The organism is Acinetobacter guerrae, from assembly GCF_009372255.1.
In the GTDB taxonomy this organism is placed as follows: Bacteria; Pseudomonadota; Gammaproteobacteria; order Pseudomonadales; family Moraxellaceae; genus Acinetobacter; species Acinetobacter guerrae.
The window spans coordinates 1-53,459 of record NZ_LXGN01000002.1 but is presented as its reverse complement, the minus strand read 5'-3'; the positions used below and the strand labels follow the sequence as shown (position 1 = coordinate 53,459).

At 39.2% G+C, this 53,459-nt stretch carries 80 protein-coding genes and 1 pseudogene (1 of these 81 running past the window's edge); 31 read left to right on the top strand and 50 right to left on the bottom strand.

Annotation, left to right across the window (positions count from 1 at the left end):
* From A7A69_RS16675 to A7A69_RS02975, 6 genes are all read right to left on the bottom strand, one after another.
* Positions 1 to 340: the 5' portion of a hypothetical protein gene (locus A7A69_RS16675; protein WP_187349156.1), read on the bottom strand. The gene continues 119 nt to the left of window position 1, outside the view; the window shows 340 of its 459 coding nt (coding positions 1–340); it begins with the start codon at positions 338 to 340; its stop codon lies off the left edge, out of view.
* Between the two features lie 203 nt (positions 341 to 543).
* A complete protein-coding gene (locus A7A69_RS16670) occupies positions 544 to 939 on the bottom strand; it encodes a hypothetical protein (RefSeq protein ID WP_187349155.1) in 396 nt (131 codons plus the stop codon).
* 166 nt (positions 940 to 1,105) lie between these two features.
* The gene (gene acnD, locus A7A69_RS02990) at positions 1,106 to 3,742 is read right to left on the bottom strand and encodes a Fe/S-dependent 2-methylisocitrate dehydratase AcnD (RefSeq protein ID WP_152876258.1); all 2,637 of its coding nucleotides are present in this window, start codon (positions 3,740 to 3,742) and stop codon (positions 1,106 to 1,108) included.
* A 1-nt stretch (position 3,743) separates the two neighbouring features.
* Positions 3,744 to 4,901 carry a bifunctional 2-methylcitrate synthase/citrate synthase gene (gene prpC / locus A7A69_RS02985; protein WP_120369484.1) on the bottom strand — a complete coding sequence of 386 codons (1,158 nt, stop codon included), beginning with the start codon at positions 4,899 to 4,901 and terminating at the stop codon, positions 3,744 to 3,746.
* 118 nt (positions 4,902 to 5,019) lie between these two features.
* Positions 5,020 to 5,904, bottom strand: coding sequence for a methylisocitrate lyase (prpB, locus tag A7A69_RS02980; protein ID WP_152876257.1), 885 nt, complete (start codon positions 5,902 to 5,904; stop codon positions 5,020 to 5,022).
* A gap of 44 nt (positions 5,905 to 5,948) precedes the next feature.
* On the bottom strand, positions 5,949 to 6,617 hold the full coding sequence (locus tag A7A69_RS02975) for a GntR family transcriptional regulator (protein WP_120369482.1): 669 nt from the start codon (positions 6,615 to 6,617) through the stop codon (positions 5,949 to 5,951).
* Between the two features lie 280 nt (positions 6,618 to 6,897).
* Between A7A69_RS02975 and A7A69_RS02970 the strand changes: the two genes are divergently transcribed.
* The 9 genes from A7A69_RS02970 to A7A69_RS02930 all read left to right on the top strand — a co-directional run bounded on the left by A7A69_RS02970 (position 6,898) and on the right by A7A69_RS02930 (position 14,634).
* Entirely contained in the window at positions 6,898 to 7,098 is a 201-nt protein-coding gene (locus tag A7A69_RS02970) for a hypothetical protein (protein WP_120369481.1), read from the top strand.
* A 429-nt stretch (positions 7,099 to 7,527) separates the two neighbouring features.
* The gene (locus A7A69_RS02965; protein WP_152876256.1) at positions 7,528 to 8,745 is read left to right on the top strand and encodes a tyrosine-type recombinase/integrase; all 1,218 of its coding nucleotides are present in this window, start codon (positions 7,528 to 7,530) and stop codon (positions 8,743 to 8,745) included.
* A gap of 11 nt (positions 8,746 to 8,756) precedes the next feature.
* Positions 8,757 to 8,990 carry a hypothetical protein gene (locus tag A7A69_RS02960; protein ID WP_152876255.1) on the top strand — a complete coding sequence of 78 codons (234 nt, stop codon included), beginning with the start codon at positions 8,757 to 8,759 and terminating at the stop codon, positions 8,988 to 8,990.
* 3 nt (positions 8,991 to 8,993) lie between these two features.
* Positions 8,994 to 9,614, top strand: a complete 621-nt coding sequence (locus A7A69_RS02955) for an SOS response-associated peptidase family protein (protein WP_152876254.1) — start codon at positions 8,994 to 8,996, stop codon at positions 9,612 to 9,614.
* An 81-nt stretch (positions 9,615 to 9,695) separates the two neighbouring features.
* On the top strand, positions 9,696 to 10,265 hold the full coding sequence (locus tag A7A69_RS02950) for a LexA family protein (RefSeq protein WP_152876253.1): 570 nt from the start codon (positions 9,696 to 9,698) through the stop codon (positions 10,263 to 10,265).
* A complete protein-coding gene (locus A7A69_RS02945; RefSeq protein ID WP_152876252.1) occupies positions 10,262 to 11,557 on the top strand; it encodes a Y-family DNA polymerase in 1,296 nt (431 codons plus the stop codon). The genes A7A69_RS02950 and A7A69_RS02945 overlap by 4 nt, the downstream gene beginning before the upstream one ends.
* A gap of 147 nt (positions 11,558 to 11,704) precedes the next feature.
* Complete coding sequence (locus A7A69_RS02940; protein WP_152876251.1) at positions 11,705 to 12,130, top strand: AcrIF11 family anti-CRISPR ADP-ribosyltransferase; 426 nt, start codon at positions 11,705 to 11,707, stop codon at positions 12,128 to 12,130.
* Between the two features lie 2 nt (positions 12,131 to 12,132).
* Positions 12,133 to 12,594, top strand: a complete 462-nt coding sequence (locus tag A7A69_RS02935; protein WP_152876250.1) for an Aca2/YdiL-like domain-containing protein — start codon at positions 12,133 to 12,135, stop codon at positions 12,592 to 12,594.
* A gap of 45 nt (positions 12,595 to 12,639) precedes the next feature.
* A complete protein-coding gene (locus tag A7A69_RS02930; protein ID WP_152876249.1) occupies positions 12,640 to 14,634 on the top strand; it encodes a DEAD/DEAH box helicase family protein in 1,995 nt (664 codons plus the stop codon).
* 3 nt (positions 14,635 to 14,637) lie between these two features.
* On the opposite strand, the gene A7A69_RS02925 is transcribed toward A7A69_RS02930, so the two are convergent.
* The 8 genes from A7A69_RS02925 to A7A69_RS16530 all read right to left on the bottom strand — a co-directional run bounded on the left by A7A69_RS02925 (position 14,638) and on the right by A7A69_RS16530 (position 19,993).
* Entirely contained in the window at positions 14,638 to 15,126 is a 489-nt protein-coding gene (locus tag A7A69_RS02925) for a hypothetical protein (protein WP_152876248.1), read from the bottom strand.
* Positions 15,126 to 15,671 carry a glycoside hydrolase family 108 protein gene (locus A7A69_RS02920; RefSeq protein ID WP_152876247.1) on the bottom strand — a complete coding sequence of 182 codons (546 nt, stop codon included), beginning with the start codon at positions 15,669 to 15,671 and terminating at the stop codon, positions 15,126 to 15,128. Before A7A69_RS02920 ends, A7A69_RS02925 begins: the two co-directional genes overlap by 1 nt.
* 59 nt (positions 15,672 to 15,730) lie before the next feature.
* A complete protein-coding gene (locus A7A69_RS02915) occupies positions 15,731 to 16,102 on the bottom strand; it encodes a hypothetical protein (RefSeq protein ID WP_171500775.1) in 372 nt (123 codons plus the stop codon).
* Positions 16,103 to 16,178: 76 nt separating this feature from the next.
* Positions 16,179 to 16,409, bottom strand: coding sequence for a hypothetical protein (locus tag A7A69_RS02910; protein WP_152876245.1), 231 nt, complete (start codon positions 16,407 to 16,409; stop codon positions 16,179 to 16,181).
* Positions 16,402 to 18,102: a methyl-accepting chemotaxis protein gene (locus A7A69_RS16665; RefSeq protein ID WP_187349154.1), complete on the bottom strand. Its 1,701-nt coding sequence runs from the start codon at positions 18,100 to 18,102 to the stop codon at positions 16,402 to 16,404. The genes A7A69_RS02910 and A7A69_RS16665 overlap by 8 nt, the downstream gene beginning before the upstream one ends.
* Before the next feature lie 77 nt (positions 18,103 to 18,179).
* Positions 18,180 to 18,755, bottom strand: a complete 576-nt coding sequence (locus A7A69_RS02900) for a Rha family transcriptional regulator (RefSeq protein ID WP_152876244.1) — start codon at positions 18,753 to 18,755, stop codon at positions 18,180 to 18,182.
* A 202-nt stretch (positions 18,756 to 18,957) separates the two neighbouring features.
* A complete protein-coding gene (locus A7A69_RS02895) occupies positions 18,958 to 19,761 on the bottom strand; it encodes a BRO-N domain-containing protein (RefSeq protein ID WP_152876243.1) in 804 nt (267 codons plus the stop codon).
* 76 nt (positions 19,762 to 19,837) lie between these two features.
* A complete protein-coding gene (locus A7A69_RS16530; protein WP_171500772.1) occupies positions 19,838 to 19,993 on the bottom strand; it encodes a hypothetical protein in 156 nt (51 codons plus the stop codon).
* Positions 19,994 to 20,102: 109 nt separating this feature from the next.
* Here A7A69_RS16530 and A7A69_RS16760 point away from each other — a divergent pair, with 109 nt between their 5' ends.
* Complete coding sequence (locus A7A69_RS16760; protein ID WP_241675202.1) at positions 20,103 to 20,369, top strand: Arc family DNA-binding protein; 267 nt, start codon at positions 20,103 to 20,105, stop codon at positions 20,367 to 20,369.
* On the opposite strand, the gene A7A69_RS16755 is transcribed toward A7A69_RS16760, so the two are convergent.
* The 36 genes from A7A69_RS16755 to A7A69_RS16750 form a co-directional block, all read right to left on the bottom strand.
* Positions 20,366 to 20,641: a hypothetical protein gene (locus A7A69_RS16755; protein ID WP_241675201.1), complete on the bottom strand. Its 276-nt coding sequence runs from the start codon at positions 20,639 to 20,641 to the stop codon at positions 20,366 to 20,368. The two genes, A7A69_RS16760 and A7A69_RS16755, sit on opposite strands and share 4 nt — an antisense overlap.
* A 227-nt stretch (positions 20,642 to 20,868) precedes the next feature.
* Positions 20,869 to 21,354, bottom strand: coding sequence for a hypothetical protein (locus A7A69_RS02880; RefSeq protein ID WP_152876241.1), 486 nt, complete (start codon positions 21,352 to 21,354; stop codon positions 20,869 to 20,871).
* On the bottom strand, positions 21,354 to 21,638 hold the full coding sequence (locus tag A7A69_RS02875) for a hypothetical protein (protein WP_152876240.1): 285 nt from the start codon (positions 21,636 to 21,638) through the stop codon (positions 21,354 to 21,356). The genes A7A69_RS02880 and A7A69_RS02875 overlap by 1 nt, the downstream gene beginning before the upstream one ends.
* Before the next feature lie 75 nt (positions 21,639 to 21,713).
* Positions 21,714 to 22,052, bottom strand: coding sequence for a hypothetical protein (locus tag A7A69_RS02870; RefSeq protein WP_152876262.1), 339 nt, complete (start codon positions 22,050 to 22,052; stop codon positions 21,714 to 21,716).
* A 43-nt stretch (positions 22,053 to 22,095) separates the two neighbouring features.
* Positions 22,096 to 22,686 (bottom strand): hypothetical protein, encoded by a 591-nt coding sequence (locus tag A7A69_RS02865; protein WP_152876239.1) that lies wholly within the window; start codon positions 22,684 to 22,686, stop codon positions 22,096 to 22,098.
* 48 nt (positions 22,687 to 22,734) lie between these two features.
* Entirely contained in the window at positions 22,735 to 23,490 is a 756-nt protein-coding gene (locus A7A69_RS02860) for a phage tail tube protein (RefSeq protein ID WP_152876238.1), read from the bottom strand.
* Positions 23,483 to 23,671: a hypothetical protein gene (locus A7A69_RS02855; protein WP_152876237.1), complete on the bottom strand. Its 189-nt coding sequence runs from the start codon at positions 23,669 to 23,671 to the stop codon at positions 23,483 to 23,485. The genes A7A69_RS02860 and A7A69_RS02855 overlap by 8 nt, the downstream gene beginning before the upstream one ends.
* Positions 23,672 to 23,679: 8 nt before the next feature.
* Positions 23,680 to 24,102 (bottom strand): phage tail terminator protein, encoded by a 423-nt coding sequence (locus tag A7A69_RS02850; RefSeq protein WP_152876236.1) that lies wholly within the window; start codon positions 24,100 to 24,102, stop codon positions 23,680 to 23,682.
* Positions 24,095 to 24,577, bottom strand: a complete 483-nt coding sequence (locus A7A69_RS02845; RefSeq protein WP_152876235.1) for a phage virion morphogenesis protein — start codon at positions 24,575 to 24,577, stop codon at positions 24,095 to 24,097. Before A7A69_RS02845 ends, A7A69_RS02850 begins: the two co-directional genes overlap by 8 nt.
* A gap of 7 nt (positions 24,578 to 24,584) precedes the next feature.
* Complete coding sequence (locus A7A69_RS02840) at positions 24,585 to 25,025, bottom strand: gp436 family protein (RefSeq protein WP_152876234.1); 441 nt, start codon at positions 25,023 to 25,025, stop codon at positions 24,585 to 24,587.
* An 8-nt stretch (positions 25,026 to 25,033) separates the two neighbouring features.
* Complete coding sequence (locus A7A69_RS02835) at positions 25,034 to 25,384, bottom strand: hypothetical protein (RefSeq protein ID WP_152876233.1); 351 nt, start codon at positions 25,382 to 25,384, stop codon at positions 25,034 to 25,036.
* Positions 25,385 to 25,394: 10 nt separating this feature from the next.
* Positions 25,395 to 26,468, bottom strand: a complete 1,074-nt coding sequence (locus A7A69_RS02830) for a major capsid protein (protein ID WP_152876232.1) — start codon at positions 26,466 to 26,468, stop codon at positions 25,395 to 25,397.
* A 2-nt stretch (positions 26,469 to 26,470) separates the two neighbouring features.
* On the bottom strand, positions 26,471 to 26,854 hold the full coding sequence (locus A7A69_RS02825) for a hypothetical protein (protein WP_152876231.1): 384 nt from the start codon (positions 26,852 to 26,854) through the stop codon (positions 26,471 to 26,473).
* Between the two features lie 2 nt (positions 26,855 to 26,856).
* Positions 26,857 to 27,828: a hypothetical protein gene (locus tag A7A69_RS02820; protein ID WP_152876230.1), complete on the bottom strand. Its 972-nt coding sequence runs from the start codon at positions 27,826 to 27,828 to the stop codon at positions 26,857 to 26,859.
* A gap of 51 nt (positions 27,829 to 27,879) precedes the next feature.
* Positions 27,880 to 29,085: a phage head morphogenesis protein gene (locus A7A69_RS02815; RefSeq protein ID WP_152876229.1), complete on the bottom strand. Its 1,206-nt coding sequence runs from the start codon at positions 29,083 to 29,085 to the stop codon at positions 27,880 to 27,882.
* Positions 29,082 to 30,581 (bottom strand): phage portal protein family protein, encoded by a 1,500-nt coding sequence (locus tag A7A69_RS02810; protein ID WP_152876228.1) that lies wholly within the window; start codon positions 30,579 to 30,581, stop codon positions 29,082 to 29,084. The genes A7A69_RS02815 and A7A69_RS02810 overlap by 4 nt, the downstream gene beginning before the upstream one ends.
* A gap of 3 nt (positions 30,582 to 30,584) precedes the next feature.
* Entirely contained in the window at positions 30,585 to 32,123 is a 1,539-nt protein-coding gene (terL, locus tag A7A69_RS02805) for a phage terminase large subunit (protein ID WP_152876227.1), read from the bottom strand.
* Positions 32,123 to 32,590 (bottom strand): DUF2280 domain-containing protein, encoded by a 468-nt coding sequence (locus A7A69_RS02800; RefSeq protein ID WP_152876226.1) that lies wholly within the window; start codon positions 32,588 to 32,590, stop codon positions 32,123 to 32,125. The genes terL and A7A69_RS02800 overlap by 1 nt, the downstream gene beginning before the upstream one ends.
* Before the next feature lie 59 nt (positions 32,591 to 32,649).
* Positions 32,650 to 33,291, bottom strand: coding sequence for a putative metallopeptidase (locus A7A69_RS02795; protein ID WP_152876225.1), 642 nt, complete (start codon positions 33,289 to 33,291; stop codon positions 32,650 to 32,652).
* Positions 33,260 to 33,688: a hypothetical protein gene (locus tag A7A69_RS02790; RefSeq protein ID WP_152876224.1), complete on the bottom strand. Its 429-nt coding sequence runs from the start codon at positions 33,686 to 33,688 to the stop codon at positions 33,260 to 33,262. Before A7A69_RS02790 ends, A7A69_RS02795 begins: the two co-directional genes overlap by 32 nt.
* A 92-nt stretch (positions 33,689 to 33,780) precedes the next feature.
* Positions 33,781 to 34,539, bottom strand: a complete 759-nt coding sequence (locus A7A69_RS02785) for a hypothetical protein (RefSeq protein ID WP_152876223.1) — start codon at positions 34,537 to 34,539, stop codon at positions 33,781 to 33,783.
* Between the two features lie 667 nt (positions 34,540 to 35,206).
* Positions 35,207 to 35,695 carry a hypothetical protein gene (locus tag A7A69_RS02780; RefSeq protein ID WP_152876222.1) on the bottom strand — a complete coding sequence of 163 codons (489 nt, stop codon included), beginning with the start codon at positions 35,693 to 35,695 and terminating at the stop codon, positions 35,207 to 35,209.
* Positions 35,695 to 36,096: a DUF559 domain-containing protein gene (locus tag A7A69_RS02775; protein WP_152876221.1), complete on the bottom strand. Its 402-nt coding sequence runs from the start codon at positions 36,094 to 36,096 to the stop codon at positions 35,695 to 35,697. Before A7A69_RS02775 ends, A7A69_RS02780 begins: the two co-directional genes overlap by 1 nt.
* Before the next feature lie 24 nt (positions 36,097 to 36,120).
* Positions 36,121 to 36,378, bottom strand: a complete 258-nt coding sequence (locus tag A7A69_RS02770; RefSeq protein WP_152876220.1) for a hypothetical protein — start codon at positions 36,376 to 36,378, stop codon at positions 36,121 to 36,123.
* A complete protein-coding gene (locus A7A69_RS02765) occupies positions 36,371 to 36,871 on the bottom strand; it encodes a hypothetical protein (protein ID WP_152876219.1) in 501 nt (166 codons plus the stop codon). Before A7A69_RS02765 ends, A7A69_RS02770 begins: the two co-directional genes overlap by 8 nt.
* Complete coding sequence (locus A7A69_RS02760) at positions 36,861 to 37,208, bottom strand: hypothetical protein (RefSeq protein ID WP_152876218.1); 348 nt, start codon at positions 37,206 to 37,208, stop codon at positions 36,861 to 36,863. The genes A7A69_RS02765 and A7A69_RS02760 overlap by 11 nt, the downstream gene beginning before the upstream one ends.
* Complete coding sequence (locus tag A7A69_RS02755; protein WP_152876217.1) at positions 37,201 to 37,599, bottom strand: hypothetical protein; 399 nt, start codon at positions 37,597 to 37,599, stop codon at positions 37,201 to 37,203. Before A7A69_RS02755 ends, A7A69_RS02760 begins: the two co-directional genes overlap by 8 nt.
* The gene (locus tag A7A69_RS02750; RefSeq protein ID WP_152876216.1) at positions 37,586 to 37,786 is read right to left on the bottom strand and encodes a hypothetical protein; all 201 of its coding nucleotides are present in this window, start codon (positions 37,784 to 37,786) and stop codon (positions 37,586 to 37,588) included. Before A7A69_RS02750 ends, A7A69_RS02755 begins: the two co-directional genes overlap by 14 nt.
* Positions 37,783 to 38,442 carry a hypothetical protein gene (locus tag A7A69_RS02745; RefSeq protein WP_152876215.1) on the bottom strand — a complete coding sequence of 220 codons (660 nt, stop codon included), beginning with the start codon at positions 38,440 to 38,442 and terminating at the stop codon, positions 37,783 to 37,785. Before A7A69_RS02745 ends, A7A69_RS02750 begins: the two co-directional genes overlap by 4 nt.
* The gene (locus A7A69_RS02740; protein WP_152876214.1) at positions 38,435 to 39,334 is read right to left on the bottom strand and encodes a hypothetical protein; all 900 of its coding nucleotides are present in this window, start codon (positions 39,332 to 39,334) and stop codon (positions 38,435 to 38,437) included. The genes A7A69_RS02745 and A7A69_RS02740 overlap by 8 nt, the downstream gene beginning before the upstream one ends.
* On the bottom strand, positions 39,324 to 39,671 hold the full coding sequence (locus A7A69_RS02735) for a hypothetical protein (RefSeq protein WP_152876213.1): 348 nt from the start codon (positions 39,669 to 39,671) through the stop codon (positions 39,324 to 39,326). The genes A7A69_RS02740 and A7A69_RS02735 overlap by 11 nt, the downstream gene beginning before the upstream one ends.
* A complete protein-coding gene (locus tag A7A69_RS02730; protein WP_152876212.1) occupies positions 39,668 to 40,711 on the bottom strand; it encodes a DNA methyltransferase in 1,044 nt (347 codons plus the stop codon). Before A7A69_RS02730 ends, A7A69_RS02735 begins: the two co-directional genes overlap by 4 nt.
* The gene (locus A7A69_RS02725) at positions 40,708 to 41,004 is read right to left on the bottom strand and encodes a hypothetical protein (protein WP_152876211.1); all 297 of its coding nucleotides are present in this window, start codon (positions 41,002 to 41,004) and stop codon (positions 40,708 to 40,710) included. Before A7A69_RS02725 ends, A7A69_RS02730 begins: the two co-directional genes overlap by 4 nt.
* Positions 41,001 to 41,273: a hypothetical protein gene (locus A7A69_RS02720; protein ID WP_241675203.1), complete on the bottom strand. Its 273-nt coding sequence runs from the start codon at positions 41,271 to 41,273 to the stop codon at positions 41,001 to 41,003. Before A7A69_RS02720 ends, A7A69_RS02725 begins: the two co-directional genes overlap by 4 nt.
* A 55-nt stretch (positions 41,274 to 41,328) precedes the next feature.
* Positions 41,329 to 41,685, bottom strand: a complete 357-nt coding sequence (locus A7A69_RS02715; protein ID WP_152876209.1) for a helix-turn-helix domain-containing protein — start codon at positions 41,683 to 41,685, stop codon at positions 41,329 to 41,331.
* An 8-nt stretch (positions 41,686 to 41,693) separates the two neighbouring features.
* Positions 41,694 to 41,885, bottom strand: a complete 192-nt coding sequence (locus tag A7A69_RS16750; protein ID WP_152876208.1) for a YdaS family helix-turn-helix protein — start codon at positions 41,883 to 41,885, stop codon at positions 41,694 to 41,696.
* Positions 41,886 to 41,964: 79 nt separating this feature from the next.
* On the opposite strand from A7A69_RS16750, the gene A7A69_RS02705 reads away from it, so the two are divergent.
* The 21 genes and pseudogenes from A7A69_RS02705 to A7A69_RS17025 all read left to right on the top strand — a co-directional run bounded on the left by A7A69_RS02705 (position 41,965) and on the right by A7A69_RS17025 (position 53,446).
* A complete protein-coding gene (locus A7A69_RS02705) occupies positions 41,965 to 42,705 on the top strand; it encodes a S24 family peptidase (protein WP_152876261.1) in 741 nt (246 codons plus the stop codon).
* 197 nt (positions 42,706 to 42,902) lie between these two features.
* The gene (locus A7A69_RS02700; RefSeq protein ID WP_152876207.1) at positions 42,903 to 43,355 is read left to right on the top strand and encodes a hypothetical protein; all 453 of its coding nucleotides are present in this window, start codon (positions 42,903 to 42,905) and stop codon (positions 43,353 to 43,355) included.
* Positions 43,355 to 43,639: a hypothetical protein gene (locus A7A69_RS02695; protein WP_152876206.1), complete on the top strand. Its 285-nt coding sequence runs from the start codon at positions 43,355 to 43,357 to the stop codon at positions 43,637 to 43,639. Before A7A69_RS02700 ends, A7A69_RS02695 begins: the two co-directional genes overlap by 1 nt.
* Positions 43,639 to 43,953, top strand: a complete 315-nt coding sequence (locus A7A69_RS02690; RefSeq protein ID WP_152876205.1) for a hypothetical protein — start codon at positions 43,639 to 43,641, stop codon at positions 43,951 to 43,953. Before A7A69_RS02695 ends, A7A69_RS02690 begins: the two co-directional genes overlap by 1 nt.
* A 38-nt stretch (positions 43,954 to 43,991) precedes the next feature.
* Entirely contained in the window at positions 43,992 to 44,672 is a 681-nt protein-coding gene (locus A7A69_RS02685) for an ATP-binding protein (protein ID WP_152876204.1), read from the top strand.
* A 29-nt stretch (positions 44,673 to 44,701) separates the two neighbouring features.
* The gene (locus A7A69_RS02680) at positions 44,702 to 45,409 is read left to right on the top strand and encodes a hypothetical protein (protein WP_152876203.1); all 708 of its coding nucleotides are present in this window, start codon (positions 44,702 to 44,704) and stop codon (positions 45,407 to 45,409) included.
* Between the two features lie 10 nt (positions 45,410 to 45,419).
* Complete coding sequence (locus tag A7A69_RS02675; protein WP_152876202.1) at positions 45,420 to 46,100, top strand: 3'-5' exonuclease; 681 nt, start codon at positions 45,420 to 45,422, stop codon at positions 46,098 to 46,100.
* Entirely contained in the window at positions 46,097 to 46,240 is a 144-nt protein-coding gene (locus tag A7A69_RS16525) for a hypothetical protein (RefSeq protein WP_171500771.1), read from the top strand. Before A7A69_RS02675 ends, A7A69_RS16525 begins: the two co-directional genes overlap by 4 nt.
* On the top strand, positions 46,240 to 46,479 hold the full coding sequence (locus A7A69_RS02670; protein ID WP_152876201.1) for a hypothetical protein: 240 nt from the start codon (positions 46,240 to 46,242) through the stop codon (positions 46,477 to 46,479). The genes A7A69_RS16525 and A7A69_RS02670 overlap by 1 nt, the downstream gene beginning before the upstream one ends.
* A gap of 3 nt (positions 46,480 to 46,482) precedes the next feature.
* On the top strand, positions 46,483 to 47,085 hold the full coding sequence (locus tag A7A69_RS02665; RefSeq protein WP_152876200.1) for an HNH endonuclease signature motif containing protein: 603 nt from the start codon (positions 46,483 to 46,485) through the stop codon (positions 47,083 to 47,085).
* On the top strand, positions 47,082 to 47,351 hold the full coding sequence (locus A7A69_RS02660) for a hypothetical protein (RefSeq protein ID WP_152876199.1): 270 nt from the start codon (positions 47,082 to 47,084) through the stop codon (positions 47,349 to 47,351). Before A7A69_RS02665 ends, A7A69_RS02660 begins: the two co-directional genes overlap by 4 nt.
* Positions 47,352 to 47,367: 16 nt before the next feature.
* Positions 47,368 to 47,598: a hypothetical protein gene (locus tag A7A69_RS02655; RefSeq protein ID WP_421721580.1), complete on the top strand. Its 231-nt coding sequence runs from the start codon at positions 47,368 to 47,370 to the stop codon at positions 47,596 to 47,598.
* Positions 47,599 to 47,730: 132 nt separating this feature from the next.
* On the top strand, positions 47,731 to 48,315 hold the full coding sequence (locus tag A7A69_RS02650) for an anthranilate synthase component II (protein WP_152876260.1): 585 nt from the start codon (positions 47,731 to 47,733) through the stop codon (positions 48,313 to 48,315).
* Positions 48,316 to 49,365, top strand: a complete 1,050-nt coding sequence (gene trpD / locus A7A69_RS02645) for an anthranilate phosphoribosyltransferase (protein ID WP_152876197.1) — start codon at positions 48,316 to 48,318, stop codon at positions 49,363 to 49,365.
* 10 nt (positions 49,366 to 49,375) lie between these two features.
* On the top strand, positions 49,376 to 50,182 hold the full coding sequence (trpC, locus tag A7A69_RS02640; RefSeq protein WP_152876196.1) for an indole-3-glycerol phosphate synthase TrpC: 807 nt from the start codon (positions 49,376 to 49,378) through the stop codon (positions 50,180 to 50,182).
* A gap of 155 nt (positions 50,183 to 50,337) precedes the next feature.
* Positions 50,338 to 50,784, top strand: coding sequence for a PAAR domain-containing protein (locus A7A69_RS02635; RefSeq protein ID WP_171500770.1), 447 nt, complete (start codon positions 50,338 to 50,340; stop codon positions 50,782 to 50,784).
* Positions 50,777 to 51,097: pseudogene (locus tag A7A69_RS02630) on the top strand (PAAR domain-containing protein); the annotation flags it as partial. The gene A7A69_RS02635 and the pseudogene A7A69_RS02630, both read left to right, overlap by 8 nt.
* A gap of 524 nt (positions 51,098 to 51,621) precedes the next feature.
* Entirely contained in the window at positions 51,622 to 52,278 is a 657-nt protein-coding gene (locus A7A69_RS02625) for a hypothetical protein (RefSeq protein ID WP_152876194.1), read from the top strand.
* 69 nt (positions 52,279 to 52,347) lie between these two features.
* A complete protein-coding gene (locus A7A69_RS02620; protein ID WP_152876193.1) occupies positions 52,348 to 52,632 on the top strand; it encodes a hypothetical protein in 285 nt (94 codons plus the stop codon).
* Positions 52,613 to 53,101, top strand: a complete 489-nt coding sequence (locus tag A7A69_RS02615; protein WP_152876192.1) for a hypothetical protein — start codon at positions 52,613 to 52,615, stop codon at positions 53,099 to 53,101. The genes A7A69_RS02620 and A7A69_RS02615 overlap by 20 nt, the downstream gene beginning before the upstream one ends.
* Positions 53,102 to 53,284: 183 nt before the next feature.
* A complete protein-coding gene (locus A7A69_RS17025) occupies positions 53,285 to 53,446 on the top strand; it encodes a DUF7079 family protein (protein WP_421721579.1) in 162 nt (53 codons plus the stop codon).
* Positions 53,447 to 53,459: the final 13 nt, after the last annotated feature.

The window sequence follows — 53,459 nt, the reverse complement described above, 5'->3', positions numbered from 1 at the left end:
CTTGCATCCAAGCACTAAACCGCTGATTAGTTGCATTAATTGATACTTCATCACAGTAAACTTTATTCATTTGAGATTTAACAAAATATATTAACAATGAATTCAACAACTTACCATCAAGATATCTTTTAAATAACCACAAATAAATATCAACTATTTCTAGACCTACTGATACTTTAGAGCTTTTAAATTTTGGAATAATTGTTGGAATATTTCTATAATCCATTCCACCTAAACCAAAGCTATGTGGATAAAAAAAACCTTCGGCGTTTCTATAAATTTGTAACAAATAATCCTGTACTGTATTAAACTGATCCTGCTGATCTACTATAATTCCCAATACTTTTCTCTTTTTCTTCTTCGCTCGATTGGTTACCCCCCAGTAAACTGCTTGAAAACCTATTAAATTAGGAGAAATGAATTTTTTGTCTCTTTTTGTCTTAGCATTAAAACTTAACTTTCTTACATTATTTTTAGCCCAGATTAAAACATCAAAAAATAGTCCTCTTGACCTAATATCATTTAACTTTTCCAGACGACTAATTAGTTTTCACAAATATAAATTACTTTTTCATCAGCCTCTTCATCTTTTGAGCACAATCTAGCTTCCCATGCTGTTCTTTTTAATTCTTCGTCAAAGAGAAAGTTCAACTTTGCTAATATTACATATCTTAGTGGAGTCCAGTATCCAGACCATGTCATTGCTGGATTTATACCTTGATCAAATATCTGATCAAAAAAAACATATGACGGGGTAATCATCTTTTTTAACCCTATAAAATCGAAATTTATAGAAAATTTTTTCGATATTTCTTTTAACTCAGAAATTAAATTAATTAGTTTACCTTCTCCCAATTCTGTCGCATATAATCTATCAACACCGAATTTCTTTCTTAATTTTAAAATATCCTCTTTAGCTAAGATATCCAAATTAACCATTGAGCCAACAACTCCCTAATATAAATATGACTGTGTCCTATCAAATAAGTTATTACCTGTATGACCACTTTCATCAATATAAAAAAACACTATATCTACCAAAATAAAACCCCACCATCAAGATAGGGTTTTTATTAAACAATATCAATAATATTTAGCTAAAGTATTAAGCCACTTGACCCTCTAAAAAGTCTTGTGCAAAACGTTGTAATACCCCACCCGCTTCATATACAGAAACTTCTTCTTCTGTATCTAAGCGACAAGTTACAGGCACTTCCAGAATTTCTTCTTTACCATCCGCTGTGGCACGCTCAATCACTAAAGTTAAAGTCGAACGTGGCGCAATATTACCAATCACGCTATAAAGCTCAGTACCATCTAGTTTTAAGGTCTTGCGATTAACACCCGCTTTAAACTCAAGCGGTAAAACGCCCATACCCACTAAGTTAGTACGGTGAATACGCTCAAAACCTTCAGCAACAATCGCTTCCACACCTGCAAGACGTACACCTTTGGCTGCCCAGTCACGGCTTGAACCCTGACCATAATCCGCACCTGCAACAATAATCAACGGTTGCTTACGGTTCATGTAGGTTTCAATCGCTTCCCACATGCGCATCACTTCGCCTTCTGGCTCAACGCGTGCTTTTGAACCCTGTTTAATCGTACCATCTGAACGAATAACCATTTCATTAAATAGTTTCGGATTGGCAAATGTTGCACGTTGTGCAGTTAAATGGTCACCACGATGGGTTGCGTAAGAGTTGAAGTCTTCTTCAGGTACACCCATTTTGTGTAGATATTCACCCGCTGCCGAATCCATCATAATCGCATTGGATGGCGATAAATGATCTGTGGTGATGTTATCCCCCAAGATCGCAAGCGGACGCATATTGGCTAAAGTACGTGGTGCAGCCAATGCCCCTTCCCAGTATGGTGGACGGCGGATATAGGTACTTTGCGGACGCCAGTCATATAGCGGACTTTCTGCTTCTTCCGTTACGCCTAAGTCAAACATTGGGATATAAACTTTACGGAATTGTTCAGGCTTCACCGCCTCTTTGACTAACGCATCAATTTCGGCATCCGAAGGCCAGATATCTTTGAGGTAAATGGATTGACCATTTTTGTCTGTACCAAGTACATCTTTTTCAATGTCAAAACGAATCGTTCCTGCAATCGCATATGCCACGACCAATGGTGGAGATGCCAAAAACGCCTGCTTTGCATAGGGATGGATACGGCCATCGAAGTTGCGGTTCCCCGAAAGCACTGCGGTTGCATATAAGTCACGATCAATGATTTCTTGTTGAATCACTGGATCAAGTGCGCCCGACATACCATTACACGTGGTACATGCATACGCCACGATACCAAACCCAAGTTTCTCGAGGTCCTCAAGTACGCCCGCTTCTTCCAAATATAGCGCAGCCGCTTTAGAGCCTGGCGCAAATGATGATTTCACCCACGGCTTTCGCACCAAACCAAGCTCATTGGCTTTACGTGCCAATAATCCCGCTGCCACCGTATTACGTGGATTTGATGTATTGGTACAAGAGGTAATTGCAGCAATAATCACAGCACCGTCTGGCATTAGTCCTTCTGCTTCTTGTACTTTTGCTGCATCCAAATTGCCCGCAATCCCTTTTGCTGCTAAATCAGCCGTTGATACACGTGCATGCGGGTTTGATGGACCAGCAATGTTACGAGTGACTTGAGATAAATCAAAACGTAATACACGTGGATACTCAGCTTTGGTCATATCCGATGCCCAAAGACCAATTTCTTTCGCGTATTGTTCAACCAATACCACTTGATCATCTTCACGACCTGTGAGGCGTAAATAATCAATGGTATTCTGGTCGATATAGAACATTGCAGCAGTCGCACCATATTCTGGGGTCATGTTAGAAATCGTGGCACGATCACCAACTGACATACTGTCAGCACCTTCGCCAAAAAATTCAAGATAGGCCCCCACCACACGTTCTTTGCGTAAAAACTCAGTCAATGCGAGTACGATGTCTGTGGCAGTGATACCAGCTTGACGCTGCCCCACCAATTCCACACCGATAATGTCTGGCAGACGCATCCACGATGCGCGACCAAGCATGACATTTTCTGCTTCCAAACCACCTACACCAATTGAAATAACACCCAGTGCATCGGTATGTGGTGTATGTGAGTCTGTACCAACACATGTATCTGGGAACGCTAAGCCATCACGATTTTGCACCACTGGAGACATTTTCTCCAAGTTGATCTGATGCATGATGCCGTTACCCGCAGGGATTACATCGACATTTTTAAATGCGGTCTTGGTCCACTCAATAAAGTGAAAACGATCTTCGTTACGGCGATCTTCAACTGCACGGTTTTTCTCAAATGCGTCAGGATCAAAACCACCGTACTCTACAGCTAATGAGTGATCCACAATTAACTGAGTAGGCACAACTGGATTGACTTTAGATGGATCACCACCTTTATCGGCAATTGCATCACGCAAACCTGCAAGGTCAACCAATGCTGTTTGACCCAAAATATCATGACACACTACACGCGCAGGATACCAAGGAAAATCTAGATCCTGACGACGTTCAATCAATTGCTTTAAGTAGTCTGTTAAATGCGCTGGTTCAGCTTTGCGAACTAATTGTTCTGCCAACACTTTAGAGGTATATGGCAAGGTTTCATATGCGCCTGGCTGAATATCTTCAACGGCTTGACGCACGTCATAGTATTCAAGCTGGGTATCACCATTTTTTTGAATCAGCAGCGGTTTACGATATTGAGTATTGCTCATATTAACCCCGCTCCGCCAATGGTTTGAATTCAAGATTTTCAGGACCCGTATAGTTTGCGCTTGGACGAATAATTTTGCCGTCTTGACGTTGTTCAATCACATGCGCTGACCAACCTGCAGTACGTGCAATGACGAATAATGGGGTGAACATTGCGGTTGGAACACCCATCAAGTGATAGCTCACCGCACTAAACCAGTCGAGGTTCGGGAACATATTTTTGACTTCTTTCATCACCGCTTCTAAACGTTCAGCGATCAAGTACATCTTGTTGTTCTCTTGCGCTTCGGCAAGGTCACACGCCACTTTCTTGATCACTTCGTTACGTGGATCAGAAACGGTATAGACGGGATGACCAAAACCAATCACCACTTCTTTTTTCTCAACACGGTTACGGATGTCTGCTTCTGCTTCATCGGCATTGTCATAACGCTGCTGAATCACAAACGCAACTTCATTTGCACCACCATGTTTAGGGCCACGTAGCGCACCAATACCACCTGTAATGGCTGAGTACATGTCTGAACCTGTGCCTGCAACCACACGTGAAGTAAAGGTTGATGCATTAAATTCATGCTCTGCATAGAGAATTAATGAAGTGTGCATCGCTTGAATCCATTCTTCCGATGGCGCTTCGCCATGAAGTAGATGCAAGAAATGTGCAGCAATTGAGTCATCATTGGTTTCAACTTCGATACGACGACCGTTGTTGCTGAAATGGTACCAATACAACAGCATTGAACCCAAGCTTGCCATTAATTTGTCCGCGATATCTTTCGCGCCCGCTTCATTGTGGTCTTCATGTTCTGGCGTTAAACAACCCAATACTGATACACCTGTACGCATCACATCCATTGGGTGTGCTGATGGTGGTAATTGCTCAAGTGCAGTTTTGAGTGCTGCGGGTAAGCCACGAAGTGCTTTTAATTTTGCTTTATACGCTTTAAGTTCTGCTTTGTTCGGAAGTTTGCCGTGTACTAATAGGTGGGCGACTTCTTCAAATTGGCTGCCGACAGCAAGATCAAGAATGTCATAACCACGATAGTGTAAGTCATTACCACTACGACCTACGGTACACAGTGCTGTGTTGCCAGCCACTTGTCCACTAAGTGCAACTGATTTTTTTGGTTTGAAGCCTGTTGTCGTTTCATTACTGCTCATAAGATTGTCCTTTTCTGTTCTTTCTATGTGAATTATGAGTTCTAAAATCCCTCCCTAGCCCTCCCTTTCCAAAGGGAGGGAAGTCGCCCTTTTTCAAAGGGGGATTTAGGGGGATTTCTTATTTTGCTTTTTCAAACGATGCATCAAGATATTGTTCAAATGCGTGATAATTAATGCGTTCATACAATTCTTGGCGGGTTTGCATGGTATCCACCACATTCTTTTGCGTCCCTTCTTTACGCAAAGTCTCATAGACATTTTCTGCCGCTTTATTCATGGCGCGAAAAGCAGAAAGTGGATAAAGTGCAATGCTGACATCGGCAGATGCCAGTTCATCGGTAGTAAATAATGGCGTAGCACCAAATTCAGTAATATTGGCCAAAACTGGAACTTTCGTTGCATTTGCAAACTGCTTATACATGGCGAGTTCAGTAATTGCTTCTGGGAACAGCATATCCGCACCTGCTTCAATGTATGCACCCGCACGATCAATCGCAGCTTGTAAGCCTTCAACAGCTAAGGCATCGGTACGCGCCATAATCACAAAATTTTCGTCAGTACGAGCATCCACCGCAGCTTTAATGCGATCGACCATTTCTTGTTGTGTCACAATCGCTTTATTAGGGCGATGACCACAACGCTTTGCACCCACCTGATCTTCAATATGCATTGCGGCTGCGCCAAACTTAATCATCGACTTGGTGGTACGCGCGATATTAAATGCAGATGCACCAAAACCTGTATCGACATCAACTAACAATGGTAAATCACAAACATCGGTAATACGGCGAACATCAATCAGGACATCATCAAGGTTACTAATTCCCAAATCTGGTAAGCCTAACGAACCGGCGGCAACGCCTCCACCCGATAAATAAATCGCTTTATAGCCTGCACGTTGTGCCAATAAAGCATGATTGGCATTAATAGCACCAACGACTTGTAATGGATGCTCGTTAGCAACTGCTTCTCGAAATTTCTGACTTGCGGATAGTGTTGACATGAATTTCCTACTCCTTGTCTTAAAACTGCTCTGTTAACATGAGGTTAAATAAGGTGTTGTTGAATATTGCGATAGGATGAAGCAATGTGACGACACATAAGGAGTTCTGCCAGTTCTGCATCACCCTCTGCAATTGCATCTAAAATACGAATATGTTCAGAAAGTGCTTTGTGTGGACGATTTGGTGTTTTTGAATATTGCACTCGATACATTCTGATCAGGTGGTACAACTCATCACAAAGCATTTTTTCCAGTGTTTTATTACCGCAGTTTTTGATGATGCAATAATGAAAATCATCCTGACCTTCTTGCAAGTAATAGCCTTTGCCCTCTTTAAAATCTGGATCTTGTGCATGAATATGAAGCACTTCTCGTAATTTTAAAATTTGCTGTTTATCGATACTCTGTGCCGCCAATCGACAAGCGAGCCCTTCTAGCGTTTCCCGAATCTGATAAAGCTCAAAAAGCTGTTGATGTGATAAAGACACCACGCGCGCACCTACATGTGCAGTTCGCTCAACTAATTTTTGTCCTTCAAGACGATGGATCGCCTCACGCAGTGGTCCTCGGCTAATACCATAGGTTCGTGCCAATTCAGGTTCAGAAATTTTACTACCAGGAGCAATATCACCACTCACAATCGCAGTTTGAATTTTCTTAAAAATCTGATCGGTCAATGTCATCGAATTCAGTTCTTTAACCACCTGAGTCATTTCAGCGCACACCACATTGTCAACAATCTATATTAAACAAGTCAAAAATAAAGGTTTAAATGGTTAAAATCAACAATATTGTCAACAATTATTCTTTTTTCTTGAATAAATAAAAATTAGTTATTGAATAAATAAATTAAAAATTAATAAATTTCATAAAGTTACATGCGGTAGTCATCCCACTACTATCCGTTACATAAACACCCAATCTCGACTGTTGAAACAAGATATGAAATGTTTGAACATGATGTTCTATTCATTCAATAAATGAAGGATCGCCATGATAGATGAAGAAAAGCCTTTAGATTTCGATGATGATGACGAAACATTGGATTTTGAAGATGAAGAGTTTATCGATGATAAAAAAGAGGATGAACTTTACAATAGCATTACCAAAGATGGCTCAAGTGTCGACCCAGCCGATGATGGCGAACGCCATATTCGCCCAGAGGATGGTGATCCCATCGAAGTCGAAGAGTAAATTCATTCTGTTTCATATCGCTCAACTTAATGTTGGGCTTTCTTATTTTATCTATAAAAAATAAGGCAGATTAACCTAACCATTAAGATTTAAGACATAGTAAAGCAGAGCAAAAATAGTGATAATATAAGCCGCTTAAATAGCAGCTTTATTTTTTGAATGAATTTTCATAAATGGGATACTCAATAAGTAAACCAAAAGCTAAAATTTAGATATCTAATTAATTTTCAACAGGTTGCAATAGAAATGCTTCTCATGATCGAAAAGTATGATTAAACAAATAGAAACAAATTAAAAGAAATGTATAAAATAATAAAATTATTGAAATTAAAGATTTAACAAATCTAAGCCAATTAAGGCAAATTACACAACATTGAATTTTGAGAGTATATTCGCGAGTACGATATTTTTTCATAAAATCATACTCTCATGTTAAATGACGCAAAATTACGCTCACTTAAACCAAAAGAAAAAGTTTACCGAGAAACTGATTTTGATGGGCTTTGCCTGGAAGTGAAGCCAACTGGAAAAAAATTCTGGCGGTATCGTTTTAGGTTGCATGGTAAGCAGCTTATGATGACACTAGGAGCATACCCTGCTATCGGTTTGGCCGAGGCTAGAAAAAAACGAGATGAAGCTAAAGCAGTTTTAGATACTGGCATAAGCCCGGTTCAAGATCGCGCTATAAAAACAAAGGAAGCCGCTGAAAAAGATAAAGCAAATTCATTCAAAGATGTTGCACAAGAATATATCGAAAAGAGGTTAGTAAATAGATCGCCTGAATATGTAAGGCATTTTAAAGACTCACTTGAGCGTGATGTTTATCCTAAAATTGGAAAAAAAAATATTAGAGATGTTACATCTGCCGACATCCTTAATATCATGGATTCTACAATAAAAAGAATTCGTGAGAGGAACATGCAACACTCTGGTGAAGTATCAGCTATTCAAAATAGAACCTTCATAGGCGCAGTTATCAGATATGCAATTGCTACACTTAGGGCTGAATATGATCCAACCTACGCTGTTCGAGATGTCGTTGATCGGCCTGAAGTTGAGCACGCTAGACCCCTTGAGAAAAAAGAACGTCAAATATTAATTACAAAACTGAACTCTTATAAAGGAACCACAACAGTTAAGAATGCTGGCCTTTGTCTGATGTATACAATGCTTAGAACGGTTGAAATAAGACGAATGACTTGGGACCACATAGACTTTGAGGATCGAGTAATTAAATTTAATCGGGTCTCAAGACATAACCAAGAAAAAAGAGTTATGAAAAAAAATAGAACACATATTGTTCCTATGTCAGAGCAGGTTTTTAATATACTTAAAGAACAACATAAAATTAATGGCAATCGAGAATATGTTTTCGCAGCAATATATAAAGAAGGTATGCTGAATAAAACAACTTTAAATAGGATGTTGGATTTTATAGGTCTGAGAGATGTAACTGCACATGATTTTCGTGCCACCGCATCTACGCTTTTAAACGAAAAGGGTTATGATAAAGATTGGATTGAATTGCAACTAGCTCACACTGAAGAAAATAAAACTAGAGCTTCATACAATCATGCTCGATGGCTCCAAGATAGAAGAAAAATGCTTCAAGACTGGGCTGATATTGTAGATAGTTGGAAAAATTAATGGAGCATATTATGCAAACCACAGAACAAAAATTGACTAATACACTGCAATATTCATTTTTGATCCTTTGGAAAGAAGATAAACAAAAATGGGTTGTGGATTGTCAATTACTTAAGATTGAAATCGAAGCAGACACTTATAAAGATGCGCTTGATAAATTGATGCTTAAATTATTACGACATAAATTTTCAGATGATTTCTTTGATCTAATTGAGCAAGATAAGAAAGATTATTTGAGAGAGTAATTTATGTGCGCAAATTACGAACCAATAAAACGCTCTCAAGCCATACAATTAGGTCTCCTTGAACCGACTTTTGAGTATAAATCTGATATATATCCCGGATACGACTGCCCTCTTATTTTCAGTGCCGATGATGCAATTGAATGGCGTGAAGTGAAGTTTGGACTTGTGCCGAAGTGGGCTAAAGACTTAAAAATCTGTCGCAGCACATATAATGCCCGAACTGAAACTGTGCATGAGAAGCCGTCATTTAGAAATGCATGGGCCAAAAGTCAATTTGCTTTGATCCCTGTGCAAACAATTTTTGAACCCAAATACACGGAAGAAGGCAAAGCTGAACGCTGGGGAATTTATAGAGAAGATCATCAGCCTTTTACCGTTGCTGCTATTTATGAAAATGCTGTCATCGATGGAAAGCAGGTCAGATCAATGTCGATGCTTACAATTAATGCTGATACTCACCCTTTCATGTCACAGTTTCACAAGCCAGAGGATGAAAAGAGATCAATCATTGTTATTCCAGAAAAATATCGTAATGGTTGGCTGAACTGTAAAAATGATGAAGCGCGCAATTTCTTTTTTGATATGAATATCAATGAGTTTACAACGCGACATATGCCTCGTTAGCTTTATATCAGAATTATCGATTTTAAATTCATCTCATAAATGATCTATCATTTTGATAATGTAACTTTATCGAGATATGAAATGAATGACCAAAACAAGCATGGAGGTAGGCGTGAAGGCGCAGGAAGAAAGCTAGAATACAACGAGCCAACAAAAGTAATTCGTGTGCCAGAGTCACGTATCGTAGAAATTAAAGAATATCTTAAAAAGAAATCAAACGAAAATGAAATTTCAGATATTCGACAAGTTGACCCAACCACTTATGTAGAAATACCGCTTGCAACTGAACGAGTTCAAGCAGGCTTTCCTTCACCTGCTCAAGATTATGTTGAAAACAAACTCGACTTGAATCAGCATCTTATTAAAAATGAGACAGCGACTTTTATTGTTAAAGTAAACTCACTTTCAATGATCAATCTTGGGATGGATGTTGGTGATGAGTTGATTGTCGATCGTAGTCTTGAAGCAAAGCATAGAGATATCGTCATTGCGCTTGTTGATACAGACTTCACTGTGAAGCGATTGATGATTAATGAGAATGAGCGCTGGTTGCAAGCTGAAAATCCAGATTATCCAGATATCCACTTTAGAGACGAACAAGAGTTGATTATTTGGGGTGTTGTCACACGTCTTTTGAAGAAATTCAGATGAAACAGAATAATAAGATTTTCGCACTTATAGACGTAAATAATTGCTATGTCTCATGCGAGCGCATGTTTAATCCGAGTCTAAATAACAGGCCTGTTATTGTGCTGTCTAATAATGATGGCTGCGCTGTTGCTCGATCGCAAGAGGCTAAAGATTTAGGCATAAAAATGGGTGTGCCACTTTTTCAGATCCGCGATATTGTACAAAAATACAATGTGCAAGTGTTGTCCAGTAATTACTCATTATATGAAGAAATGTCGAATCGCTTTCATAAAATCTTGCTGGATTTTGTCACTGAAGCAGAGCAAGAAATTTATTCGATTGATGAGTGTTTTCTTGATCTGACAGCGTATGAGCAATTATTTGATTTAACTGATTATGCACACCAGATGCGTGATCGTATTCAAAAATGGATCGGGCTGCCAGTGTGTGTTGGTATTGGACGCAGCAAAACACAGGCGAAGATTGCGAATCATATGGCAAAAAAAGGAAAGCGGTTTGGTGGTGTATGTAATTTAGTGGGAATGGATAAAAGACATCAGGATCACTTCTTTTCTATTATTGATGTAAGCGAAGTCTGGGGCGTAGGTCGCAAACATACTAAAAAACTGCAAAGTATGGGCATTAATACTGTCTACGACTTAGCTCGCAGCAACCCCAATGAAATGAAAAAACAGTTTTCAGTTGTCATGGCTAGAACAGTTGCAGAACTTCAAGGCACATCATGCATTGAAATTGAAGACACCCCAGAATCTAAAAAACAGATAATTTCATCACGCTCATTCGGCACTAGAGTTACTGAACTTGACGACTTAAAAGAAGCAATGTGCTTACATGCTCAAGATGCTTGCCGTAGGTTGAGAAATGATGAGTCACTGTGTGGTTGTATTATCGTATTTGTTCAATCAAATCCGCATGATGATAGTGTCCCTTTTTATAATAAATCTGCATCTTATGCTTTTCCAGAAGCCACAGATTCAGCGATGGATTTTGTTAAAGCTGCTACAGCTATGATTTGTCATGTGTATAAAGCTGGTATTAAATATAAGAAGTGCGGCGTGATATTGACATGCATTGAACCTAAATCTGGACATACATATGATTTATTGACAGACATGGAGGTAATCGACAAAAAAGAAAAATTGATGCAAGTGCTTGAAAGTGTTGGTGATAAATTTGGAAAAAGAAAAATAGGCATTGGCTCTTGTTATTTACCGAACCGAAATTGGTCGATGTCACGAGATAAATTAAGTCAGAATCCATTTACGTGGGATGGGCTTTTGAAAGTGAATTAGAAGATGTTTAGATTGTCCAAGAAAAGGTTTGAAAATAATTAAAACACCCTATTGATATTGGTCGCAAATGCGACCATAATAACTACATCAAGACGAGAAAGGCTCTCTTGAAAACTTAAATCGGTTTTGACCGATAGGAGATAGAAAATGTTTTTATTCCACACAAGCCCAAAAGAAATTACTAAAATTGATCGCTCCGGTAAGTTTGATGATTGTTTATTCTTCGCTACTACACCTTACTCAATGTCGGTTGGCGCGGTAATAACATATCGCATTGATGCTGCCGAAATGGACTTTATTAATGCTTCTGGTCTATATGATGAAGATATTGTGGTAGAGATTGCGAAAAGATTTAATGTCGAAATTGAAGTCGCCGAGTCTCTTTTAGATGGTTCTGACAGCGTGTGGAATTACGATTTCGCAGATGCTGATGAGGACTGGTATCTTCAAGCAAAACGCGGCGAATGTGCTAAAAAGATGGGCTACGACGGCTGCAAAGACGAAGATGAACAAGGCGGCGTTTACATCATCCCGATGCTTGGTCGCGAATCAATCTTAAATAAGGAATTTTAATTATGAATAACCTGGAATTAAAAGCCGTTCGCCAAGGCTTAGGTTTAACCGTTGCTGAGGCATCAGAATTACCCGCCATTAATGTATCGAAACGAACATTTCAACGCTGGGAAGATGGCACTCGTAGTGTTCCAAATGACATTGATTTGTTGTTTTTCACAATGTCTAGTCACTACACGCTAGTTTTAAACAAAATGCTTGCCGACGTTGAAAGAGTAACAATTTATAATAAAAATGACAAAACCAAGCCGTCAACTATCACGCCTGCTTTGCCATTTTTTCACACATTTGGATCTTTTCAAATGGGTACAGAATGCCCACATAGAACTTATTGGCGCATATATCAGTCGGTAATTTCGCATTTAATTTTGATTGGGAAAATCACAAAGCTGGAAGACAGTGCTCAGATCCCTAAAGATTTTGGTATCTGGAAATGGCTAAAGGGCGGATATGAGCATGAGTAAATATTCTGATCGTAGAGCGTTAACAGATGATAGCAAGGAAAGTGCGTGAAATTAACTCCTAAGCCTCATCAAATTGAAGCAATAAATTCAAATATCAAATTATTTGAAACCCATGATCGTTTAAAAAATATCATGGCGTGTGGTACTGGTAAAACTTTGGTTGCGATCAAGACCACAATTGAATTTATTGAAAATAAAGATGCTCAAAATATAGTTGTATTTGTACCAACAATTCTACTGATTCAACAAATCGCAGCCACTTTTATGAGCGAGTTGGGGCGTGATAAGTATGATTATGGGATGGTGTGTTCAAGGAATAATCTTAGTGAGCTTGATGATATTAATCCCAATGAAGCTGAAAAAATACTAAAAATTCCAGTTCTTAAAAGTTCCCCAAAAATTGCTGCTTTTTTTAAAAAAAACCTTGTAAAGTCTAAAATTATATTTTGTACTTATGCTAGTTCTTCTTATTTAAAAAATTACAAATTTGATTTAGGCATATTCGATGAGGCACATAAAACAGCGGGCGACCTGAATAAAGCTTACTCTTTCGCCCTATATGATGAAAACATTGAAATAGCCAAGCGGTTGTTTTTAACTGCTACAGAGCGTGTAATTATTCATAATCGAAAGAATAGTACAGTCCGCATTGGGATGAACAATTCACAAATATATGGAGAAACATCTTACTCATTATCTTTTAAGCGAGCCATCGATCTTGGGTTAATCGTTGATTACAAGCTGATAATAACGGCTGTGAATAAAAATGATATTTTTCATTTAATTAATAATTCCGAGCATGATATTTATACGCTTGCTAATTTATATGCACTTGAGAAAGCAGCAAAAGAACTTGATGTAAATAAAATCATTACTTTTCATCACACTGTTGCTGATGCCAATACGTTTGCGTTGGCTAATCAAACCAATGGCAGCGGAGTGTTTGAATCTTTTCATGTGAATGGCGCTCAAAATTCAGATTTTAGACATAAGCAACTTCAAGATTTTAAAAACACCCATTATGCATACATAACAAATGCTCGATGCTTGACCGAGGGCGTGGATGCTCCAAACGTTAATGCAGTAGCATTTCTTGACCCACGATCAAGCACAGTTGATGTTGTACAGGGAATCGGACGGGCTGTCCGACTATCTGAAGGTAAGAGCATTGGATATATAATACTTCCGCTTTATTTGTGGGATTTTGAGGAATCAATAAACAACGAGAATATTGGAAATAATACAGAATTTAAAAATATTGTAGATATTATATCGGTTTTACGAAATGAAGATGATGACCTAAGAACAAACTTAATTCATTCTAGATTCTCAAAAGAAAAATCCGTTACGGATGATACACCCATTGATATTATTGGCAATCTTCCACAAAATATTACCAAAGAATATATATATGATAATATTTCACTGGAGGTATTATCTGATTATGAATCTTATTTTATTTCAATGTTGGAGGATTTAGATAGCTATGTTTTAAAAAATGGACATGGCTATATTTATGCCAATGATGAAAACACAAAACTAGCATCATGGGCTGCTGCTCAAAGAGCAAATAAGCGTTATAAAAAACTTCCCAAGTATAGAGAAGATTTATTAATTGAGCATGGATTTATTTTTAGCATATTTGATTACGAATGGGAGAAAATGTTTTTAGCGTATAAGAGGGAAAAATCAAATGATGTTCATGATTATGATATAAAAGATAATTCCATAAAAAAATGGATTAAAAGACAGGGAGATTTTTATAAAAATAGTCGATTAACTGATGAGAGATTAAATAAATTACTATCGGTTGGCTGGGAATATAGATCCAAAAATGATATTTGGAAAAAAGGTTATGATCTGCTGGTTAGTGAGCTAGAAAACAAAACACTATCTGATATAACTAAAAAAGATGAAAGTTATGGATGGTTGAGAACGCAAAGAAGAAGATGGGAACATCTAGACAAATACAAGCAAAATCTTCTTAAAAAGCTGGGATGGGATGATTATTTATTGAATTTAGGTCGGCACAAAAAATAGCCCTCAATCTGAGGGCCACGCATCACTCAATTTTTCTTCATTAACTCTGTGTTCATCAGCATATCTTGCCATTTTTGTATATTCTTCGATGCTTCGCTCGAATACGTTTCCGAGTGTTGCACAGTATTCGTTACTGGCTTCTCTGGAAGCTGTGGACAGACGTTGTTTTGCGTTGGCAAGTTGCTTTGACAAGCTGTTAGCACTGGACTGAGCAGCAATAGCATCAGACTGAATTTGCTTAATTTTAACATTATAGTTTTGCTCCGCTTTCGTGATTTTTTCTGCCCAAATTTTTTCTTGAATTGCTGCATCGGCATTAGCTTTAGCAATTGAAAGCTGTTGTGCTGCAACGTAGTCAGCGTGTAGTTTCTTTTGATCTTTGATTTCAGCAGCTTGATGATTTTGAATAATCAAACAGATGAGCAATAAAAAAGCGAGTAATACAATAATGCATTCTCGCCAGAATTTTGCTGCCAAGTAGAGATAAGTCATTACATCACCACTCGATTAGCAATCCAACCATAGAAAAATTGTTCTTGAGACAAATTGCGCTCAGCAATTTCAATGTAACGCTGGCCTTGCATGATATTAAGAATTCTAACGAGGACTTTCTCGCCTTCTTTGCCACGTTTTGCTAAATAAACTTTCAGGGCATTTAATGTAGCTGGTCCATAAATCCCATCAACTGAAAGATCAGACCAACCACCCTTCCCTTGATTATTCAGCAGATTTAAAGCGCGTTGTAAAAGTGGTTTTGCAAATCCTGTGCCGCAGTTCACACCGGTATCTAAAAGTTCTTCAGCTACAGCTGAGCTAATAGTATTGACTTGATCAAATCGAGGCGTAGTCCAGTACTGCTTTTTATAAATGGCGTTTGCCACTTCAAGCGGTAAATCTTTCATATTTCCCTTGAATCCGTTTTCTCTGGCCACTGATTCAGTAATGCCATATTTAGTCGCCCCGCCACGATCCGCTGAATTATTCACATAACCGCCTTCTCGCTTAATCAATTCATCAAGATATTGCTCAATATTCATTTTCACTTTCCTTCAGACATTAAAAAACCCACATAAATGGGCATGGAATTCACAACAAATTATTTAAATATGGCTCTAAATGTTTCTCTTATCTCAAGCACAATTTCTGAGAGAGTTTTACCTTGCATCAGTTTTATTGCCTGATAAATGATGCCAATGATCAATAGACCAAATACAGCAAAAATCAGCATCACAAAGCCATGCGTCATAATTGATCGATCTGTTAAATGATAGTATTCAATGAATGATTGGCCACCAAACAGACTAAGAGAAATACCGAAAAGCAATTTAATAATTAACGTCTGATTGATTTGCAATTTCCCATCTTTATCAATATCCCCTGATAAGATTAATGAAAAAATAGCCCCGATGATTGCCGCAAATACTTTGAGGATCCAAGGGAATATTTTGATTAACAACGACTCGTTCATATGTTTTGTTTCCATGCTGGTATCCTTTTTCAAGGCGATAAAAAAGCACCCAAAGGTGCTGTGTAATTTAAAACGATTAAACTTCAATCTGCATGACTTCACCATTGGGTGCCGCCCTGACAATTGTTTGACCTCTTACAAAAACTTTGCTTCCGATGGACCATGTTGCTGAACTAGTGCATGCCACCAACCCAGTACCATCAATCACTAAAACCTTATAGTTTGGATGATCTACCGCTTGCACAGTGCCGACAAACTCAGACTCTTTAGGAATTAAATCTAAAAAACGCTGAAATGCATTACTCATGGTTAACACGCTCCACAGTGACTGACTGACTGACTTTGCTGTATGTAAATGACACACTTACGCTATCAACTATGCCCCACCACTCCGCATTAAAAGCCAACACATCGGCGGGCTTGCATTGTCCAACTTTTGTAGTTAATGGCATGTTAAAAGTATGTTTTTCAACAAGTCCAGCCCTGGCTAGTGCTGCTTTACCAAAACTCCCCATGACTGAAGCTGATGTGAACAGGTTATTATTCACAGTCTCAACAAGTACATCACCACTGGTCCCAGTACGCTTAACAATCCCGGTCTGCCCAGTCTTGTCATTCGTCAAGCTAACTCCGTTGTAATCTGGATAACTTTCGTAATCAGTGGACTGCTCAAGCACAATGCTCTCAGGCAATAAAATGTCGTATTCATCAACTGATATCAGATTCCAAAATGTCTTTTTGTAAAGTGGCTTAATCGTGATCGTCTGACTATCAGACTCACTATAAACAAAGCCACCACCTGCGGTCGCAACTTCTTGAATGGCTTTGATGGGTGTGAGTCCTGAATAGCTAAAGCTTTCAGTTGGAACTAGATCTCCTGTGGCTGTTAGGTTTGAGTTTGTTGATCTGGCGATATTGATAATATCAGCCATGGCTTGCTTAGCGTCGGCATGAGCACCTACGGAAATTTTAACGCGAGCATTTAAGCTTGCCCATTCATCAGCTGTTTTGGCTAATTCTTGTGCAGTCACACCAAGACCAAGCGCAGCTAATGCTCCAGTAACAGCATTAAAACTTGTTTTTAAGCCGCCAAGTTCCGAGGTAAGTTTCTGGCTAACAGTTTCAGTTTCCTTTAATTCCTCATTAGCTTTATCTACAGAATTTTTAAATCCAGCAAAAGCCTGATTCGCTTGCTCAACTTCTTTTTCGAGTGCATCTACTTTGGTTTGTGCGTTTGCGATGTCCTCTGGCGTGGCTTTGGTTTTAGAAAACTGCTCCAACTTCTGTTTGGCTTGGACTAGATCAGCGTTTAGTTGATCGATAGCTTTGGAGCTTTTGTTTCCAAAATCTTTAAAGTTATTGGCCGCTTCGCCTGCTTTATCACCAGCACCATCAATGATTTGCGTTGCCTTGGTTAATGACTGAGTTAGCGCGTCAGTTAGTTCTTTAGTGCCTTTAGGGACAATATTTTCAATCGCATTGGATGCTTGATCGGCTGCTGCATCAGTATCTTTTATTTCCTGATTTGCCGTTTCAAGGGACTGTTCAAGTGACTTGACACCAGACACAGATGATTGAGCATCTTGACCAACTTTATCCAAATTGGCGTCTACTGAGGCTGTTGCTTTGATTTCAGCATTTGCCGACTCTAAGCCATGCTCTAGAGCAGACACCCCAGTGACAGAAGATTGCGCTCCTTCACCAACATGACTTAAGCCAGATTGTGCAGTATTTGCTGTATCAGCAGTATTTTTTAGCTCATCTGATGTTTTACTTAAGGATTGTTCTAGTTGTCCAGTTTTGCTAGAAGCTTGCTGTGCAGACTCACCCACCTTTTCGACAGATTGTGATGCTGTTTCGGCAGCTTTGGTGGCCTCTTGAGATTGATCTCTAATCTCTTTAAACATTTTTTGAACGGTTTCAGTGGACTGCTTGGTGTTATTAACGAAATTCTTAACATCAGCATCCATCACTAATTTAAAAACGAGTTCTTTTGCCATAACCTTCTCTAATTTTAGGTAATAAAAAAGGGCGACATTTCAAATGCCACCCTTTAGGATTTATTGGTTTGCATGGTCTAGTTCAGGTTTTCAAATAGACATGGTTGAATCTGGCGATCTACATTGGTGATAGCGGTTTCAAGTACATCTCGTTGTTTTTTCCATTGAGATAATCCGCGACCACAGGCGCTCGCAATATCCTTTTCACACTCAAGTTTTGCATTTAAGGCTTCACGCTTTTGAACTAGAGAAAAGTAATCTGTCTGCAAAAGTGTACGCGCTTCAAAGAACGCCCGCACTAAAGCTTTCTTGAAAGAAATAACTCGCGGGTTGTTTCGCATTAGGGTCATAAGAAAATATGCTTGCTGCTCATTTAAAATCGCATAACGCGTATGGCGACCCTGATTTGAGTTTCGAATTTCCAATCCTAAATTCGGCATTTCAAATGCGGAATTCGATAATTCATTGGAATCATAGGAACTTTCAAATCTGACTCGCCCAAACTCTTGAATGTCTGGGAGGTAAGTTCTGAGTAATTGGATGACTGATTTATGTGTAAGCCTTAACCCCAATGCTATTTGCAAAGTGGTCGTGGTTGGTTCACCCTTTTGTACATCTACTAACTTAATAACTGGATTAAAGTTCGCATTCATGGTTTTACTCCTTAGAGTTGAAAAGAGCCTGATTGCAGAATGCAAACTAAACAATCAGGCATTAAAAAAGCCAACTTGTTAGGTTGGCTTCGCTTGGTTAAATCTTAAAACTTGTCAATGGGGTTTTAAATCAATTGAACTTGTATATAACCCGTATACAAATTACTGGTGTAAAAAAACCACCTTGAAAGGTGGTCATATACTATTTAGCTAGATACCATTCCATAGTGTGCAACGGCTGGCCTCCAAGTTTGTCGTAATGAGTTACTCCCCATCCCCAAGCCTGTCTGTTCAGCGCATTGGCTGATGTAGCCATATCTTGAGCCATACCCGCTACTTGAGCAGCAAACTCACTTCTAAGCAGACTGAGTGCGGGATATAGGTCATCACGTACAAATTTTCCAAACTTCGGTGCGTAGTACATAAGAGCTTGAACATCACGATTCGTCCAATATTCATTGCGAGTTTGTTTATCCGCATTACTGTATAGCGCAATCAAATGATGAACATATTCCACAGCTACAGGAATCTGGTCATAAGGAATTTCTTCAATATGGTTTGTACCAAATCGTTGATTAATAATCTTCCATGCATCACTTGAGTTTAGATGTCTGGTTTTAGCGACCAACATCGCATGCGCTTCGTGTAATGGGGTGCGTTCTGATTTGTGGGTTTTGGCCACTGGTGCGCCAACTTCTCTGTCCAGAACATCAAGCACCCATTTTCGAAATGACTTAGCAACATCAGTACGGGCAAACATCGCTATTAAATGACAGCCACGTAGTGAAAATATCCGCATACCCAAATTGGGTAGCTGAGGATTTTCAATAATTTGTGTCATGCTGTCAGTAAATTCCTCGGAGTTGCGATTAAAGATCTTGCTGACCGCATTTTCCTGTTTATAGCCAAGTGACTCAGCCAACTCAGATGATGACAACCAAATTTGTCCATCACGCTGTACTGCTGAGAAATTTACATCATTAAAACTTAGTGTTAAACTACCCATAGTTCATATCTCACTGTTATGACTTCAATTAAGCCCTGTCCGCCAAGATCACGGGCTTTTTTGTTGTCTATTGATTTCATGCTTTCGCACTCTCGCTTGTTAATTTGGTTTTAAGCTCTTCAAAATGTCTAACTAAATAGTTATTAAGTGAGCGACCATCTTTTCGTGCTTGTTCAACCAGAAATGCTTTAAGCGAATCTGGCATTCTAGTGTTAAGTTGAACTTCTTTCATAAGCCTTCCTTATGGTTGATAGCATTTTACTAACATGGCAAAACACTAACATTGCTGTCAATAATTTTTGATAGCATAATGCTAGTAACTTCACTTAGTTTGATTCTTTATGGCTGATATTCAATTCAATCTTCGCGTTCCAGAAGAACTAAAAGAAAAAATTAAAGAGGCGGCATCTGAAAGTGGCAGATCAATTAATGCTGAAGCACAATACCGTCTTGAACAGAGCTTTGAAGACAACAATCATATAACAAAGGAGTTAATTAAAGATGCTGTTTTAATGACCCTTGAGGCTGTTAAAAAACACCCACATATAATAGATAACCCTAATATTATTATTAATTTAGAAGATACTGATAACAAAAAAGCACCCTAAGGTGCTTTATATTTTCCATCTTTAGAGCCTTTACAGTCTATCTGGATCTTATCTAGAGCCAATGTCTTACCATCTCCCAATATTGGATATTGCCCTTGTTTTTGGTAGTACACCATACCACTTCTAAGGCAGCTCCCTTCTAATTCTCTCTGAGATAATTGTGGTGCTGGTGCATTTCTATTTTTGAAAGCATTAATACCGCTATCAGCTAAAGCATACAGAACCACCACCACAATACTACCAATAACCCCCAACACGCCTAAAACTATCAAATCCCCAACATCGGAAGGTCTGTTGCTAGTGCAAGCGCTTGAAGGTTGAACCAAATCGCTTCCGCAATTTTCACACACCCCCAAACCAGTTCTACGCCAAATTTCATAAATCACACCTGGCACAAAAAAGAAAATGAGCAATATTATAGTGATCAAGAAATTACCACGGTTTTTAGACCATCCAACATGTCCACAGTTGTTACACTTAATGCATTTATTCGCCATTTTTATCTGCTTCTCGTATGGGGTCTGACATAAGTTCCATCTGATCTTGTATAACCCGAAACATGTACTCTGCCATTTGGACTGGATAAATATAATAATGAAGAGTAATCATCAACACGACCAGCCTCATCATACCCTTTACTTTTTGCGTGGATAATTTTTTGATCTTTACACTTGTTGGTAAATCCGCTGTTTTGCCCAGAAGATATACATTTACCTAAATTGCTAGAATTTGAATTATTATCATGTGGGGTGATTAGTGGTCTTGATTCATCATTTCCAAGCGTTCCAGATTTTCTGTTAACAACATTTGATGAAACTAGATTTCCTTCGCATGGATTTTTTTGAAGAACAAGCTCTCCATTTATCTTGCATTGGAATAAGCTATTGGTGCTAATTGATGTTGACGATCCCAAAGGGTCTGCATTAACAGTGCTTCCTAAAATTAAAGCAAGAAATGCTAGCAGACTACTCCTTTTTAACGCCATCACTTATTCTCCCACATTATTTTAACAACCTTACCTTGACACAAGATCACTGTATATTGCTGTAAATCGATATCGTATTTATATTCAGTTGCAGCACAGTAAAGTCGACCATCATTTAAAACATAGAATCGCGGCTTTGGTCGCCCCATTTTATCTATTAGAGATGACTCGCTATCGCCTAATGACACTAATTGCCCTGATGGTGTTCTCATTGCATTTGATGTACGCTCTGCAAAAGCCAAAGTTGAACATAAACTCAAAGCCAAAATTAATAATTTTTTCATGTTATCCCCCTGTTTTTGAGGAGAATAACACAAAATAATCAAATTTCATTTATACCTTAGGGTGAATTATTCGCATTATTCACATTTGATATTTAGCTTTTGTTTGTAAAAATCAACAGCCGATTTTAGCTCTTTATCAAGTTTGTCTTGAGTGTATTCCTTTGGCTGTAACTTAATCAAAGCTGGTGAATATTCTTCTTTATAGGTCTTGGGCCAATCATTACAGAGAATCTGTTTCTGCTCGGATAGCTTTGTGTTTGGATCATCGAGTTTATCAAGGAAGGATGAAATCTTATCATCTGATTTTTCAAACTGAGCTTTATAATCAATATTATCTGATTTTTCTTTAGGCTGATTATCACATCCAACCAATAATCCTAAAGCAGTCAAAACTATTGCAAATCTAATTTTCATTTTTAACATCTAGTTATTAATTCAAGAATTTATAACATAAAATTCAATCAGGCTTAATATCATCTAAATATTTTTTAAACTCTTTTGCTGCCGCATGTTGGGCTACGCGCACTATCCCTGCTTGCGTTGCGATGTTACGTTTATAAGCTTTTACGGCGGCATCTAAATAATGCTTATACGTACCGTAGGACATGTTCATAATGCTTTCATGTGGGTGTCCAGCAGTAACTAGCAATTGCAATGAATCAAACCATGATTCTGCATTCTCAGATTGCTGAGCGCGTCTATTTCGCTTAACAGTCTTTTCATAAAAATATGCATGATTAGCTTCCAAAGTTTTTTTTACCAACTCTATAAAAATATCTAAGTTATTAATTTTGGTTTTGATAATTGAATCAATATCCAAATCAGTTACTAAATTAATTATTGAATAGCATTGAACTTCAAACTGAGAAACTATTTTTTTTAAAATTTCATCTGAATAGACTTCTATATTCTTTAAACTGGTTTTTATTTCAGAAGAAGCAACTAACCACAAATCAAAATCTTTCATTGTGATTTGCCGAACCTCAAGATCAACATCCCCCGCACTCAGTTTTAATGAACGATTGGATGCAATAAAAAAGTCATTCATGATGAAATCCTTATAAGGCACAGACATTACCTGCCTGTGCCTGAAAAATTATGGGGCTTCAGGAATCGTCACAATGTGGCCATACAGCCCCAGTGTTTCGTCAGATGCTTTGGAAACGTCCGCCAATGCTTGCCCTTCAATTTGATATTGACCTAATTCTTCATGAATCAAAGCAAATGTAGTTTTTGGGGATTTCTTAGTGCGCCATAGACGCACAGCAATATTGTCGCCATTGGCCGTATTGGTGCCTTTAAAGAACAGTTCGTATTCTTTATTAAAATCATTTGCCAAAGTTGTTTGTGTGACTGCGCCAGTTGTGTAAGTCGCTAAGATAGGCATAGTCAAACCAGTAACTTCTTTGAAGATAACAGTACCAAATTTAGCATCCACTGTATACTTATTTTCCGCAATGGTTGCTGGCGTACCTGATGCCGAGTCGGTAAATGAAACTTGAGAAAGGTTGTACCCATCTAGCTTAATTTCGTCCCCTGCAACAACAGTACCAATCGACACGGCTGTTTTTGTAGTGCTTACAGCGGAATGATTTTCACCAGATACCACATATTCCAGATTATCTTCATCCAGTTCTTCAATTTGACCTGAGAAGTTGACAGATGTGGTTTTAACCATCGTGAAATCCGTACTGCGTTGCCCTGATGTGCTTTCTTGATGCTCAACAATATCTGCATCAATTTCAAGCTCAAATTCAGGAATGTTACCAATATGACGCATAGCACCTGCAACACCATTTGCGATTGCGGACAAATAAAATTTGCCTTGCAACGACATGTATTTTTTAGCCATCTACTTTTGCCTCTTTTGTTGTTTTGGATAGTGCAGCAGGTTTGGCTTCAGAAGTTTCCTTGACTTCTTCAATCACACCACGCTGTAGTAAGTCTTGGATCTGCGCATCGTTTAAACCACCGACGATGTCACCAGAACGAAAACGCCCGACTGATTGTCGGGCGATGTATTGTTTAGTCATGTTTTTACCTATATGAATTTTTTAGATTCGAATATTGCGGTTAAGTAGGCAAATCCAGTTGAAAAACCTTCTTTGATATCGACTAAAATTAACGGACGTGGACTCGACTGTGGTTGCCACCCAGATAGCAACCCAATCACTTCTTCAACCAAATTGCCCGCCTCATCTGTCACAACATTTCCATTGGTCATTTGAGATTGAGCATTTCGACAAGCCACCGTAACTGCCCAACGAATCCCTAGCATATTCACCTTGGAGTTGCCCGAAGCATCAGTTTTAGTAATACGCTGAAAATTAACATGCGCTGCAGGCGTGACTTGAGACATTTCAGTGACTTTAATTGAATTTAACGGCGTGTAGATTTGCTTAAATGCAGAAATTTCTTTTAGCTTTTCCGCAATCTCATTACGTACAGCAAAGAAGTTAGCCAAGTATAAATCCTCCAATAATGTCTAGAATGTTTTCCTCATCCTCAGAATTAATGCCAAGATAAGTGCGGGGGGGTACTTCAACAGACTTCACTTTGCGCCAGTTTCCTGCCACATTAAAAGTTAGATAATCAGCAGTTTTAGGAAGAATCGTGCCACCGAAATGCATCATAGCGGCATACTCCTCGCCAGAACCCCACTCCACTCCATTAGATAGTGTTTGAAAGTTCAATCCATTCATTAAGCGTCCCGTGTCACGAAGCGTTTGACCATGTTGTAATATTGCTCTCCATGATTGTTTCCATGGATTGCCATCAACATCACTTTGATTTACAAAACGCATCTGACTCGATGAAACACCATACGCGCCAATCTCGGTAAACATTTCATCTTTGCGCTTATCGAAATCAGTGAGTTGCTCAAGAACCTGCATCACAACAGAATCGCCATCAGCCTTGATTGAGATATAAGCAGCCATAATCACCTCACTTGATACTAGGCATCATATCTAATGTTGCATCTCCAAACACACCACCTTTGTAGGTAGTGCCAATCGGCATTGTTGCTGGTGCATTGACTGGTTTTTCTTCTGTGACCTGATTACCCTGATCCAGGATATTTAAAACTGCCTTTCCATCCGCCACTCGCTTTAAAAAGTCAATTTCCGCTCTATAACGATTCTCGACTTCTTCAGTCGGTTGCTGAAAGTAAAGTCGATAACGGGCTATATTGCATGCCACGCGCTTTAATGTGCTTGGCACACTCGGCAATGGCAATTGGTATTTCACAGCAATATAACTATCGATTTCCTCATCAGCATCTTGCAGCGCATCAGCAATTGCACTTACTGATGTCTGCATGGCTTCCAAATTGGCAACTTCATCAGATCCAAAGCGTGCTTCTAGATCTTGTCGATTTGCATACATAAGACACCTTATTTGGCATCATCTGCCACTTTAGTTGTGGGTTTCTTCGCTGTAGCAGCTTTTAACAGCTCATCAAGCTTTGTCAATTGAGCCTTCAAATCAGCAATTTCAGCTGCGTCTTTGGATTTTTCATCAACCAATTTTTGTTTATCAACCTTCAAATCAGCAATTTCAGCTGCAAGTTGAGCTAACTGTGCAGCTGTGCCGCTATCATGTTTAGCCTGAGATTCTTCTGGGGCCTTAAATTCTTCAATAGCACCAGAATCTAAAAGGGCTTGAAGTTGTTTAGACTCAAGCCCTTCAATTTGTTGCCCTGGTCGATAATGACCAACCGACTGTTTTGCAATGTACTTTGGCATTTAGTTCTCCTTAAACAAAGCCACGACCACCAACCAGACCATTCTTGTTATTTGGTACAGCAAGTGGTGCAGATTCGCCTAGCATTTGAATACTTGATGGGTTTTTTTCTTGCCACTGGCTTAAGAAAAACTCTAAAGGCTGGCCAAATGCTTCAATGTTTTGAATTGCGCAGTGAGCAATCCAGCCGTTTGCATCAGAAACCAGACCAAAGAAGTCTTCAGGAACAAAACGCTCTGGCACCCCGTTGAGGTTGTGCGTAGCGTCATAAGTCCAAATCTGAATATTATCAATCTCGCCACGAAATTGTGGCTTGGCTGGGTCATCAAATGTTGGGGTGATAGGTACACTAATCGCCGCATAAGGCTTAATGAACTTTTCCTTAAACTCCTCATTCTGGATTAATGTGTTAAACACTTTTGAAGAGGTTAATGCGAGATTTGGCGCGACACCTGCATGTTCAACAGAGATATTAAGCATCGATTGAATATCTTGTACAGGCTTTGCATTCGCCAGATTCCATTTTACCAACGGCGTAAAATTACATGCTGGATTGCGCTCATAGTCCACTGTGTATGATGGAAAATCTGAGGATGCGAAAGTCGTTTTACCATATAGCAACACATCACGGGAGATTAACAGTTTTCGGTTCTCGATCGACTGGCGTAGATAAATTGCCTTTTGTGCCTGATCAATCAATAGTAATTCTGCATCACTTAAGCGATTTGACCCTGTTGCCACAATACCATAACGGCGCAACTGGGTGACCATGGCAGTATCCTGAACATCAGTCGGAACCACTGTCACCATTGGCTTTAAATAAGCTGGTTTTACGAAACCCACTTTGCCCGATTCTGCGACATTGATTTGTCGACCAGCAACATTAGGCATCACGAATGGTGCGAGTGGAGTTGCAGTATTCAACTCACCAACTGGAACTTCTTTTTTGTTGTACGACACACGTTGAGGGAAAAACTTATCCATCAACCAAGTATCCACCTTTTTAGTGGTGTCTGTTAAAAGCACAAGTTGAGGAATATCCAATAACTCAACTGGTGCATTTTGAAATGTAAAGCTAGTGCTCATATTTACCCCACGACTTTGCGTAATTCGATTTTATTGTTAAGGCCTTGTGCGCGCACTGCATCATATTGGCCTGCTGTTAGCTTGGTGCCATTAACTGTGACAACGGCTAAGTCATAAGCACCTTGCACGTAGATGGGCATTTCAAGACCGTTGTTGGCATGATAGGTCGACTGTTCTGCCGTCATATCTTCCACCACAATCGCTTGCCAGTCTCCAACTACACCTGATGTGATGGCTGGATGCGTTGCGACATTCGTAGCACTGACGGCAATTAAATCGCCACGTTTATAAATAACCCCTGCGGTTGGCTTCGCATTTTCCGTACGAACACCATCACCAACCACCAGTTGGCGACTTTCGATTGTTTCTGTAATTGTTTTACCCATGATTAATTACCTTTCTGTTGGGCTGCTGCAAATTGAATAAATGCATTGTCTAATGCTGAACCTTGCTGCTGCTGGCCAGTGCCACCCTGACCGCCAGTAGCTTGATGGCTAAACAAGTGCTGTAGGTGAGCTGGAACGATGTTAGTTTGCTGTTGTCCGGGCGCAGCAGGCTGTTCTGGTGTCTTGCTTGAAAACTGACGTAACTGTTTTGCAGTAAATGCAAAAGTTCCATCATCCATATTTGTATATGCGGTTTTGTCTTCAGCAGTGAACTGAACTTTCAACTCAGTTTCCAAAGCCTGAATATCGCTTGTACGTTTTTCAGCTTGAAACTTTTTAAGTTCTGCCTGAGCTGCATCACGCTCTTGTTCAGCTTGTTTTTGAGCAGCCTGTGCTTTTTCTAATTCGGTCACATTAGTGTCCTCTGGTAGAGTTGGTTTGGATTTGCCGGAAAAGGCTTGAACTGAGGTTTGGGTATCAGCCCCAATTCCACAGATCGTTATTTCGTGTACACGCACATTTCGAAAAACATGCAATGGTCCTGTGAATGTCTGCCCATTTACGTTGATAGTTTTACCCGGTGCAATTTCCTCAATGCTTTCTGGATCTGCCCACCACGACATTTGAAATGGATATTCCTCATCAATGTCTTGAACGATTTCAGTCGCACGTGGATTACTTAGAAAGTGACCTTTGGCTTTAAAGTTATTGCTAACCTCGTAAGATGTTGCAACACCAACACGTGTGCCACCAAAATGGTCTTCAACCAATCCAGTTTTGGGTTTAAGTTGAAGACCTTCTAAATCAATAACGACACCTGTGCGCCCCCAATACCAATGGTTATCAATCAAACCACCACTGTAGACTTCAGCATCAAAAGTTCGACGTTTTTTGTCCTCATCATTATTTAAATTGATGGGGGTATTAACGGCGGTAAATTGATGCTTTAGATGTTCTGTATTTTCATCTGCCATATTTCACCCATTAAAAAAGCAGCCTCATGGCTGCCTTTTGGTTAAATTTAATTAATTCACTAAAGCGCGTAATGTATAAATCAATTGCCCTTTGATGGTTTCAATTTTTATAACCTCAAATGACAACCCAATAGGAAACAACACACCTTGACCCGCATTCAATTTTTTCAGATCAATTCCCAAACCAGTTGCATTTTCGATTTGCAGAACAATCTCGCCACCTGTTTCGACAAAGAGCACAGGATGATCGAGCGTGATAGTCTTGCCAACTTCGAGCTTTGATACATACGCAATAGTGCCGGATCCTGACACGGTTGCAGTCGTATTGGCCGCAACTGCCTGAATAATCCCCATATCAGCAACTAACCAGCGCCTCAAAACATCATCAGCCAAACTAATTGGTTTTTGTGATAGATAGGTCGTTAAAGCGGCATCATTGCCCTGCACATAATCAATCAGAATTTTGACTGCGCTTGGCCTGATTGTTGGGTCTAAAGGAATGATGGTATTGGCGATAGTATCAAACAGGTCACGACTGCTTTTATTCATCGGTGCAAGTAAGTTGGTTAGTTTCTTACTTGCAGTCCATTCGGCTTGAATAGACTGTTTCTGAGCCAATAATTCATTTTTATCCAAAATTGAATCAGCAATCTTCTGATCGACTACTGCCTGCATTTCACCAAATGTCAATGGACTGGTAGACCAACCCATATCCTTAGCGACTTCAGGTAAGTCTTCATCCGATGTGATACCTAGCTTTTTGGCTTGCTTTTCTGTAAGCGCAATCACGGTACACCGACACATAAAGCCCCACGGCGGGTAATAAAGTAACCAGAATGGATCATCTATATGTCGAATGATTCGATTAAGCGCGATGTGTGTGGGTCTGACACGACTATCGTCTATCGCCGAATACATTAAATAGGGACGTTTCGCCTTATTCTTCTGTTGTTGAGTCCAGCGGCCATAACCATAAGCTGTTTGAATATTTGTCCTGAAAACATTCTTGAGATAAGGCTCACTCAGAATAATTTCATTTTCTTCAACCAGTTTTTTAAAGTCATTGAATGTTGAGCCATCAGCAATCGCCTTATTGACGGCCTTCATTACCGTTTCTATCTGTTCGATGCTTGATAAAAAACTGACCGTTGTCGCCATTTGACGAGTTTTTAAGTCCATCGAATAAAATTCATCTGGCAATACGATTTTACGTGATTCAGCAAACTTTAGTGCTTCAAGAAATGTGACTGGGGTCATTTATCCTCACTTGCTGTGGCGTACCCCAGCACATCAGCCGCATACAAAGCTCGATCAAGGTTAATGCTGAACTGTGTCTGACTTGCACCTGGCATAAGTTGCATCAAGTTGAACGCCAAAATCTCTAGCGTTTCACTAGACTGAACCAACTCATTCACTTGCTTTTGATCCAGCAAATCAATCAATCGCTGACCATCTGTCAACTCCTCAACTTCCTGCTGTTCTGCGCTCAGCCGTTTAACATCTGCCGCAAAAGAGAATGCATGGCGCGGTAAGGCTTTAAACTGAACATCTGGAAGTGATTTCTGGGTTGTTGCGTTTGCTACATCCCCATCTTGCAACCCATACTCACGCTGAAAATATTGAGATGTTAAGTTTGCGCCTGCATTTTTAAGTTTGACATCACGATCGGCTTTTGCTGCATTTAGCGATTGTTCATCACCTATGGTAATGATGTGTCGCTCCCAACCATTCAGGGCACATAAAGCATCAATAATGGCCTGAAAAGTTGAAGTAATCATCCGAATGTCAGCATCAATCTTGTTATTCTGCACTTCAAGATGAACCTCACCTAAGGCGCGGCTTCCTGAATTATCGGTACCACTGGTAAGGGTTTGCCCTAAAACGACCTTTTGGATACTTCTCTCGATCTTCTTGTCAAAAGATTCAAACGCAGCTGATCCACCATTTCCGTTTGATGATGCGGTAATAATATCCACATCTTCATCTTGATTGAGTGATAGAACAGAACTTGCGTGAGCATTCAAAAGTGCTTTAAGCATAGCTTCTACATTTTTAGATTTCCCTTTCAATAAAGGATTTCCAAAACGCTCAACAAACTTAGCCCAAAACTTGGTCGTACCATTTTTAAAGAACCACAACCAATAAAGTCGACTAAATAAAGCCTCACCGTAAGGGTTTTCATAACTTGGCTTGCATTGGGTTAAAAAGTGCTTAAATTGCTGATCGCATTCCACATCACGATGCTGATTGTTGTACATTTGAAGCAACATCAATCGACCATCATTTTTTGGCTCGAACCATTGCATCGGTTTTTTCCCAATCCATTGCCAACCAATAAATGGAGTGATGTTAGGACCCTCAATAAATAGTGCGGGTTGCTCGGGTTTGGTGTATACAGCCTCCAGTACCGAATAACCATACCAGCGTGCATCCTGAGTCCCTAGACTCAATTCAGACCACCACTTCTTTAACTCACTTTTCAAAATTTGCGCTGGCAAGCCCTCACTCGGTTCAAGCTTAATAGGGGCTGATTCAAGTTTATCTTGGCGCTTTTCTACACATTGATAAATTTCATCGTCATACATTAAAACATTTAGACGATGACGAGTTACACCTGCCTTTCTTAAAACCTCATCCATATCTGGCATTTTGGTTAAGAAATTCATGAACGCCATTTCAGCTTGTTGTGAATACAAATAACCCCCTGTTAATTGGGGGTTATTTGTATCCTTAACTTTATCTTTCTTAGCCATAATTTAACCTGTCATTGGTTCCTGATAGTTCTGCATGACCGTTGCTTCTTCAATCGCATCAATTAAAGTGTCAACCTGGTCATCGTGGTCATGTGTCATAGCTGCAGTGAATTCTTCACATTCTTCTGTGAACTTGGATACCCAAGATGCATTCATTGGTAGCATGACAAAGCGATCTTCAGGCTTATTTTCATAGTCATTTTCAAGCGGAACCTGCACATCCATAAATCGAGTCAATTTATCTGTACCGCGCTGAACTGGAATAACTGGAACACCTGCATAAGTACCAAGATTTTGGATTAGCTGAGTACCATGAGCTTTATCTTCCACCTTCATCCAACGGATCGGACGAGTTTCATAAGTGTAGTCTTTATGCTTATCGATGAATTCTTTTGCCTGCCGATTCATTTCGGGTGCTTCCCATTTCCCACGCAACAAATCAATTAAATAGAGTTTTCCATCAACACCAAGACCAACTAATAAAAACACAGTAAAGTCATTATGCTCTTTAATTTTTTGAGCCGTATCAACATAGATTGCACGCCATTGAAGTGGTGGCAATTCATCGTAATAACCAAACCATTCGGCTTTTATTAGATCGCCGCCCAATTTCTTAGGTTTTTGTTGATATTGACTACTGAATGTATAGCGAGATACCACGGCTCCACTTTTATCCTTACCGCCTTTTTCCAGTTGCAAAAGGGAAAGCAAGGATTCTTTATGTGGCCAATAGCTTTGACGACCTTTATCATCGCGTTCTACACCCATTGGCACAAGTTTTTGAATATGCTCAGGCAATGTTGCAATGTAATCATCATCAATCAAAGCGGGAATAGAAACTTGCTCCCATTCACCCGGCACATTACCTGACATCACAAAGTTAGTCGGATCTTCCGAGTGAAGCCGTTGCATAATCATGATGATAGGTGTGTCAGATTTGGCTTTACGTGAATTGACCGTGTTTAGAATTTTACGATTAGCTTTATCTCTGGCAGGTTTACTAAAAGCATCCTCTGGTTTAAGTGGATCATCCAGAATGATGCATCCCGTGAATCCACTATCTGCCAACGTACCTGCACGGCGACCAGTAACCTGCCCACCCATTGATGCAGCATAGATATGCCCCGCCTCGTATCCATCAACTGTAGTTTTCCAACTCGCCTTTGCATCAGTGCTAGTGGAGATAGACGTAGACCACATTTGCTGAAATTCATCAGACTTTACGATATTTCGCGCTGTCGCAGATACATCCTCAACCAGTGATTGTGAGTAAGACAAATACAAAAATCTTGAGCGCGGGTTAAGCCCAATTCCTCTTGAAATCAAATTTGTTGTTAATTCAGTTTTACCCGCACCAGGTGGGACGTTAATAACTAAATTGGCGATATTGCCTTTTACTACTTCATCAATTAGCCATGCCACATACACATGATGCCAATTAACCATAAACTTAAAACCCATTCGGGGTTTAAAGAAGCGACGAGTAAAGAATAAATGATCGTCCTCGCACATCTCTTTTTCTACGTGCGTTTGAACATCCATCAGTATTCCTCTTGTGCTTTCCTTACAGCAGCCTCAACCTGTTCTTGAGTGGCTTGAACCACGGTCGTTTGCAATGGTGCACCATCTTTACCTGTTACTTCGGTTTTGTTTGTGTACTTCCCACCCACATCCTCCGCCGCTTGTTTGAGGATATTCATTGCGGCTACACGATTTTTACTGTGCTTTTGATATTGGCTCTCATAACGCTGCAAACGGACAGACAGATTAGCAATGGGAATGTTCTCAGGTTTACCCAAAAACATGTCACGAGTCTTTTCAAAATCAATTCTTAATTCTTCGCTCAAGTTCTCACCTGAGCGTTTTGTCGGGTCGTATTTTTCACATTGCTGTTTTGTAACTTTAATGCCGTATTCTTGGTGGACGAGCTCCACTGTTTCTGACGGTGTGTTAAATACAGCAAGTGACCGAACTATAAAGAGTTTTATCTCTTTTTTTAGAACTGCCATAAATCACCATTTGTCCACCTACGTCCACCTAACTGGGCAAAAAAAAGAGCCTTTAGGCTCTACTTAATCAAACACGTCCCGCAGCACGCAGCTATATTCTTTTCTGATACAAACGGCGCTTGCTTTGCGACTTCGACCAGACGCTTAACGCTGTCACTTGCGCCCCATCGTTTGACCACTCCTACAAATTCCTCAACGTCATGGCCAGCAAGATAATGCTTTGGTAACCCGGTCATATCACTGTATAGCGGCTCACCATCTTCATCACGCATTACGCCGATGTGATAAAGCTCGTGTTCTATCAGGGCACAAAACTCACGATCGCTCGCTTGTTCACAAAAGCTAGCATCAATCGTGATTAGATAAACAGGCACAAAACCAAACCAGTCACGCATCTGTTGTTCTTGTCGAGCCTTCTTCCAACCACCCTGATTAAACATTACCTTTTCACATTGACCCAAAACCATAGCCTGTTTACTTTTGAATGCCGATGATGCCCATGCGAATGCAAGGAAGGTTTCATCGTCGTGTAACAGCTCAGCAATGTGGTCATGATCAGGATTATGGAGATCACCACCTAAAGTTAAGAAATTGGCGATTACCCAAACTTTTAATTCTGGCGCAGCGATTATGCGTATCGCTTCCTCTTCCTCGGCTTGGTCAATAAAGTCAGTCTGGGGGAATGGTCTGTATTGGTCCATCTTCAAGTCTCGCTAATTCGCTTTTAATCCAGTTGATGACATAACCTGACAATATTGAATCAGGGTGAAAATGCTCAAGTCTGTAACCCATATCTTCAGCCAAATCATATTTGCTGAATGCATTAGCTATCTTCTTACCACCACGACCTACAGCCCAAGAGCTACCCGCAATTTCAATGAGAAGATTTAACCGCACAATATAAAAATCAAAGCGCCAATTTTTTGTAGATTCAAATTTAAACTTACGGCGATAACCAATAAGATTCTCTTCTAATTCTTGGAATAGGGTTTCTTCTGCTTCGAGATAATTTTGTTTAGCCTTAGGTAAAGGTTTGGTTCTTGGTTTTGTTTTAGGTTCTTTTTTCCGTGTAAGCCAAAAGTATTCTCTATTGTCCATATTTCAACCATTAAAAAAGTCCCTAATTGGGACTTTGTAATGCATAGCTTAAGTAAAAAATAGTTCTATAACGCTTTCAACACATTACCAACTTAATGTTGCTTTTGACTCTCAATCATTTCTGAAAGGCTCTTTTGAAATTCAGGAATGGAAAAAATATCAATATATGGGATTTTAAGAATGCTTTTATTTTTCTTAAGTACGCCTAAACCTGTAAGAAATTGTGATTTGTCTGTTAAGAAAAAAAATTCAAAACAGTATCCCTCAAAAATGGTAAAAAAACGAATTCGATGCTTTTCATCAATATTACAATAAATATCTGTTATAAAATCTAGCTCCATCTCATTCAATGGAACAATCAAACTCACTAATTTTGAAATTCTGAGATCAAAACATTCTGTTAAAAAAACCCGCTCGTTCTTAACACTTTCTTTTAAAAATTTTTTGGCTATGGGAGATTCGTCAAAAATTTTTAATTTCTTAAAAATTTCATGGTTAGATTCTATTCCTCTCCACATAATAGACAACAAATACAAAATGAGCTTTTTTTGATCAACACCTTGAATTTCATAATGATAATCTCTCTTTTTATGTTTTACTGATTTCATTCTATTTCTTAAAACATTTAAAGAATAGTTTTCATATTTCTCATTTAATTTATGTTCACATTCCCTACATAACATATATGTGGCCCACTGATCCTGATCCTTAACAACTTTCTTATGCTGTTTATCAAATCTTAAAGCATGATTTGAACCATTTAAGGCCTTTTTAAAAACTGCTCGACCAATAACATGAGAACGCGTTAATTCTTTTTCCAGATCACATAATTTGCAAATGCCATTTTCCATAATTGTTTCTTCGGATAACTTTCGATGTTTAATTTTTATTTTATCAATAAAAAAGAATGAAACATAAAATGGTTATAAAATTATTTATCATTGTTTATAAAAGAGAAATCCCCGCCAATAATCGATATTTAGCGGGGTTTTATGTGCCGTAATCCGTTCGGCAAGATTAAAAATGACATAAAAAGGATATGGTGATCTGCCATATCCTTGCCTTAGATTACGATATTGATCAGCTCGGCAACTGATCTACCGCTACTCAACACGACAAACATATCAAAGTTAGCTATTGAACTGTTCTGTGTCTTTCAATTTCATTGGTCGGGGTGCCACCCACAATTTTAGGCTCTAAGGCTAACTCAATGTGTGACGAAATCACATTGGATTCAAACCGATTTATACGGCTGGTTTCTGCATCCCACCGTTTGCGCTTTTAGTTCGCCATTATTCTGGTAAACGTCACAAATCAAAATCGCCCTTGGTTCGGGTGGCGTACTACCCCTATGCATATGCTGGCATGAGCAATCCCCCAATCATATTACTTGTGCACGTCACAAGCACCTTTATAAAACTTCAGGCATTAAAAAACCCCGCTATGCGAGGTTTTATAAAGGCGTTTAAATACAAAATCGCCAACTTATCACAAATATGCCATACCCCGTGCGCACACTCAAGCAGTTTTTTCAAAAGTTTCAAATGAAAAATGAGAATGCCGACTTTTGATATAAGCCAAACCGCACTTTAAATCTTGTCTGATTTGATTTACTGATGTGTCATTGCTTTTGGCAATATCACGCAAGGAATTACCCATTACGTGGTGTGACCAAATCGATGATACCCAATCTTGTAAAATCTCATCCTCAACAAGCTGAATATCCATAATTAAACGCTGTATTGCCCGCGCCTCGTTGTCACTCAACTCGCAGCACGTACCTTTGCGTTGTACGCATAAGCGATCTTTTAACTCTTCATCTGCCATGTACATTGCAAGCAATCGCTCACGCTGCTTTTGTGTAATGCGTTTGGTTGGCATAGTTTTCACAACCATTACCATTGTTTCATTGTCGCCATTGATCCAAGCCCCAAGCTGGCGACACCACCCTTCAAAACTATATTTGGACCAATCCGTCGCCTGCATTATTGTCACCGCTGCATTCATCACAAACCACCTCTCACCAAATCTTCAATCTGCTTTATCGCCAAACCGCTTTTCACTTGCTGTGTATCGAACCGTAAAACCTTAAAACCCATCACCGCTGCCGCGTTATATTTTTCCATATCCCCCAGATAACCTTTTGCTCTTGTATGCCTTCCACCACTCCAAATCCCGCCTTCCACCTCAATCAAAATATTCGTGTTACTGATCAAGAAATCAGCCCGCCACTTACGTTCTGGATGAAACTTGAATTCTTGTTCAAACCCAATCTTTAAAGCCTTTAGGTGCCTTGCCAGTGTGACTTCGCCTTCGCTTTGTACTCTTTGGCTTTTGACTGAACGGCGTTTCTTACCTTTCTTGATAGGAAATTTAGTGCGGTATTCAGCAAGGCTTATTGAAGTCATACACCACTCTCTTTGAATTGATTTTTAAAACCCACAACCTGCTGAAATAGCCTCAGATTCAGCGTATTTACATGAATCGCAGCAATTCGACTCTGCATTCATATAGATGTTGTGTAGGCGCTGTTCTAACTCACCAACCCGTTTTTGCTTTTCTTGCCACGATGCCCACGCACCCGCAGTAAGCAAATTTGTATAAAAGCCATCTTTGTCTTTGTTCAAATAATTACGATTATGAAACTTTCGTAATATCCACTTTTCAAATTCTTCTCTGACCTTATCCATTGCGCACCTCACCAAAATTCGCAATTTCTTTTTTCATGTCATCAATGCTAATTAAATGATCTATATATCCAAGCCATGCTGAATTCTCCTCCCATGCACTATCATCTTCGCAAACCATGTGATTGATAAGATGACTAGCTTCGGGCTCACTTCTTGCGATTTGCAGATGCTCTTGATCAATATCTTTTACATAAACATCGCATTCAAAGTGATAAAACTCTGCATCTTCGGGTAATGTGTTAAGCGCTAAAACCAATTGCTTGAATCTCAACAACTGCTCAACAGCGCCAACTACCTGCTCACAAGTCCAAGATCCGTGCGATGAAAGGCCATTAATGCCACATAACTTTCCATACAGTTTGCGCATTGATGTTTGAAAACGATCTTTGCGAACAACTTCACCAGTTGCATCAAATTCCAAATCTTCCAACTTGGCATCTCGAAATTGCGGCAAGCGTATGTCTTGCTCTGTGACTTCTTGTTTATTGCTCATCAATCACCTCACAACCCCCACTCACATCAGACATTTCCAAAACTTCGCATTGATTCTCTTGTTTGATAGACAAATCGTTTTGCTTATCGTTTTTAGATAAATCCGATACACAAGAACGGTTTATTGCTTGACTGTTGCTTGATTCAAGTCGATGTCCCGCTGCGATTTCTTCTGGGGTTGCGGGGCGTACTTCAAATCTAGTTGTGTGAATATTCCCAAACACACCATTGTTAATTCTTCTTGGATACCCCTTTTTAGGCGATACATCTTCTACAGTTAGAAGCCTGTCAACATATCGCTCATTGAGATACACAGCTTTATCCCCAACTTTAAACATGCTGATTCTCCTTGTAAGACTCAACGATTTCGTAGTCTGCTAATCTTTTTTCAAGACTCGAAAATGTAACCATATCGCCTGAAGCACGATAGTTAGTAATAGCCGCCTTGACCGATTCAAACCCACCTGATCGCTGAACAATCTCAACCGACTCAACCACCTGTTTGAGTTCTGATAGCTCAAAATGATTGTGTTCTGCAAAGTCGTAGTACCAAGCTTGACAAATCTTGTTATACCAAGCCCACCGAAAATCCATTTTGAAAAGTACTTCTTTTGCGTAATGTCCGCCAAGTGAGTTTTGATTGAAGTGTGTAGCGCTAGGCGGCGCACCCTCCAAAACTTCTTTCGCTTTCTCAATCCCGTGTACTGCTACAAATTTATGCGCGTTCATTTGTAATCACCTCCACATCACTCGGAAAACACATAAATGGTCGACCATCATCTAAGCGCCCAAACACGCGCCCATCTTCCAAACGATCAATGACACCTACCCCAGTAAAGCGTTTTCCAGAATAAATCGTTCTTGATTCACTGATAAAATCTACTTTGACGCGGGAACCAATCTTTAATTTTTTCATCGTGCACCACCCATCATGCTCTTACCTGTCAGATCAATAGACGCTTGATTGAACGCCGCTACAACTGACATGCCTTTCGATTGATATTGCTGTGCAAGTTTTTTCAGTGTTGTTAGTTTTTCCTGATCCAGATTTTGGTTTTCTGCCTGACATGGCATTTGAAAAGTTTTTACTGGTATGGCCTTCGGCGCAATATAGATTTCTTGCTTAACACCTTGAAGCTGTGCCCGCGTCAATCGCTCTTCATACAGATTAATAAACTGGCTCTTGGCTTCACGCATATTCCCATCGAGCACAATGTGATAAACCTCATCCCAGCATTGCTTAGTCATCACCGTTATTTTGTAGCTTGAGTCCTTAGACCATTGGCAAACGTGATACCAAGCTTCAATCGCAGTCCACGTGCCTGTGATACACCAGGACTTAAATTCCTGAATCGTTGGCATGAACTTAGACTGACCAGACAGCAAACGAGCAATTCCTTTGTTGAATCCCTCTTGATCCACTCCCGCCAGTGTTGCTCGGATAATTCCTTCAACTAGCTCCATTGGTTTATCAGTGAAGTGTTTTGCAAATTGCTGTGCGTACATCGTTTGCAAAGTCAGAATCAGTTGTTTTTCAAACGGCATGTTTTCACCTTGGGCAATCTCACGCATGACCTACCCCCTCAATCCGTAACGTCTTTTTTGGTGTGACATCAATGGGGTCTTCAAACCAACCGTCAGGCTCCTGCGGCTGGTTGAAGTTCGCCCAGTAATTTGCGTTTAAGCTGTTTGGTAATACCTGTGTATTCAACGGCGGGTTATCACGTGCTTGGTCCTTCAGGTACCAATCCGCCTTAAATCCTTGATAGCCCTTCTTGGCTGACCACTCAACAGCTTGTGCGATGGTGATATTTGCCTTTCGTGCCTGTTCAGATAGATTTTCAATGATTGAATCTGTGAGCTGTGCGCCTTTCCTAGCTACCATCCAGTCATGTGCATATTTCTCTTCACAACCGAGTTCGACAAGTTGATTTATTCCTGCTTGTTTTTTAGTAACTCGTTTTGCTTTGGGTTTATCAACTGGCGGATTCTCTGAATCGCCTAATGATGGATATACAGAGGGATATTGATGGATATGAGGGATAGTGTGAACCTCGCTCACTGGTTTTTGCGCCAAGTTCACTGGTTTGTCCGTGAGGTTCACTGGTGGTGGTGAACCTAGTTCACTAGTGAAGCTGGTACACTGGTGAACCTCGCTCACTGGTTTTGAATCTTTTTTAGGCTGATATTTCACATCTGAATTGAAGTTTTCGGGTTTAACGATGTACTGATTTTGACGACCGTTACCGCCGATCACCTGCACAATTCCACACTCTTTAAGATATGCAATACACACAGCTATAGTTTTATTGCTGTATCCAGTTTCCTCCATGAGGCGAGATCTAGGTGCATACCAAGTTGTATTACCATCGTCATCTGCAATGTCAGAAATGACCCACAAAAGCATTTTTGGTGTGCTGTCGATCGGGAGTTTGCGTATCTCATTTACAATCTTATTGCTCATGCAACTTGCCTCCCAACTGGATCAAACCACGCTTTTGCAACTGGCGAATGATCCTCGGTGGATAAAATTCGCCAGCAATCTTGTAACGCGTTCTGGATTTTTCGATAACCTGAATTAATGGAAATCCTTCTTCCATTAATCTTCTGATTTTTATTGCAGCCCCCCCCATTTGAGTTGATTGCTCTAACACGGCGAACTTCTCTTGAGCCTCAAGACATTTGTTCATAACCGAAAGAGGCATAGCCGCAAGTTCTTTAGCTGTGTAGATGCGTACAGGTGCTAAGAGTGGGATTTGATATTCTTTTGGTGCTTTGGATTGAGGTGCTTGTTTTGTCATGCTATAGCCTCCTCGATGCCGCCCAGTCTCTCGTTTTGCAATTTTGCGTAATCTGGATTCAACTCACATCCGAGGTACTGACGTCCGTGTTTAAGTGCAGCAGCAGCTGTGGTTCCAGAACCCATAAATGGGTCAAACACGACGTCATTTACTCGAGATCCTGCTGACACACATGGTTCAATAAGATCAACTGGAAAAGTCGCAAAGTGCGCGCCCTTGTACGGCTTGGTTGATACTTGCCACACGCTACGTTTATTGCGTGTTAAAAGGTCATAATCACTATTTGTACGTTTTTGGCGGTGCGTGCCATAAGATTGGTTCGGAATTGCAGCAGATCTCTTGCTATCAGCGCGCTTAAAATTATCTCTAGCTGATCTTGAACATACGGCTTTCATAGGTCCGTTTGATTTATCTGGCACACGGTTACTACCCGCTTGAGCATCAATGTTTTGTGATAAGCGCTTTAACGAACTCGCTGCAACAGGTTCTTTGATAGCAATATGATCAAAATAGTATTTACGTGACTTACTGAATAAAAAAATATACTCATGCGCTTTAGTGCATCTATCAGTAATGCTTTCAGGCATAGGGTTTGGTTTATGCCAGATTATGTCTTGACGTAGGTACCACCCATCAGCCTGTAGAGCGAATGCTACACGCCAAGGAATACCGATCAAATCTTTCGGCTTTAGATTAGATTGTGCTGCATTATGTTTTGGTAGAATCTGGCCTTTTGATTTTGGCTGTTTTGGATCATTTGTGCCTGTTGAGTATTGACCACGACCTGAACCAGCATAGCTGTCACCCAAATTTAACCAAAGTGTCCCATCATCATGCAGCAGCTCTCGCACAAAACGAAAAACTTCGACCATATTTTGAACATATTCATCTACGGTTGATTCCAGTCCGAGCTGGCCATCTACACCATAATCGCGCAAACCGAAATATGGAGGTGAGGTGATGCAAGTCTGTACTTTCACACCATCTTTAATAAGCTTTTTCATTGTTTGGCGGCAATCACCGAATATAATTTGATTCATTGCCCACCCGCCTTAGGCTTCACATACCCACCGAACGACTCAACTAAACCCGCATTAATCAAACTACTCACAATCTGACTAGCTAACCACTGAGTAATGCGAAACTGACGCGCCATGACTTCCGACAGCTCATTTTTAGTGATTGCGGCGTTATTTTCGTCATAGCCTTTGCTACGAAGATTCTGTTTATTGCGCTCAAACATTTGACCAAGCAAACGTAAAGCAGGTTCATGAAAAGATTGAACTTGCTGGATTTGCTTAAAATCAGGTTGGTTTTGAAATTTAGAATTCATGAAACCTCCCCTAATGCCATTTCGGCATCAGTTAATCGGCGTTTTGCGTTGAGTTCTGCTACTGTTGCAGTTCTTATTTCTATATTTGTAACAAGCAAAACGTGATTAGAAGATTTGATCGTCCATAAGGCATCAGTTGATTTGGCTTGTATCTCAAACAGATCATTCGAAATAAAGTTCTTACAACCCGATGTGAGTACAACCGCATCACCAATCAAAAATTCCTGATTGTCTTCATTTTGCTGTTCTGTTAAATTAGTCATGTTCATTACCTTTGTAAGTTTATGAATGCCAACCACTACTGTTCGCGCAGATAGTGGTTTTTTAATATCCAAGTTTTTCTTTTTGAACACTGATTTCGTCATGAAATAAGTCATCCACAGTTTCAATTCTGTTCATCCAACTTTTTGACATAACAAGCAGTGCAGCTACTCGTTCTTTATCTATGCTCTGATAATCTTTGGGCACGACTTTCAAGCCAAGACAGCTCAACAGCTCGCAAAACAATTCAATTTCATTCAATCCATTGTTTTTCTTATCTGTTTTAAGTCGAGTGATTGTGCTTGGATCAACACCTAATTGCTCTGCAATCTCTTTTTGGTTTCCCGCATCAAGACCATGCAATATGCGAGAAACGTCATTTCTGGCACTTGCAGATAGCTCAGGTAATACTTTGCTCATGGTTGTTCCTAGACGGTAGATGCATCTGTTAAAGACTCTCTTTTCAAAAAGATGTCTGGATGCTTTAGTTTTTCTTTAGGCGGAATGCCTCTAACCGTCCAATTTTGGACACGCTGTGATTGATAATTGAGCTTTTTGGCTAGTGCAGACGCACCACCATTCTTCTCTATTAATTCGCGATCATCTTTGATGTTTTCCATAAATGGCCCACATAAAACATTTTGTTTTTTAAATATAAAACATTTTGTTTTTAGTGGCAATCATTATGTTTCACACAAAATGTGTTTTTTGGGTGAAAATACCAATAACTTAACAGAGGAAATAACTGTGACTGAAAAAGATGTCCACCCAACTATGCAACGCATTTACGACCAGACAGGTTTGGTTGCCAGTGGACTTGCATCGATATTGGATATCGATTCTCAAATGGTTTACAACTGGGATAAGCGAGGGATTTCAAAGCAAGGCGCTTTTTTAGTGTCAAGCAAGCTAAAACTAGACCTTAAATGGATTTTAACTGGTGAAGGAGTTCCAGCTATTGAAAAAATCTTAGCTGAAAACCCTAAGCCTGCGGTGGCTATGGGTAGATGGGTCCCAGTTAAGTCCTATTCAAAGATGGGGGATGATGGCTATTACACAGAAATGGGATACTTAGGAAATGGTGGTGATGGTTATGTTCCATCTCTTACTGCCGGACCAAATGCTTATGCTGTGAGAGGTAATGGTAGCTCCATGTATCCAGCAATCAGGCATGGTTGGTATGTTGTCTGTGATCCAGACATTGACCCCACACCTACAGAGTTTGTAGAGGTCAGGCTTATTGATGGGCGTAGAACAATAAAGGAGTATATTGGAATCGTTAATGATGTCTTAAATCTGTTAGCCGTAAATGGTGAAAAAAGAATGACTTTTGATATGAGCGATGTTGAAGCAATTATTGCTGTTACCGATATTGTTCCTCCTAGTAGACATGTACATGATTATCCAACACTTCCAATTCAAGATATCTATTACGATTAAACAATAATTAACTTTTTAAACCGCCCAATTAACTGTGGCGGTTTTTTTTGCCTCACAAATAAAACAAATTGTTTTAATAAATGTTGACTAAATAAAACACTTTGTTTTATTCTTGTTTAACACAATTTGTTTTAGAAACAAAAAAAGCACATCACCCCTCTTACCTGATGATGTGCTTCCCATAACGTGAGGTCATTATGGAACAAAACACATTAAATCACAACAGACCGAGCATACAGCTTCGCATGAAGCATGTTGCCTTGGGCTCTGCTTTACTTTTTGGTTTAACAGGCGCTTACGTTTTAGCTTCTGAAAAGCCTGTACCAGTCGCAACCTACCCTGCTACCAAGCCAAGTGAATACGGCGTTTCAGCAATTAAAGTTGATAGCAAAAAGAATGCCGGCGAAGCAGTTATTAAGCTTGATGGATTCTTTATTTACACCAGTTTTGATTTCAAAGCACATGAGGAAAATTACGGCGTAATCGGCTCAGAACATGAAGTGATTGAAATCACAAATCTAGCGATCGATCGTATCACTTCAATTAACGGCCACGAGTACAACGATTTCACAACTCGTGAAGATGTCATCAACATCAAAAACCTTGTGGCCACTCATATTGAAAAAAATCATTTGGCTGGGGGTGTGTGATGACTTGCGATTGCGAAGCAACATTCTCCGAAAAATTTTTGGAACGCGCTAAAGAGTTATATCCGGATTCTAAAGATCACTCAGCTGAGCTTAAAAATTACGCCTTTGTTTTTAATCGTGAAGGCGGAATGGATTTGCGTGGCTTCATTCCTGTTGAGCTTACACATACCGTTATTAATAAAAAGACTGGGGCAACACGTTTGAAAAAAGAGAAAACCAGCCTTCTTTTTAGTTATTGCCCTATTTGTGGAGTTAAACAAAACCTAGCTGAGGAGTCTAAGTAATGGTCACTCCTACTCCGAACAAAACCCAGTTTATCAGCAACGAAAACGGCGAATTTCGCATGCGCCTTTACTCATACGAATATATTGAAAAAAGTGGCGAAATCTATCGTGTGAGCAAGTCGGGATATCTATATCTGATCGAAGCTGCTGAACATGCTGAAAAGCCTTGGATTCGAGAAATATTCGAGCGCGAACGCAAGTTTCAAAGACGTAAAGCAGCTGCAATTATGTTTAGCGACCCCTGCTTTAAGCGTGAACGCTACTCAGCTAATCAGCGTATTGCTTATAACAACGCTAAATACAACAGCAGGTAATCGAACAGCAAATGTAACTGAATAATGAGGAATGAATAATGAGTATAGCAACTTTGATTTTAGGGCAGTCTGGTACTGGTAAGTCTGCAAGTTTAAGAAACTTAAATCCTCAACATGTGTTGTTGATTCAAGTGATTAAGAAGCCCTTACCTTTTCGCTCACCTAACTGGACCTACATCACCCCCGAAAACAAGCAGGGTTCGATTCTTGTGTCTGACAACCCGCAATTTATTATCAATGTGATTAATGGATCTAAGCGGCCAATCATTATCATTGATGACTTTCAGTACGTGATGGCAAATGAATTTATGCGCCGAAGCACTGAAAAAAGCTTCGACAAGTTCACTGAGATTGGTCGCAATGCATGGGATGTATTCAATGCAGCAATCAATGCCCAAGATCATAAACGTATTTATCTTCTAAGTCACACTGAAGAGGATAGTCAAGGCAAAACCAAGATTAAAACCATCGGCAAAATGCTGGATGAAAAAATCACTCTCGAAGGCATGGTTACGATCTGCCTTCAAACCTCAGTGATCAATGAACAGTATATTTTTCAAACAAAAAACAATGGCAATTCTACCGTTAAAGCCCCTATGGGCCTCTTTGAAGAAGATCATTTTGAGAATGATTTGAGCGAAGTGGATAAGGCAATTTGTGAATACTACAGCATCACCAACTCATCCCCGCAGCAATATTCTCAAAATCAGCACGCATAAATTTTAAATAATCACATGGAGCAATTTTCATGAATCAACAATATAAGCAGTTTGGTTATAACCCTGAGTCAGCAAAACAAGCGGATAGCAGTCTTCGAATCGAAGAAGCAGGAAAATATGTTGGGATTATCAAACATATGGAGTTCATAACTGCTAAATCTGGTACCACGGGATTTGAAATCGAGTTTGAAACTGATAACAAAGAATCGGCTTCATTCTCAATATGGACTGAGAAAAAAGACGGTACACCCTTGAGTGGAGTTCATAAAATCAATGCATTGTTAGCTTGTGTTGCTGCTCGCGGGCTAACCCCAACAAATGCTCAGTTGGAAAAATATGACTACGATGCCAAAGAGCGTGTCATGAAAAACTGCATTGTGGCACCAGAGGTTGCAGGCAAACGCATTGGTTTTCTTTTGCAGCGTGAAAACTACCAGAATGATAGCGGCGACTGGAAACACCAAATGAATTTCTTCTCTTGTTTTCACGCTCAAAGCGAACTTATGGCCAAAGAAATTATTGAGCGCAAGACCTCGCCTGAAGCGCTTCCAAAATCCCTTGCATCTCTAATGGCCAATCCAATCACCATACGAAAGCCTAAAAACAACGGTGGATACAATGGAGGCAATCAAGGATATAGTCAAAATAATGGTTATAACCAAGGTGGATTTGACGATTATTACAATGATGTGCCGCCAGTGCTAAACAACCAACAACATGATGATTTTCCATATTGAGGATTGATTCATGAATGCAATCATTTTAGATACCGAAACTAACAAGTTAAATGGCTACCCGATTGAAATTGCATATGCGCCTTGCTCCTTTGAGCAAGGGGTATTCAATATAAATCAGGATATGGTTTTTGATGAATACTTCTCTTGTCCAGAGCCAATTAGTCTTGGTGCGATGGCAGTACATCATATTCTTGAGAGTGATATTGCGGATAAGCCAAGTTACGAAACTTTTCGTGCGCCTGAGTGCGAATACATCATTGGCCACAATATTGATTACGACATTCAAGCTATTCAGCTTTGCGATAAAAATATTCAGGCTAAGGCTATTTGCACACTGGCTTTGTCACGAATGGCGCTGCCAGATCTAGATGCACACAATCTGTCCGCTATTTATTATCACATTATGTCTGATAAGGAGTTGGCAAGAAAACATCTGCGAAATGCTCACAACGCCAAAGCCGACATTTATTTCACTGGTGTGATTTTAAAACATCTCATTGATACGTTGGCTATCAAAGATATGCAGTCATTGTACTTATTTTCTGAGAAAGCACGCATTCCTCAAAAAATAACTTTTGGCAAGCATAAAGGCACAGCCATCAACAAGTTACCCAAGGATTATGTTGGGTGGTTACTTCGCCAGCCAGACACAGATAAATACTTGCGCAAGGCACTGGAGAACGTGTCATGAAATTCCACTACTCAACCCAAACACGGCATTTGATCGTATTTGGTTCAAAAATGGATCACCATTTTGAAAATGTGAATGCATCTGAGATTGAGGCTCTGATTTGTGATGCTAAGTTTAAAGAAGCGATTTGGAGAGCATAATGAGTACACCTGTTGATCTTAACAATGTTTTATTTGCACAACTTGATCGCCTGAGTAATCCAAACCTAAAAGGTAGTGAACTCGAAGCGGAACTTCAAAAAGCTGAAGCGATCGAGAAGATTAGCGAGCAGGTAATCAAAAACAATAATATGCGCTTAAATGCTGCAAAGTTGGTTGCTGAATATCGCGGTCTTAAAAATGCTGATTCAGTTGAAATTCCTCAAGAATTAATTGGGTGATTTATGGCAAAAGGACACGCGATTAAATATACGCTTGAACAGCTAGTCTATATAAAGTCTAACTGTTCCCTGGAGCGAAAAGAACTTACTGCTAATGTGAATCGTATATTTGGTACTGAATTTACTGTAGATGCGATCAAAGCGTTATGTAAGCGTAGAAAATGGAATACGGGGCGAACTGGTCATTTCACAAAAGATCATAAGCCTTGGAATACTGGCACTAAAGGCGTATGTAAACCAAATTCAGGTAATTTTAAAAAAGGTCAAATTACCTGGAACAAAAAACCTGTGGGATATGAGCGAATCTGTTCAAAAGATGGATATGTGTTAATTAAGGTGGCAGAGCCAAATGTTTTTAAACTTAAACATCGTGTTGTTTGGGAAGAAGCAAATGGAGATGTGCCTGAAGGTTATATTGTTGCTTTCAAGAACATGGACAGAACCGACTGCCGACTAGAAAATTTAATACTGATGTCAAAATCAGAAATGGCTCGCTATAACCAAAGCTTCAAGTTATTGGCCAATGATCAGTCCAATGAATCCTGCTTACTCATGGCCAAGGTTAAAGCCAAAATTCACCAAGTACGCAGAGGTGAGATGCGATGATAAATCAAAGAACGAATTACCCAGATTTTACTGTTTCCGCTCTGGATCTAGCGACTCATGAAACTTGTTTAATCTTAGAAGATCAACATTGGAACATTATCGAAGTTTTTCATACCAATGATATTGATGAAGCAATGACTAAACTGGATGAGTTTAATGAATCACACCCCAAGGCTTTACTGACGAATAACGCAATTTTAGCTACTCATTATTATCAGTACAAAATTGAAACCGTAAAAAAATTAGTTCAAGCTGAAGGAGGTTGATGTGGGAGCTTTAAAAATTGATACTGAGGCCATTTGCTATCTTACCAATCTTGTTGAAAAACTGGTAAATCAAAAGGAAGAGCGTCGGATTGGTAGAGCTGAGTTTGCACATATGTTAAATATAGAACCTGAAACTTTGGATGCACGAATTAGAGAAGGTCGTTATTCAAGACCCCTCAAAGACGGCAGAAAAAGTTACTGGATGCTCTCTTATGTACAAACTATAGTTAAACAAGATGAAAATTGATAATATAAGCCACCGCAAAGGTGGCTTTTTTATTTAATAATTTTAGGCACTTTTGAATTTAAGAGTATGCACGAGAGTATGATTTCATACCTCAAATAAGATTTCTATATAATTCAAATGGTTGACATTAAAATGCTCCTCATGATCGACAATTACGACTCCTTTACGTATAACATCGTCCAATATTTTGGCGAGTTAAACCAAGACGTTAAAGTAGTTCGCAATGACCAAGTCACATTAGAAGACATTGAACGATGGCAGCCGAAGTATTTGGTTTTAGGGCCTGGTCCTTGTTCACCGACTGAAGCGGGTATCTCTGTTCCTGCGATTCATCATTTTGCGGGCAAAATTCCTTTACTTGGTGTTTGTTTAGGACATCAAGCGATTGGACAGGCATTTGGTGGCAATATTATTCGTGCCAAAACAGTCATGCATGGTCGTTTATCTGACATGCATCATAGTGACAAAGGTATTTTTAGTGATTTGCCATCACCCTTTTCCGCGACACGTTATCACTCTTTAGTGATCGAACAGGAAACTTTACCTGAGTGCCTGGAAGTGACCTGCTGGACCAATCAAGCAGATGGTTCTATTGAAGAAATTATGGGTGTCAAACATAAGACATTACCTGTTGAAGGTGTGCAGTTTCATCCTGAATCTATCTTGAGCCAACATGGTCATCAAATCTTCAAGAATTTTTTAGAGATTTACGCATAAATGAATATTCAACAAGCTTTAAATCACATCACCAAAAATATTCATCTAACTCAACCGCAAATGGAAGACGTGATGCGTAGCATCATGCAAGGCGAAGCCACCGAAGCACAAATTGGTGCCTTGATGATGGGTTTGCGCATGAAAGGCGAAAGTATCGATGAAATTACCGCTGCGGCACGTGTCATGCGCGATCTGGCGATTAAAATCGACGTAAGTGATATCAACTATCTGGTTGATATTGTGGGTACAGGCGGTGACGGTCAAAATCTATTTAATGTTTCGACTGCTTCTAGTTTTGTGATTGCCGCGGCAGGTGCCACCATTGCTAAACATGGTAATCGTGGTGTATCTAGCAAATCTGGTTCATCAGACTTGTTAGAACAAGCTGGGATTAACCTTGATCTGGACATGCAACAAACTGAACGCTGTATCCGTGAAATGGGCGTGGGTTTTTTATTCGCACCGAACCATCATAAAGCGATGAAATATGCTGTTGCTCCGCGTCGAGAACTTGGTATTCGGAGCATTTTCAATTTACTTGGCCCGCTTACGAATCCAGCTGGGGTCAAACGCTTTGTGATTGGGGTATTTTCAGATGAACTCTGTCGTCCAATTGCAGAGGTGATGAAACAGCTCGGGGCTGAGCATGTGATGGTTGTTCACTCTAAAGATGGACTGGATGAAATTAGCCTTGCCTCCCCGACCTATGTCGCAGAGTTGAAAAATGGTGAAATTACCGAATGGATTTTAAACCCCGAAGATGTAGGCATTACTTCACAAACCCTAACTGGTTTAATTGTCGAAGATTCTAGTGCTAGCCTTAAATTGATCAAAGATGCTTTAGGTCGTAAGAAATCTGAAATTGGTGAAAAAGCCGCAAATATGATTGCGCTCAATGCAGGTGCAGGCATTTATGTATCAGGACTAAGCACCAGTTATAAACAAGGTGTAGCGTTGGCACATGACATTATTTATGGTGGACAGGCTTTAGAAAAAATGAGCATCCTGTCTGAATTTACCAAAGCATTAAAGCAATACTCAAACAACTGAGGTTATCCAAATGATTCAGATTCAAAATACCATCTTGGGTAAAATCGTTGATCGTAAGCATGAAGAACTGGCAGATCGCTTAAAACAGCGTAGTCTTAAAGATGTAGAACAATGGGCTCAACAAGCAACACCTGTGCGTGGTTTTGCTCAATCATTACGCAGTAAACGGCCTGGTGTGATTGCTGAAATTAAAAAAGCATCCCCCTCTAAAGGCGTGATTCGTGCAGACTTTAATCCTGCTGAAATTGCAGCACAATATGAACAGGCAGGTGCAGCATGTTTATCGGTACTCACCGATGTGGATTTCTTTCAGGGTGCAGATGAAAATATTGCGATTGCTCGTGAGCATTGTAGTCTGCCTGCATTACGCAAAGACTTTTTGGTTGATCCTTACAATGTCATTGAAGCCCGTGCTTTACAGGCAGACTGTATTTTATTGATTGTGGCATGTTTATCAGATCAGCAACTTGAAGAAATGTCTAAGACTGCATTTGAATACAATTTGGATGTACTGGTCGAAGTACATGACGAAGAAGAGTTGGAACGCGCACTTAAACTTTCTGAGAAGTGTTTGCTTGGGGTGAACAATCGTAATCTTAAAACCTTTGATGTCGATTTAAATACCAGCTTGCGCTTAAAGAAACTGCTTGATCCATCACGTTTATTGGTGACAGAAAGCGGTATTGCAACTCCAGATGATATTAAGATGATGCAAGATCATGACATTCATGCATTTTTGGTGGGTGAAAGTTTTATGAAACAACCACGACCAGATCAGGCGTTTACTGCGTTATTTGGTGTGCCTGAGCAGATGTAATTCCATAAATATACGAGAACTATTCTTATATAGTTCTCGTATAAATTAAGATAATAATTTTATTTTTAGCTATTAAAAACTGTTTTTAGTGACAAGAATTAGAAAAATCAATTTATCTATAATCGTTATATTTAAAATTATAAATGGCTATAAAAATGTCCAGCTTAATTTTTTTAAACGACTTACCCGTTAAACAAATTAAACAAATGTCACCAGAAGATATAGACCAGACTATCCAAGCTGAACAGCTTTATTTTCAGCATAGACCCAAAACCCTTTACCATCTTGCAGTAAATGGGGCTAAAACTAAAAATGGTGGATTAGTTAAAGCCAGTGCTGTCGCATGTAAAATTGGTGGACTGTCTATTGCTCTAGTCGGTGATGACGTACTTTATTCAAATGGAACAACCTCTAAAATTATTTCAGGTGCTGGAAGTGCTTGTATCGTAGAAGGTAAATCCGTTGCATTAGTTGGTAGTCATTTAGAAAATGGGGATGAAATTATAGATAGCCCTAATAAATCCGTAGCCATTAATATTTTTAAAGGTGATAAAGCTCCTGAAGGTTTTTTAGTTAAACAAGAAGGCGTTAATCATGGCTAAGGGTTTTGCAATTAATAATTCAATGACTAATCACGGTGGGATTATTCAAGCAACACAGCAAAGAACATCTCAAATGGGAAATTTATTTCTACGAGCTGGCGATGGTCATTTCTGCCCTAAATGTAAATGCTGGTCGACCATACAACCAAGTCATAATCATATTATTATGGACGGAAAGCCTGTTGCTTATACTGGAGACAGATTGACCTGTGGTGCAACGATTCAGCCAAAACAGAGTCATGTTGTTGGCACAAGTCAGGGGGAGAACTATAAAGGTTCTACAACACCAATACATAACACTACAATACAACAAAATGACTTAGTAAATAACTTTAATGGAAATAATGAGCGTTATGAAAACCAATATACAGAGCAGAATAGAACAGATATTTTTATTAAATTTAAAACAGTACTTCCTCCTTATGATTCTGATGGTAAAGGGTTTTCTATTCTACACTCATTATCTGGTGTAATTAGTTTTTTATTAAATTACACATTAGCAGGAACAAGATTATTTATTAGTTTATCGGCTTATACAGATCCATTAAGTAGAAATGCAAAAGTATTACCTTATGCAACAGCATATATTTCAAGAGATGGTAATCAAATTGCTACTAAAAAAATAGATGATACAGATGGCATTTGGAATACCGAAAAAGGCAAAGTTCCTGTTGGAAGTGCTGTAATAGAATTACCTAAATCCAACTTATCAATTGTTACAGTAGAACTAAAATTAGGATACTTTGCACAAGTTAATGACTCTGTCGGGCAAATAGCACCAATTCCACCAACAACAAGTTACAGCTTTACGCTAACATCTATAGCTAAACGGATATCATGATTAAACAATTTTCTTTTATAATCGTATTATTTTTTTCAAGTATCTCTATAGCTTGTAGTAATAGTAATCAAGCTGTAGATTCTTCATCACAGAATGCAAGAATACCAAAAGGGAAAATTGATAGTAAAGATTTACAAATAATAGAAAAGTATAATGAAATACTAAAAAAAATAGCTACAAATAATTTAAGCACTGTTCAAACTGAATTAAGAAATTTCCTTCCCCAAGCTTTAGAAATTACAAATAAAAAAGAAAGAAATCTTGTTTTAATGAATATTTATACTCAAACAAAAATGTATCCTGAAGCTTTAGAGCTAAATAGCTCCTTAATTAAGGACAATCCTAACAATTTAAATGCATATAAGTTTCAATGTCTGTTATTAAAGACATTGAATGAGCCTAATAACAAAATTAAAAACTGTTATGTAATATTGTCAACAAAATTAAAAACTAACTTAAATGCACTTAAATCAAGTGATCCAATATATAAATACGCCGAATGGGCTTATTTTTCAGCAATGCTACATGCTGGTAACTCAGAATATAAAGACAAGTTGAAATCTATTGTATCTTCCCAAAAAGACACTGATAGCAAGCTTCAATTTGAGAGTATGTATGATGCTGAAATTTCTAACCAAATACTGCCTAAATAATTGACAGGTTCTACAACGATCTTGCACCAGTAGATTACCGATCTACGAGATACTTTTAGCTTCTCAAATATGGAAGATATTTTTGAACTAACTCCTGCTGGTTGGGGATTTTTCAGTAAATGGAATATTTTGCACATGCTGAAGAAACAATTACGAATAATGATCCTTACCTCAGAAACCAACATTTATATGGAAATAAAAGAATATTGTATTAAAGAAAAAGAAAGTCAACGGACTATAGGAGTCTATGATTTCAAAAATAGTAAATTAAGCACAAATAAGGTTGGTAAAAATATATGGATTAGCTACCATACCAATAAAAATAAACTTTCAAATGTTAGTTGCGAGTCATAATAAGAGAATGCTTATGATAAAAATAGTGATTTTTGGCTTATTTTTATTATCCAATGTTGCTCATACATCAACAAGCAATATAATACAACTTACTTCTGAGCGAAGCTTTAATAAAAATTTATGTAGTTCTATTTACCAATTAAAAGTTCAAAAAATCAATAAAGAAGAAATAAATAGATTCAGAGTTGATCATGATGATTATGTCACTATTAGATTGAATGGAAAAAATAACGCTGGCTGTTATTCTTTTAAATATTATCCAGAGACATCTTCTATGATAAACATATCTATTAAAAATTACACTTTATCAATATTAGAAATGATTGGCTCAACTGCAAATGAAAACTGGTTAGAAAAGATATACAGAATTAATATCAAAGGTATGTCTTTGACACAAAAGCAAGCAAAATTAATATCTTTTTTTATGAATGAAAAAGGAAACGTACAAAAAGATATAAGCGACTGGTGATCCTGTAAATTATTTTGTACTGCCTAGAGAGATGGAGTCATTGACAGTCATGAAAGACTCTATATAAATTCTATTTATGCCGTTTAAATGAATAGGAATAATGATTTTAGGTGCGATTATTGGAGGTATTCTGGGAGATGTCGCCAGTGATACATTTGAAGAAGAAGCAGCAGAATTTATAAGATGGAAACTCATATGAGTATAGAGGACTTATGGTTTTCTTTATCGTTTTTATTTATTGATAATGACGTTGATTATGAAAAAACAGCAAATGAAATATCATCATTTAGCATTGATATTATTGAGTTTCATTTATTCTATAATGTGGCTCCAGCATTGTATTAGCCCCGAATTAAAA

Bases quoted from the DNA above. Each gene is read 5' to 3' on its own strand.
- A7A69_RS16670 (WP_187349155.1), bottom strand. From the start codon at position 939: ATGGTTAATTTGGATATCTTAGCTAAAGAGGATATTTTAAAATTAAGA.
- acnD (WP_152876258.1), bottom strand. From the start codon at position 3,742: ATGAGCAATACTCAATATCGTAAACCGCTGCTGATTCAAAAAAATGGT.
- prpC (WP_120369484.1), bottom strand. From the start codon at position 4,901: ATGAGCAGTAATGAAACGACAACAGGCTTCAAACCAAAAAAATCAGTT.
- prpB (WP_152876257.1), bottom strand. From the start codon at position 5,904: ATGTCAACACTATCCGCAAGTCAGAAATTTCGAGAAGCAGTTGCTAAC.
- A7A69_RS02975 (WP_120369482.1), bottom strand. From the start codon at position 6,617: ATGACTCAGGTGGTTAAAGAACTGAATTCGATGACATTGACCGATCAG.
- A7A69_RS02970 (WP_120369481.1), top strand. From the start codon at position 6,898: ATGATAGATGAAGAAAAGCCTTTAGATTTCGATGATGATGACGAAACA.
- A7A69_RS02965 (WP_152876256.1), top strand. From the start codon at position 7,528: ATGTTAAATGACGCAAAATTACGCTCACTTAAACCAAAAGAAAAAGTT.
- A7A69_RS02960 (WP_152876255.1), top strand. From the start codon at position 8,757: ATGCAAACCACAGAACAAAAATTGACTAATACACTGCAATATTCATTT.
- A7A69_RS02955 (WP_152876254.1), top strand. From the start codon at position 8,994: ATGTGCGCAAATTACGAACCAATAAAACGCTCTCAAGCCATACAATTA.
- A7A69_RS02950 (WP_152876253.1), top strand. From the start codon at position 9,696: ATGAATGACCAAAACAAGCATGGAGGTAGGCGTGAAGGCGCAGGAAGA.
- A7A69_RS02945 (WP_152876252.1), top strand. From the start codon at position 10,262: ATGAAACAGAATAATAAGATTTTCGCACTTATAGACGTAAATAATTGC.
- A7A69_RS02940 (WP_152876251.1), top strand. From the start codon at position 11,705: ATGTTTTTATTCCACACAAGCCCAAAAGAAATTACTAAAATTGATCGC.
- A7A69_RS02935 (WP_152876250.1), top strand. From the start codon at position 12,133: ATGAATAACCTGGAATTAAAAGCCGTTCGCCAAGGCTTAGGTTTAACC.
- A7A69_RS02925 (WP_152876248.1), bottom strand. From the start codon at position 15,126: ATGACTTATCTCTACTTGGCAGCAAAATTCTGGCGAGAATGCATTATT.
- A7A69_RS02920 (WP_152876247.1), bottom strand. From the start codon at position 15,671: ATGAATATTGAGCAATATCTTGATGAATTGATTAAGCGAGAAGGCGGT.
- A7A69_RS02915 (WP_171500775.1), bottom strand. From the start codon at position 16,102: ATGAACGAGTCGTTGTTAATCAAAATATTCCCTTGGATCCTCAAAGTA.
- A7A69_RS02910 (WP_152876245.1), bottom strand. From the start codon at position 16,409: ATGAGTAATGCATTTCAGCGTTTTTTAGATTTAATTCCTAAAGAGTCT.
- A7A69_RS16665 (WP_187349154.1), bottom strand. From the start codon at position 18,102: ATGGCAAAAGAACTCGTTTTTAAATTAGTGATGGATGCTGATGTTAAG.
- A7A69_RS02900 (WP_152876244.1), bottom strand. From the start codon at position 18,755: ATGAATGCGAACTTTAATCCAGTTATTAAGTTAGTAGATGTACAAAAG.
- A7A69_RS02895 (WP_152876243.1), bottom strand. From the start codon at position 19,761: ATGGGTAGTTTAACACTAAGTTTTAATGATGTAAATTTCTCAGCAGTA.
- A7A69_RS16530 (WP_171500772.1), bottom strand. From the start codon at position 19,993: ATGAAAGAAGTTCAACTTAACACTAGAATGCCAGATTCGCTTAAAGCA.
- A7A69_RS16760 (WP_241675202.1), top strand. From the start codon at position 20,103: ATGGCTGATATTCAATTCAATCTTCGCGTTCCAGAAGAACTAAAAGAA.
- A7A69_RS02880 (WP_152876241.1), bottom strand. From the start codon at position 21,354: ATGGCGTTAAAAAGGAGTAGTCTGCTAGCATTTCTTGCTTTAATTTTA.
- A7A69_RS02875 (WP_152876240.1), bottom strand. From the start codon at position 21,638: ATGAAAAAATTATTAATTTTGGCTTTGAGTTTATGTTCAACTTTGGCT.
- A7A69_RS02870 (WP_152876262.1), bottom strand. From the start codon at position 22,052: ATGAAAATTAGATTTGCAATAGTTTTGACTGCTTTAGGATTATTGGTT.
- A7A69_RS02865 (WP_152876239.1), bottom strand. From the start codon at position 22,686: ATGAATGACTTTTTTATTGCATCCAATCGTTCATTAAAACTGAGTGCG.
- A7A69_RS02860 (WP_152876238.1), bottom strand. From the start codon at position 23,490: ATGGCTAAAAAATACATGTCGTTGCAAGGCAAATTTTATTTGTCCGCA.
- A7A69_RS02855 (WP_152876237.1), bottom strand. From the start codon at position 23,671: ATGACTAAACAATACATCGCCCGACAATCAGTCGGGCGTTTTCGTTCT.
- A7A69_RS02845 (WP_152876235.1), bottom strand. From the start codon at position 24,577: ATGGCTGCTTATATCTCAATCAAGGCTGATGGCGATTCTGTTGTGATG.
- A7A69_RS02840 (WP_152876234.1), bottom strand. From the start codon at position 25,025: ATGTATGCAAATCGACAAGATCTAGAAGCACGCTTTGGATCTGATGAA.
- A7A69_RS02835 (WP_152876233.1), bottom strand. From the start codon at position 25,384: ATGCCAAAGTACATTGCAAAACAGTCGGTTGGTCATTATCGACCAGGG.
- A7A69_RS02830 (WP_152876232.1), bottom strand. From the start codon at position 26,468: ATGAGCACTAGCTTTACATTTCAAAATGCACCAGTTGAGTTATTGGAT.
- A7A69_RS02825 (WP_152876231.1), bottom strand. From the start codon at position 26,854: ATGGGTAAAACAATTACAGAAACAATCGAAAGTCGCCAACTGGTGGTT.
- A7A69_RS02820 (WP_152876230.1), bottom strand. From the start codon at position 27,828: ATGGCAGATGAAAATACAGAACATCTAAAGCATCAATTTACCGCCGTT.
- A7A69_RS02815 (WP_152876229.1), bottom strand. From the start codon at position 29,085: ATGACCCCAGTCACATTTCTTGAAGCACTAAAGTTTGCTGAATCACGT.
- A7A69_RS02810 (WP_152876228.1), bottom strand. From the start codon at position 30,581: ATGGCTAAGAAAGATAAAGTTAAGGATACAAATAACCCCCAATTAACA.
- terL (WP_152876227.1), bottom strand. From the start codon at position 32,123: ATGGATGTTCAAACGCACGTAGAAAAAGAGATGTGCGAGGACGATCAT.
- A7A69_RS02800 (WP_152876226.1), bottom strand. From the start codon at position 32,590: ATGGCAGTTCTAAAAAAAGAGATAAAACTCTTTATAGTTCGGTCACTT.
- A7A69_RS02795 (WP_152876225.1), bottom strand. From the start codon at position 33,291: ATGGACCAATACAGACCATTCCCCCAGACTGACTTTATTGACCAAGCC.
- A7A69_RS02790 (WP_152876224.1), bottom strand. From the start codon at position 33,688: ATGGACAATAGAGAATACTTTTGGCTTACACGGAAAAAAGAACCTAAA.
- A7A69_RS02785 (WP_152876223.1), bottom strand. From the start codon at position 34,539: ATGGAAAATGGCATTTGCAAATTATGTGATCTGGAAAAAGAATTAACG.
- A7A69_RS02780 (WP_152876222.1), bottom strand. From the start codon at position 35,695: ATGAATGCAGCGGTGACAATAATGCAGGCGACGGATTGGTCCAAATAT.
- A7A69_RS02775 (WP_152876221.1), bottom strand. From the start codon at position 36,096: ATGACTTCAATAAGCCTTGCTGAATACCGCACTAAATTTCCTATCAAG.
- A7A69_RS02770 (WP_152876220.1), bottom strand. From the start codon at position 36,378: ATGGATAAGGTCAGAGAAGAATTTGAAAAGTGGATATTACGAAAGTTT.
- A7A69_RS02765 (WP_152876219.1), bottom strand. From the start codon at position 36,871: ATGAGCAATAAACAAGAAGTCACAGAGCAAGACATACGCTTGCCGCAA.
- A7A69_RS02760 (WP_152876218.1), bottom strand. From the start codon at position 37,208: ATGTTTAAAGTTGGGGATAAAGCTGTGTATCTCAATGAGCGATATGTT.
- A7A69_RS02755 (WP_152876217.1), bottom strand. From the start codon at position 37,599: ATGAACGCGCATAAATTTGTAGCAGTACACGGGATTGAGAAAGCGAAA.
- A7A69_RS02750 (WP_152876216.1), bottom strand. From the start codon at position 37,786: ATGAAAAAATTAAAGATTGGTTCCCGCGTCAAAGTAGATTTTATCAGT.
- A7A69_RS02745 (WP_152876215.1), bottom strand. From the start codon at position 38,442: ATGCGTGAGATTGCCCAAGGTGAAAACATGCCGTTTGAAAAACAACTG.
- A7A69_RS02740 (WP_152876214.1), bottom strand. From the start codon at position 39,334: ATGAGCAATAAGATTGTAAATGAGATACGCAAACTCCCGATCGACAGC.
- A7A69_RS02735 (WP_152876213.1), bottom strand. From the start codon at position 39,671: ATGACAAAACAAGCACCTCAATCCAAAGCACCAAAAGAATATCAAATC.
- A7A69_RS02730 (WP_152876212.1), bottom strand. From the start codon at position 40,711: ATGAATCAAATTATATTCGGTGATTGCCGCCAAACAATGAAAAAGCTT.
- A7A69_RS02725 (WP_152876211.1), bottom strand. From the start codon at position 41,004: ATGAATTCTAAATTTCAAAACCAACCTGATTTTAAGCAAATCCAGCAA.
- A7A69_RS02720 (WP_241675203.1), bottom strand. From the start codon at position 41,273: ATGAACATGACTAATTTAACAGAACAGCAAAATGAAGACAATCAGGAA.
- A7A69_RS02715 (WP_152876209.1), bottom strand. From the start codon at position 41,685: ATGAGCAAAGTATTACCTGAGCTATCTGCAAGTGCCAGAAATGACGTT.
- A7A69_RS16750 (WP_152876208.1), bottom strand. From the start codon at position 41,885: ATGGAAAACATCAAAGATGATCGCGAATTAATAGAGAAGAATGGTGGT.
- A7A69_RS02705 (WP_152876261.1), top strand. From the start codon at position 41,965: ATGTGTTTTTTGGGTGAAAATACCAATAACTTAACAGAGGAAATAACT.
- A7A69_RS02700 (WP_152876207.1), top strand. From the start codon at position 42,903: ATGGAACAAAACACATTAAATCACAACAGACCGAGCATACAGCTTCGC.
- A7A69_RS02695 (WP_152876206.1), top strand. From the start codon at position 43,355: ATGACTTGCGATTGCGAAGCAACATTCTCCGAAAAATTTTTGGAACGC.
- A7A69_RS02690 (WP_152876205.1), top strand. From the start codon at position 43,639: ATGGTCACTCCTACTCCGAACAAAACCCAGTTTATCAGCAACGAAAAC.
- A7A69_RS02685 (WP_152876204.1), top strand. From the start codon at position 43,992: ATGAGTATAGCAACTTTGATTTTAGGGCAGTCTGGTACTGGTAAGTCT.
- A7A69_RS02680 (WP_152876203.1), top strand. From the start codon at position 44,702: ATGAATCAACAATATAAGCAGTTTGGTTATAACCCTGAGTCAGCAAAA.
- A7A69_RS02675 (WP_152876202.1), top strand. From the start codon at position 45,420: ATGAATGCAATCATTTTAGATACCGAAACTAACAAGTTAAATGGCTAC.
- A7A69_RS16525 (WP_171500771.1), top strand. From the start codon at position 46,097: ATGAAATTCCACTACTCAACCCAAACACGGCATTTGATCGTATTTGGT.
- A7A69_RS02670 (WP_152876201.1), top strand. From the start codon at position 46,240: ATGAGTACACCTGTTGATCTTAACAATGTTTTATTTGCACAACTTGAT.
- A7A69_RS02665 (WP_152876200.1), top strand. From the start codon at position 46,483: ATGGCAAAAGGACACGCGATTAAATATACGCTTGAACAGCTAGTCTAT.
- A7A69_RS02660 (WP_152876199.1), top strand. From the start codon at position 47,082: ATGATAAATCAAAGAACGAATTACCCAGATTTTACTGTTTCCGCTCTG.
- A7A69_RS02650 (WP_152876260.1), top strand. From the start codon at position 47,731: ATGCTCCTCATGATCGACAATTACGACTCCTTTACGTATAACATCGTC.
- trpD (WP_152876197.1), top strand. From the start codon at position 48,316: ATGAATATTCAACAAGCTTTAAATCACATCACCAAAAATATTCATCTA.
- trpC (WP_152876196.1), top strand. From the start codon at position 49,376: ATGATTCAGATTCAAAATACCATCTTGGGTAAAATCGTTGATCGTAAG.
- A7A69_RS02635 (WP_171500770.1), top strand. From the start codon at position 50,338: ATGTCCAGCTTAATTTTTTTAAACGACTTACCCGTTAAACAAATTAAA.
- A7A69_RS02625 (WP_152876194.1), top strand. From the start codon at position 51,622: ATGATTAAACAATTTTCTTTTATAATCGTATTATTTTTTTCAAGTATC.
- A7A69_RS02620 (WP_152876193.1), top strand. From the start codon at position 52,348: ATGGAAGATATTTTTGAACTAACTCCTGCTGGTTGGGGATTTTTCAGT.
- A7A69_RS02615 (WP_152876192.1), top strand. From the start codon at position 52,613: ATGTTAGTTGCGAGTCATAATAAGAGAATGCTTATGATAAAAATAGTG.
- A7A69_RS17025 (WP_421721579.1), top strand. From the start codon at position 53,285: ATGGAAACTCATATGAGTATAGAGGACTTATGGTTTTCTTTATCGTTT.